Source organism: Myceligenerans indicum (genome assembly GCF_016742955.1).
In the GTDB taxonomy this organism is placed as follows: domain Bacteria; phylum Actinomycetota; class Actinomycetes; order Actinomycetales; family Cellulomonadaceae; genus Myceligenerans; species Myceligenerans indicum.
Map to the genome: position 1 here is coordinate 1 of NZ_JABBYC010000015.1, position 55,620 is coordinate 55,620.

Annotated in this window: 53 protein-coding genes and 4 riboswitches (1 of these 57 only partly in view); of the genes, 29 read left to right on the top strand and 24 right to left on the bottom strand. The window is 70.9% G+C overall.

The features are described from left to right. Positions 1 to 178 precede the first annotated feature (178 nt). On the bottom strand, positions 179 to 1,003 hold the full coding sequence (locus HGK34_RS10410; protein WP_201846898.1) for a class I SAM-dependent methyltransferase: 825 nt from the start codon (positions 1,001 to 1,003) through the stop codon (positions 179 to 181). A gap of 200 nt (positions 1,004 to 1,203) precedes the next feature. Between HGK34_RS10410 and HGK34_RS10415 the strand changes: the two genes are divergently transcribed. After that, entirely contained in the window at positions 1,204 to 2,049 is an 846-nt protein-coding gene (locus tag HGK34_RS10415) for a class I SAM-dependent methyltransferase (protein WP_201846900.1), read from the top strand. On the opposite strand, the gene HGK34_RS10420 is transcribed toward HGK34_RS10415, so the two are convergent. Next, positions 2,027 to 2,773 (bottom strand): alpha/beta fold hydrolase, encoded by a 747-nt coding sequence (locus HGK34_RS10420; protein WP_201846903.1) that lies wholly within the window; start codon positions 2,771 to 2,773, stop codon positions 2,027 to 2,029. The genes HGK34_RS10415 and HGK34_RS10420 overlap by 23 nt on opposite strands. Before the next feature lie 468 nt (positions 2,774 to 3,241). Between HGK34_RS10420 and HGK34_RS10425 the strand changes: the two genes are divergently transcribed. Together HGK34_RS10425 and HGK34_RS10430 are read left to right on the top strand one after the other, a co-directional pair. Further along, entirely contained in the window at positions 3,242 to 4,138 is an 897-nt protein-coding gene (locus HGK34_RS10425; RefSeq protein WP_201846904.1) for an NAD(P)H-binding protein, read from the top strand. A 29-nt stretch (positions 4,139 to 4,167) separates the two neighbouring features. Continuing rightward, complete coding sequence (locus HGK34_RS10430; protein ID WP_201846906.1) at positions 4,168 to 5,304, top strand: alpha/beta hydrolase; 1,137 nt, start codon at positions 4,168 to 4,170, stop codon at positions 5,302 to 5,304. Between the two features lie 92 nt (positions 5,305 to 5,396). Here the strand turns inward: HGK34_RS10430 and HGK34_RS10435 are convergent, their stop codons facing one another. Continuing rightward, positions 5,397 to 5,708 carry a hypothetical protein gene (locus HGK34_RS10435; protein WP_201846908.1) on the bottom strand — a complete coding sequence of 104 codons (312 nt, stop codon included), beginning with the start codon at positions 5,706 to 5,708 and terminating at the stop codon, positions 5,397 to 5,399. Positions 5,709 to 5,880: 172 nt separating this feature from the next. Then, positions 5,881 to 6,240, bottom strand: a complete 360-nt coding sequence (locus HGK34_RS10440; protein WP_201846910.1) for a DUF6223 family protein — start codon at positions 6,238 to 6,240, stop codon at positions 5,881 to 5,883. 219 nt (positions 6,241 to 6,459) lie between these two features. Between HGK34_RS10440 and HGK34_RS10445 the strand changes: the two genes are divergently transcribed. Genes HGK34_RS10445 through HGK34_RS10460 form a run of 4 tightly spaced genes read left to right on the top strand, consistent with a single transcriptional unit; the run spans position 6,460 to position 10,368 of the window. After that, complete coding sequence (locus HGK34_RS10445; RefSeq protein WP_201846912.1) at positions 6,460 to 7,698, top strand: sensor histidine kinase; 1,239 nt, start codon at positions 6,460 to 6,462, stop codon at positions 7,696 to 7,698. Beyond that, a complete protein-coding gene (locus HGK34_RS10450; protein ID WP_201846915.1) occupies positions 7,695 to 8,357 on the top strand; it encodes a response regulator in 663 nt (220 codons plus the stop codon). The genes HGK34_RS10445 and HGK34_RS10450 overlap by 4 nt, the downstream gene beginning before the upstream one ends. 45 nt (positions 8,358 to 8,402) lie before the next feature. After that, positions 8,403 to 9,572, top strand: coding sequence for a pyridoxal phosphate-dependent aminotransferase (locus HGK34_RS10455; RefSeq protein ID WP_201846917.1), 1,170 nt, complete (start codon positions 8,403 to 8,405; stop codon positions 9,570 to 9,572). 7 nt (positions 9,573 to 9,579) lie between these two features. Next, positions 9,580 to 10,368 (top strand): endonuclease/exonuclease/phosphatase family protein, encoded by a 789-nt coding sequence (locus tag HGK34_RS10460; protein WP_201846919.1) that lies wholly within the window; start codon positions 9,580 to 9,582, stop codon positions 10,366 to 10,368. Between the two features lie 269 nt (positions 10,369 to 10,637). Here the strand turns inward: HGK34_RS10460 and HGK34_RS10465 are convergent, their stop codons facing one another. Then, positions 10,638 to 10,964, bottom strand: coding sequence for a CBU_0592 family membrane protein (locus HGK34_RS10465; protein ID WP_201846921.1), 327 nt, complete (start codon positions 10,962 to 10,964; stop codon positions 10,638 to 10,640). A 223-nt stretch (positions 10,965 to 11,187) separates the two neighbouring features. On the opposite strand from HGK34_RS10465, the gene HGK34_RS10470 reads away from it, so the two are divergent. The 3 genes from HGK34_RS10470 to HGK34_RS10480 all read left to right on the top strand — a co-directional run bounded on the left by HGK34_RS10470 (position 11,188) and on the right by HGK34_RS10480 (position 14,488). After that, positions 11,188 to 12,093 (top strand): LysR family transcriptional regulator, encoded by a 906-nt coding sequence (locus HGK34_RS10470; RefSeq protein ID WP_201846923.1) that lies wholly within the window; start codon positions 11,188 to 11,190, stop codon positions 12,091 to 12,093. 112 nt (positions 12,094 to 12,205) lie between these two features. Next, positions 12,206 to 13,615, top strand: a complete 1,410-nt coding sequence (locus HGK34_RS10475; RefSeq protein WP_201846925.1) for a lactate/malate family dehydrogenase — start codon at positions 12,206 to 12,208, stop codon at positions 13,613 to 13,615. Between the two features lie 57 nt (positions 13,616 to 13,672). Further along, complete coding sequence (locus tag HGK34_RS10480) at positions 13,673 to 14,488, top strand: 2-phosphosulfolactate phosphatase (protein ID WP_201846927.1); 816 nt, start codon at positions 13,673 to 13,675, stop codon at positions 14,486 to 14,488. Here the strand turns inward: HGK34_RS10480 and HGK34_RS10485 are convergent. The 5 genes from HGK34_RS10485 to gcvP all read right to left on the bottom strand — a co-directional run bounded on the left by HGK34_RS10485 (position 14,485) and on the right by gcvP (position 19,889). Continuing rightward, a complete protein-coding gene (locus HGK34_RS10485; RefSeq protein WP_201846929.1) occupies positions 14,485 to 14,931 on the bottom strand; it encodes a (deoxy)nucleoside triphosphate pyrophosphohydrolase in 447 nt (148 codons plus the stop codon). The two genes, HGK34_RS10480 and HGK34_RS10485, sit on opposite strands and share 4 nt — an antisense overlap. 118 nt (positions 14,932 to 15,049) lie before the next feature. Beyond that, positions 15,050 to 15,274: a LuxR C-terminal-related transcriptional regulator gene (locus HGK34_RS10490; RefSeq protein ID WP_201846931.1), complete on the bottom strand. Its 225-nt coding sequence runs from the start codon at positions 15,272 to 15,274 to the stop codon at positions 15,050 to 15,052. 189 nt (positions 15,275 to 15,463) lie between these two features. Next, complete coding sequence (gene gcvH, locus HGK34_RS10495) at positions 15,464 to 15,835, bottom strand: glycine cleavage system protein GcvH (RefSeq protein ID WP_201846933.1); 372 nt, start codon at positions 15,833 to 15,835, stop codon at positions 15,464 to 15,466. A 30-nt stretch (positions 15,836 to 15,865) separates the two neighbouring features. Further along, entirely contained in the window at positions 15,866 to 17,023 is a 1,158-nt protein-coding gene (gene gcvT / locus HGK34_RS10500; RefSeq protein WP_201846935.1) for a glycine cleavage system aminomethyltransferase GcvT, read from the bottom strand. 1 nt (position 17,024) lies between these two features. Beyond that, a complete protein-coding gene (gene gcvP, locus HGK34_RS10505) occupies positions 17,025 to 19,889 on the bottom strand; it encodes an aminomethyl-transferring glycine dehydrogenase (RefSeq protein ID WP_372433112.1) in 2,865 nt (954 codons plus the stop codon). A 296-nt stretch (positions 19,890 to 20,185) separates the two neighbouring features. Next, positions 20,186 to 20,309: riboswitch (glycine riboswitch) on the bottom strand. Positions 20,310 to 20,506: 197 nt separating this feature from the next. Between gcvP and HGK34_RS10510 the strand changes: the two genes are divergently transcribed. Next, the gene (locus HGK34_RS10510) at positions 20,507 to 20,734 is read left to right on the top strand and encodes a hypothetical protein (protein WP_201846939.1); all 228 of its coding nucleotides are present in this window, start codon (positions 20,507 to 20,509) and stop codon (positions 20,732 to 20,734) included. A gap of 137 nt (positions 20,735 to 20,871) precedes the next feature. Here HGK34_RS10510 and metE read toward each other — a convergent pair whose 3' ends face one another. Beyond that, a complete protein-coding gene (gene metE, locus HGK34_RS10515; protein ID WP_201846941.1) occupies positions 20,872 to 23,373 on the bottom strand; it encodes a 5-methyltetrahydropteroyltriglutamate--homocysteine S-methyltransferase in 2,502 nt (833 codons plus the stop codon). Further along, positions 23,367 to 23,470: riboswitch (SAM riboswitch) on the bottom strand. Its footprint overlaps the gene before it by 7 nt. 64 nt (positions 23,471 to 23,534) lie before the next feature. Then, positions 23,535 to 24,479 (bottom strand): methylenetetrahydrofolate reductase, encoded by a 945-nt coding sequence (locus HGK34_RS10520; protein ID WP_201846943.1) that lies wholly within the window; start codon positions 24,477 to 24,479, stop codon positions 23,535 to 23,537. Between the two features lie 8 nt (positions 24,480 to 24,487). Continuing rightward, positions 24,488 to 24,589, bottom strand: a riboswitch (SAM riboswitch). Positions 24,590 to 24,711: 122 nt separating this feature from the next. Here HGK34_RS10520 and HGK34_RS10525 point away from each other — a divergent pair. Both HGK34_RS10525 and HGK34_RS10530 read left to right on the top strand, forming a co-directional pair. Continuing rightward, positions 24,712 to 25,911: an NYN domain-containing protein gene (locus HGK34_RS10525; RefSeq protein ID WP_201846945.1), complete on the top strand. Its 1,200-nt coding sequence runs from the start codon at positions 24,712 to 24,714 to the stop codon at positions 25,909 to 25,911. A gap of 73 nt (positions 25,912 to 25,984) precedes the next feature. Continuing rightward, a complete protein-coding gene (locus HGK34_RS10530) occupies positions 25,985 to 26,626 on the top strand; it encodes a lysophospholipid acyltransferase family protein (RefSeq protein WP_201846947.1) in 642 nt (213 codons plus the stop codon). Between the two features lie 90 nt (positions 26,627 to 26,716). Here HGK34_RS10530 and HGK34_RS10535 read toward each other — a convergent pair whose 3' ends face one another. Next, complete coding sequence (locus HGK34_RS10535) at positions 26,717 to 27,331, bottom strand: DNA-3-methyladenine glycosylase I (RefSeq protein ID WP_201846949.1); 615 nt, start codon at positions 27,329 to 27,331, stop codon at positions 26,717 to 26,719. Between the two features lie 116 nt (positions 27,332 to 27,447). Between HGK34_RS10535 and HGK34_RS10540 the strand changes: the two genes are divergently transcribed. From HGK34_RS10540 to rlmC, 3 genes are all read left to right on the top strand, one after another. Then, positions 27,448 to 28,071: a DinB family protein gene (locus HGK34_RS10540; RefSeq protein WP_201846951.1), complete on the top strand. Its 624-nt coding sequence runs from the start codon at positions 27,448 to 27,450 to the stop codon at positions 28,069 to 28,071. A gap of 45 nt (positions 28,072 to 28,116) precedes the next feature. After that, positions 28,117 to 28,590: a hypothetical protein gene (locus HGK34_RS10545; protein ID WP_201846953.1), complete on the top strand. Its 474-nt coding sequence runs from the start codon at positions 28,117 to 28,119 to the stop codon at positions 28,588 to 28,590. 67 nt (positions 28,591 to 28,657) lie between these two features. Then, a complete protein-coding gene (gene rlmC, locus HGK34_RS10550) occupies positions 28,658 to 29,911 on the top strand; it encodes a 23S rRNA (uracil(747)-C(5))-methyltransferase RlmC (RefSeq protein WP_201846955.1) in 1,254 nt (417 codons plus the stop codon). On the opposite strand, the gene HGK34_RS23210 is transcribed toward rlmC, so the two are convergent. The 4 genes from HGK34_RS23210 to HGK34_RS10570 all read right to left on the bottom strand — a co-directional run bounded on the left by HGK34_RS23210 (position 29,885) and on the right by HGK34_RS10570 (position 34,005). Next, complete coding sequence (locus HGK34_RS23210; protein ID WP_201846957.1) at positions 29,885 to 30,637, bottom strand: zf-HC2 domain-containing protein; 753 nt, start codon at positions 30,635 to 30,637, stop codon at positions 29,885 to 29,887. The two genes, rlmC and HGK34_RS23210, sit on opposite strands and share 27 nt — an antisense overlap. Positions 30,638 to 30,870: 233 nt before the next feature. Further along, on the bottom strand, positions 30,871 to 32,346 hold the full coding sequence (locus HGK34_RS22655; RefSeq protein WP_201846959.1) for a zf-HC2 domain-containing protein: 1,476 nt from the start codon (positions 32,344 to 32,346) through the stop codon (positions 30,871 to 30,873). A gap of 176 nt (positions 32,347 to 32,522) precedes the next feature. Further along, positions 32,523 to 32,738, bottom strand: coding sequence for a hypothetical protein (locus tag HGK34_RS10565; protein WP_201846962.1), 216 nt, complete (start codon positions 32,736 to 32,738; stop codon positions 32,523 to 32,525). A 454-nt stretch (positions 32,739 to 33,192) separates the two neighbouring features. After that, the gene (locus tag HGK34_RS10570) at positions 33,193 to 34,005 is read right to left on the bottom strand and encodes an ion transporter (RefSeq protein ID WP_307815896.1); all 813 of its coding nucleotides are present in this window, start codon (positions 34,003 to 34,005) and stop codon (positions 33,193 to 33,195) included. A 217-nt stretch (positions 34,006 to 34,222) separates the two neighbouring features. Here HGK34_RS10570 and HGK34_RS10575 point away from each other — a divergent pair, with 217 nt between their 5' ends. Together HGK34_RS10575 and HGK34_RS10580 are read left to right on the top strand one after the other, a co-directional pair. Further along, positions 34,223 to 34,486, top strand: coding sequence for a GlsB/YeaQ/YmgE family stress response membrane protein (locus HGK34_RS10575; protein WP_201846964.1), 264 nt, complete (start codon positions 34,223 to 34,225; stop codon positions 34,484 to 34,486). A 61-nt stretch (positions 34,487 to 34,547) separates the two neighbouring features. Beyond that, positions 34,548 to 35,477, top strand: a complete 930-nt coding sequence (locus HGK34_RS10580) for a hypothetical protein (RefSeq protein ID WP_201846966.1) — start codon at positions 34,548 to 34,550, stop codon at positions 35,475 to 35,477. A 45-nt stretch (positions 35,478 to 35,522) separates the two neighbouring features. Here HGK34_RS10580 and HGK34_RS10585 read toward each other — a convergent pair whose 3' ends face one another. Both HGK34_RS10585 and HGK34_RS10590 read right to left on the bottom strand, forming a co-directional pair. Beyond that, complete coding sequence (locus HGK34_RS10585; RefSeq protein WP_307815897.1) at positions 35,523 to 36,905, bottom strand: TrkH family potassium uptake protein; 1,383 nt, start codon at positions 36,903 to 36,905, stop codon at positions 35,523 to 35,525. Positions 36,906 to 37,046: 141 nt separating this feature from the next. Continuing rightward, positions 37,047 to 37,769, bottom strand: a complete 723-nt coding sequence (locus HGK34_RS10590; RefSeq protein ID WP_201846968.1) for a C40 family peptidase — start codon at positions 37,767 to 37,769, stop codon at positions 37,047 to 37,049. After that, a riboswitch (cyclic di-AMP (ydaO/yuaA leader) is annotated at positions 37,769 to 37,964 on the bottom strand. It overlaps the preceding gene by 1 nt. A gap of 187 nt (positions 37,965 to 38,151) precedes the next feature. Between HGK34_RS10590 and HGK34_RS10595 the strand changes: the two genes are divergently transcribed. Beyond that, on the top strand, positions 38,152 to 39,105 hold the full coding sequence (locus HGK34_RS10595) for a hypothetical protein (RefSeq protein WP_201846969.1): 954 nt from the start codon (positions 38,152 to 38,154) through the stop codon (positions 39,103 to 39,105). Between the two features lie 57 nt (positions 39,106 to 39,162). On the opposite strand, the gene HGK34_RS23535 is transcribed toward HGK34_RS10595, so the two are convergent. Continuing rightward, on the bottom strand, positions 39,163 to 39,798 hold the full coding sequence (locus HGK34_RS23535) for a C40 family peptidase (RefSeq protein WP_201846971.1): 636 nt from the start codon (positions 39,796 to 39,798) through the stop codon (positions 39,163 to 39,165). A gap of 404 nt (positions 39,799 to 40,202) precedes the next feature. On the opposite strand from HGK34_RS23535, the gene HGK34_RS10605 reads away from it, so the two are divergent. Continuing rightward, positions 40,203 to 40,982, top strand: a complete 780-nt coding sequence (locus HGK34_RS10605) for a GH25 family lysozyme (RefSeq protein ID WP_244666615.1) — start codon at positions 40,203 to 40,205, stop codon at positions 40,980 to 40,982. A 40-nt stretch (positions 40,983 to 41,022) separates the two neighbouring features. On the opposite strand, the gene HGK34_RS10610 is transcribed toward HGK34_RS10605, so the two are convergent. Together HGK34_RS10610 and HGK34_RS10615 are read right to left on the bottom strand one after the other, a co-directional pair. Continuing rightward, entirely contained in the window at positions 41,023 to 41,487 is a 465-nt protein-coding gene (locus HGK34_RS10610) for a hypothetical protein (protein ID WP_201846972.1), read from the bottom strand. A gap of 179 nt (positions 41,488 to 41,666) precedes the next feature. After that, on the bottom strand, positions 41,667 to 41,954 hold the full coding sequence (locus HGK34_RS10615) for a hypothetical protein (protein ID WP_201846974.1): 288 nt from the start codon (positions 41,952 to 41,954) through the stop codon (positions 41,667 to 41,669). Positions 41,955 to 42,122: 168 nt separating this feature from the next. Between HGK34_RS10615 and HGK34_RS10620 the strand changes: the two genes are divergently transcribed. The 6 genes from HGK34_RS10620 (at position 42,123) to HGK34_RS10645 (ending at position 48,388) form a co-directional block, all read left to right on the top strand. After that, entirely contained in the window at positions 42,123 to 42,929 is an 807-nt protein-coding gene (locus tag HGK34_RS10620) for a carbonic anhydrase (RefSeq protein WP_201846976.1), read from the top strand. A gap of 72 nt (positions 42,930 to 43,001) precedes the next feature. Beyond that, positions 43,002 to 44,846: a Na+/H+ antiporter NhaA gene (gene nhaA, locus HGK34_RS10625; protein WP_201846978.1), complete on the top strand. Its 1,845-nt coding sequence runs from the start codon at positions 43,002 to 43,004 to the stop codon at positions 44,844 to 44,846. A gap of 209 nt (positions 44,847 to 45,055) precedes the next feature. Continuing rightward, the gene (locus tag HGK34_RS10630; protein ID WP_201846979.1) at positions 45,056 to 46,264 is read left to right on the top strand and encodes a hypothetical protein; all 1,209 of its coding nucleotides are present in this window, start codon (positions 45,056 to 45,058) and stop codon (positions 46,262 to 46,264) included. An 84-nt stretch (positions 46,265 to 46,348) separates the two neighbouring features. Next, positions 46,349 to 47,128 (top strand): hypothetical protein, encoded by a 780-nt coding sequence (locus HGK34_RS10635; RefSeq protein WP_201846981.1) that lies wholly within the window; start codon positions 46,349 to 46,351, stop codon positions 47,126 to 47,128. 179 nt (positions 47,129 to 47,307) lie between these two features. After that, complete coding sequence (locus HGK34_RS10640) at positions 47,308 to 47,697, top strand: hypothetical protein (RefSeq protein WP_201846983.1); 390 nt, start codon at positions 47,308 to 47,310, stop codon at positions 47,695 to 47,697. Positions 47,698 to 47,902: 205 nt separating this feature from the next. Beyond that, complete coding sequence (locus HGK34_RS10645) at positions 47,903 to 48,388, top strand: hypothetical protein (protein ID WP_201846985.1); 486 nt, start codon at positions 47,903 to 47,905, stop codon at positions 48,386 to 48,388. Here HGK34_RS10645 and HGK34_RS10650 read toward each other — a convergent pair. Together HGK34_RS10650 and HGK34_RS10655 are read right to left on the bottom strand one after the other, a co-directional pair. After that, entirely contained in the window at positions 48,374 to 50,062 is a 1,689-nt protein-coding gene (locus tag HGK34_RS10650) for a hypothetical protein (RefSeq protein WP_201846987.1), read from the bottom strand. The two genes, HGK34_RS10645 and HGK34_RS10650, sit on opposite strands and share 15 nt — an antisense overlap. Continuing rightward, positions 50,059 to 50,460 carry a hypothetical protein gene (locus tag HGK34_RS10655; RefSeq protein WP_201846989.1) on the bottom strand — a complete coding sequence of 134 codons (402 nt, stop codon included), beginning with the start codon at positions 50,458 to 50,460 and terminating at the stop codon, positions 50,059 to 50,061. Before HGK34_RS10655 ends, HGK34_RS10650 begins: the two co-directional genes overlap by 4 nt. Positions 50,461 to 50,705: 245 nt before the next feature. On the opposite strand from HGK34_RS10655, the gene HGK34_RS10660 reads away from it, so the two are divergent. From HGK34_RS10660 to HGK34_RS10670, 3 genes are all read left to right on the top strand, one after another. After that, entirely contained in the window at positions 50,706 to 50,915 is a 210-nt protein-coding gene (locus HGK34_RS10660) for a heavy-metal-associated domain-containing protein (RefSeq protein WP_201846991.1), read from the top strand. Positions 50,916 to 50,961: 46 nt separating this feature from the next. Continuing rightward, entirely contained in the window at positions 50,962 to 53,229 is a 2,268-nt protein-coding gene (locus tag HGK34_RS10665) for a heavy metal translocating P-type ATPase (protein WP_201846993.1), read from the top strand. A 202-nt stretch (positions 53,230 to 53,431) separates the two neighbouring features. Beyond that, positions 53,432 to 55,620: the 5' portion of a copper-translocating P-type ATPase gene (locus tag HGK34_RS10670; RefSeq protein ID WP_372433111.1), read on the top strand. 148 nt of this gene lie beyond the right edge of the window; 2,189 of the gene's 2,337 nt are visible here — the first part of the coding sequence; its start codon is at positions 53,432 to 53,434; the stop codon falls past the right edge of the window.

Genomic DNA, 55,620 nt, shown 5'->3' on the forward strand with positions numbered 1-55,620 from the left:
CCTTATCGTCGGCAGCGTCAGATGTGTATAAGAGACAGCCCCGGGAGCGCGCCCCCGGACCCCGGTTGGGGCTTCGCCCCTTGCCCCCAGGCGTGGCGCAGTCGGAGGGTGTGGGCCGGTAGCTGTGGCGGGCGCGTGTGGGAGGTGGCCCAGGGCCCCTGCTTGCGGGTGGGGCGCCTCAGGATGGCCGGCGGCAGGTGTACATGACGGTGCGGATCCGGTGTTCGGCCAGGTTGGCCACCTGGTTGGCCGCCATCTGACCGAAGGCCTCACCGAGGAATGCGGCGAAGGTGACCGGCGGTGGCCCGTCGTGCTCGATGCGTGCCCGCATCTGCCGGAACCAGGCCAGGCTCTCCTCGGACGAGTCCACCTCGGACAGGATGTCGAAGCCGGCGTCGGCGAGCAGGGAGCGCATCTGCTCGGGTGTCGCCAGGTGGCTGGTGGACGGGTCGTCGGCCCACGGAACCGGGTAGCGCACGTCGCCGCCGGCGCCCTGCAGCACGTCGTAGACGACGAACCTGCCGCCGGGCCGCAGCACGCGGAACGCCTCACGGTACAAGGCGGGCTTGTCGGCGATGTTCATCGCGACGTGCACCGTCAGCGCGGCATCGAACGTTCCCGCCGGAAGTCCCGTCGCCGTCGCGTCACCGGCCAGGAACCGAGTGAGGCCCTCCATGCCTGTCCACTCGGAGAGCACTGCGGCCGCCTCGCAGAACTCCGGTGTCAGATCGATCCCCGTGACGGTGCACCCTCTGGTCTCGGCCAGCGTCCTGGCAGGCCCGCCCAGACCGCTGCCGAGATCGATCACCCGGGCGCCACGAGTGAGATCGAGCGCCTCGCAGACCTCGAGGGTCGCCGCACGGCCGCGGATATGGAACTCGTCCACCGGGGCGAGGTCCGCAGGTCTCAGGGCCGCACGCTCCAGGCCGGCTGCCTCCAGGGCGGAACCGATCGCCGCCACCAGCTCGCCCGGGCCGGTGTAGAACGTCGAGACGGGATCCACCTCGTCATCATGGCACCCACCGCCGCCACCGGCGCCCGGAGGCGAGGCTCCACCAGGCGCCGCCGTCCGCTCTGGCGGGGCAGGAACAGGGCACCAGCCTCCGGGGAGAAGCCCCCGTCTTCGGCCCTGGACAGAGCGTGCGGGCGTGGATCACGGAGGGCTTTATGCCTGGGCACGAACTTTGCGCCACAATCACCCCCATGCTTGACGTCTCGATCGCCCCAGCTCCGGCGCCGGATGCGCCGTTCGAGGAACACATCGACTGGGCGCGCAACGCTCCCACAACCCCGGTCACGCCCGCGACCATGCCCACCGACTACACGAACTCGCCCGTGGGCGACGCCATCACCGTTGATGCGCAGCCCTGGGACTACACGTCCGAAGCACGGGCGGCCGTATCCCGTTCGCCCCACGGTGTCCTGGACATCGGTACCGGTGACGGCGAGGCCTTCGCCGCCATGGGCCCGCTGCCCGAGGGATCTGCCGCTACCAGCACCGGTCCCGCATTCCTGGCGGCTCGCCGCAAGCTCGAGCCGCTGCGCGTGACGGTGCAGAAGGTGGAGGAGGTGTGGGCGGACGAACTCGTCCTGCCGTTCTTCGACGGACACTTCGCCACGATCATCAGCCGGTGCGGCCTGATCAACGCACACGAGGTCACCCGCCTGCTGCAGCCCGGCGGCGTGTTCGTCACCGAGCAGTTCGACACGCGCGACGGGTTCGCCATCAACGAGGCGCTCGGCGTCCCGCTGGGCTGGGACCCCGATGGCATGACCGTCGACGTCCTCACCGACGGCCTCAAGGCCGAGGGCATGGAGGTCACCCGGGCCGAGCACCATGCCGGTGTCCGGAGGTTCACCAGCCTCGCAGCCGTGCTCTGGTACCTGAAGACGGTGCCGTGGCAGGTCCCGGACCTGGCGCTGCTCGCTCCCGGGGCGATCGCCGCTCACGAGGCCGGCCTGCGCGGCCTGCACATGCGTTTCGCCGCCGGCGGGGAACTCGTGGACGAGGCGCCGCGACTCCTCGTCACGGCGAGCAAGCCCGGCTGACGGAACGGACCGCGCCGACGATCGCACCCGGATCGTCGTCGTCCACCACCAGCACTCGCCGCCCGGAGGCCTGTTCCGGGTCCAGCTCGCCGGCCGAGTCGCCGACGAGCGCCCCGTCGTGGGCGATCGTCGCGACGTGATCCTCGAGGTCGGGCCACGAGGGACAACGGTGCATGCGGGCGACGTACTCCGGAGGCATGCCGGACACGTCGAGGAACACCTCCACCGCCGAGGTCCGGTCGCCCGCCGCGACGCACGACTCGACCGCGGCGACAAGGTGACGCCAGGTGTGCAGCCCCCCGGCGGCGACATCGTGCACGGGCTGGTGGACCACGACGGCGGCCACGAGCTCACCGAGGTCCGCCGCAGCCCGCAGCGCGAGGAACCCTCCCGTCGACAGGCCGAGGAGGATCGCCGGACCGGCCGCGTCGAGCACCGCGGCCAGATCCTCGACCTCGCGCTTCACCCCGTACGGCGGGGTGAAGCCGCTGCTGCCGCGTCCGCGGCGGTCGTACCGGACGGTGGCGACGGGCGGGCCGGGCACGGTGTCGTCAGCGGTGGCGAGCCTGCGGGCGATGGCGAGCGTCGCGGGAGGGCGGTGGGCCAGGACGCCGTCGACCACGACGAGGACGGTGTCCGAGTCCGCGGACCCGGTCCGGTCGACGGCGATCGCGGTCCCGTCCGCGGACGTCACGGCTGAGGCCACGGTGAGCAGCGAAGTCATGCAGGTACGACGACCGAGCGGCACCGAAATGATCGCTCGGAGCGATCGCTCCGTGAGGCTCGCCGCAGGCGACGTCGCGCAGCATGTTCGCGGCGAGGAAAAACCTTTGGCGCCGGCCCACGTGCGGCGTAGGTTCCTGCATACACAAGAAGGGAGGTGATCCGAGATCGTGAAGACACTCGGGACCTGTGAGGTGGTCGCGCGCTAGTAGTCGCGCGACATGAAGTCGACGCGCCGGGCTAGCACGGCGCACGGGACTGGTGGCGAATACAACGCGACCACCGGGGCCCGCGGGTATCGCGCCCTCGTCCAGCGCGGTGCGGAGGTGCACGGCCTCCGAACCCGCGGGCCTTCTCCGTGCCACGCACGAGACGCCACGCACAAGATTTCCGTTCGTGCCCACAGGCTTTGCGCCGTGTGCGCCGATCCGCCGCGTCAGGTCCGCGGGGGCGGCCTACCCTCGAAGGTATGGCAGGCGGAACTGTGGTCCTCGCGGGCGCCGGCGGAACCATCGGCACGCAGCTCGCCTTCCGGCTCGCCGCGGAAGGCACGCAGCAGCGGCTGGTCGTGCCGGACCAGGCCCGTGCCCCGCGCCTGCCCGACGGCGCCCCGCTGCCCGACGCCGACGTCGTCGTCCTCGGCCACACCGCGGGCCCCGACGAGTTCGACGCGGCCCTGACGGGGGCCGGCACCCTGATCATCGCCGGAATCGGTGCCGAGGACCCGGATCCCGCCAATCTCCTGGCCGCGGCTCGTCGCGCGGGCTGGAGCAGAGGACGCATCATCCATCTCTCCCAGATCGGTGCCGCCGCAGAGGGGATCGCGACCCACGCCAGAAGGCACTGGAGCGTCGAGGAGGCGGTCCGTGCCTCCGGCGCGACCTGGACCGTGCTGCGCGTGTCGATCCAGTTCGGAACCCTGATCCATGCGGTGCACGACGACGTGCTCCGAGCCCCTGCCGGACGTGGCCGCGTGGCCGCCGTCTCCCCGGCGGACGTCGCCGACGCCGCGACGGCCGTCCTCCTCGACGAACGTGCCCACGTCCACGACGGCGCCACCTACCGGATCACCGGGCCCGAGGCGCTCGCGGGTGCGGACGTGGCCCGGACCCTCGCCACCGCGACCGGGCGAGCGGTGCGTTACGAGCAGACGTCGGCCCACGACGCCTACGCCCTGCCGCTCCCCGGCGTGCGCGACCTCGATGCCTGGATCTCCTGCTGCGCCGCCGTGGACTCGGGCGTCTTCGAGGAGGTGGACGACGCGGTCGCACGCCTGGCCGGGCGGCCCGCCCGCACCTTCGAGTCCTGGATCGACGACTACCCACGCGAGCTGGCCGCCCTCCGGCCGGGAGACACCGCCGGGTGACGGCGGCTCGCAGAGGTTAGATTCTCGGCATGTGGATGTCCGACGTGCTCGACGGCTTCGAACAGCTCACGCTCGACCTCGAACCGGACGAGGAAGGCGATGTCGTCGCCACACTGGTCCGGCGGATCCGGCCCGGTGAGACGGACGCCGGCATCGACCTGCTGTACGTGCACGGCTGGAACGACTACTTCTTCCAGGCGCATCTCGCGGATTTCTGGGAGAGCCTCGGCGTCCGCTTCCACGCACTCGACCTGCGCAAGTACGGGCGCTCCATCCGCGACGGCCAGACGCTGAACTACGTCGCCGACCTCGCGACGTACGACGAGGACATCGACGCGGCGCTGACGGCGATCGGACACGGTTCCCCGAGTGCGGGAGGAACCCGCCGGCTGCTCCTCATGGGGCATTCCACGGGCGGCCTGACGCTGAGCCTGTGGGCGTCCCGGTACCCGGGCCGGGCCTCCGGCCTCGTGCTGAACGCCCCGTGGCTGGAACTGCTGGGCGGGGAGGCCGGGCGCCGGGTCCTGCAGCCGAGCATGCGGGCGGCCGCGGCCATCAATCCGCGAGGGCCGGTCGTCTACTACGACCGCGGGATCTACTCCCGCGCGGTTTCCGCCGAGTACGGCGGCGAGTGGACCTATGACACGCAGTGGCGTTCCGATCAGGGACGACGTCCGACGCCGGCCTGGATGGCGGCCGTACTCCGGGGGCACGACCAGGTGGCGCACGGGCTGACGATCGACGCCCCGGTGCTGGTTCTGCTGTCGGCGAGGTCCACGGTCCCGAACCGCTGGACCGAGGAGACGCGGCGTACGGACACGGTTCTCGACGTGATGGCGGTCGCACGCCGGGTACCCAGCTTGGGACGGGTGACCACCCTGGTCTGGCTGGACGGCGCGGTGCACGACGTCACGCTCTCCGCGGCACATGTCCGGGAGGTGGTGTGGCGCGAGACGGCACGCTGGTTCCGGGGCTACCTCGAACCCGAGACGGTCCTGCGGGACGCGGCGCCGGCCACCCCGGACCACGTCCCGTGGTGGCGTCGCGCCCTCATGGACGTCACCGCTCGTCGCGCCGGCGCTCGGCGCCGCCCGGAGCCTCCCGGGCGGGAGCGCGCCCGGTCGGCGCCGAGTGCCGCCGATCGCCGCGCCGAGGACCGGGCCTGAAAACCGGGCCCGAGGACTGGGCCTGAGGACCGGGCCGGAGGACGCGGTGCGGGCGATCCGCCGCCGGGCGCGAGGCGCCGCGTTCCGCGGAGTCAGCTCCCGGTGAGGAACGTGGCGGTGATGGCGGCCAGCGCCGCCACGGGAAGGATCAGCGACGGCCAGATCCGCCGCCGGACTCCGGCCACGACCGCCAGCACGAGGAGGGGCATGCTCACCACCCGTCCGACGGCGTAGGCGGGCTCCATGCCCGCGAAGTTCTCGAGGAGCACTCCGATGAGCAGCACCGCGCCGGCGAGGGCGATCATGTTCGTGACCGTCAGGAGCTCGTCCTTCGCCCTGGTGCCGGCCGTCGGGGCGTCGCCCTTCGGCGCGGCCGGTCTCCTGCCGTCAGGTGTATGGGTCACAGCACTCCTTTGTGGTGAACATGCAGGTCAAACAGGTGACAGTAGTTCACCGACAGTGTTCGGCCCATTGCTCCCGGAGGTCAAGGAAAGTCCCTCCAGCGCTCCGGGACCGGGCGTCGTGACGGGCCCGGAGCGCGTCTCCGGCGGCCGGAGCGGTTGGTCCGCGGACCGTTCAGGCGTCGTCGCCGCGCGCCCGGAGCATGACCTTCCCACCGAGGAGGCAGGCGGTCAGCCCGAGGAGGAGCGCGACGACCGCTCCCACGATGCCGTTGCCCGTGCCGGGCCCGCCGCCCGCGGTCGCCGTGAACACGGCGCCCGAGACGGTGGCGAGGAGCCCGAGCACGATCGCCGCGATCGCGCCCCGGCGTCCGTTGCCACCACGGCGCCGGGCGACCGCGAGACCGCCGAGGACGACGGCGAGCAGCCCCGCCAGCGCGGCGATGGTGGGGCCGACGCGACCCGAGGTCATGCCGTAGACCGGTGCGGCGGTGCCTACCGCCGCGGTGACTGCCGTCAGTGCTGCCGTGTTCATGATCTTCTCCTCACCATGGGGTGCGCTGTCGCCCGTCAGCCTTGCGCCGTCGGGCGCGCCGGTCGTCCCGCTGCCGCAGTCACTTCCGTCTGCCGCCGCATGCCTGTCCGTCTACCGTCGGCGTCGTCACGCGACACGCGTGTACCGCGGACGCGGTACACGACAGCTGACGCACGCGGGTGATTCGCGGGCGACGGCGCAGGGCTAGGGTGCGCAGGTATGAGTGCGTGGCCGTTCCCGTTCCCGCCCCAGGTCCGGGACTGGATCGTCGCGCTCGGTGTCACGGCGGCGCTGCTGGCCACCGCGGTGTCCGAACAGCCTCCGTCGCGTCCGGCAGACCTGGTCGGGTACGTCCTGCTCGCGTCCAGCGGCCTGTTGCTGGCCGCCGGGCGCAGACGGCCGGTTCCGGTCCTGATCACGATCGGTCTGTGCGAGGTGGGCCGGCAGGCGGTCGGGCTCGGCGTACCGGCGGTCGCGTTCCCCTTCGCCGTCTACGCCGCCATGCGCGCCGGTCACCGGCTGGTCTCCGTGCTGGCCTGCGTTTCTATCCTGGTGGCCCTACCGTTCGCGGTGCCGGCGGCCGGGGACGGTCTGGGCTCTGCCCTGGAGCGGTCCCGGAGCGTGCTCGAGATCGCCTGGCTGGTCGCGGCAGCGGCCGCCGGGGAGGCGCTGCGCCAGGCCGAGCGGCGGGCCGACGACGCCGTGCGCACCCGTGACGAGGCGGCGCGGCGCCGGGCCGACGAGGAGCGGCTGCATATCGCGCGGGAGCTGCACGACTCCCTCACCCACCAGATCTCGATCATCAAGGTGCAGGCGGATGTCGCTGTCCACGTGGCACGCCGCCAGCGTGAAGACGTGTCGGACACCCTGCTGGCGATCCAGGACGCGGCGCGCGAGGCGAGCCGGGAGCTCCGGGCCACGCTCGGGGCGCTGCGTGACGACGGGACCGCGCCGCCACGAGGGATCGCTCAGGTCCCGGACCTGGTGGACAGATCGAGGGCCATCGGTCTGGACGCGGTCCTGACCCTGGAGGCCGGTGGCCACGACCTTCCAGCCGCCGTGGACCGCACCGCGTACCGCGTGATCCAGGAAGCGCTGACCAACGTCGCTCGTCATGCAGGCGCCACCACGGTGCGGGTGGATGTCGCCGTGGGGGCCGAGGGCCTCGTGGTCCAGGTGGACGACGACGGCCGGGCGCTTCCCGGCGTGCCCCCGGCACTCGGGACGGGCCTGCTCGGCATGCGGGAGAGGGTCGCCGCGCTCGGCGGGCGGTTGCGTGCCGAGCCCCGGGCCGCGGGCGGATTCACCGTCCGGGCCGAGATCCCGGCCGGTCCGCAGGCGCCCACTGCCGGCCCGCCGCCGCCCACTGCCGGCCCGCCGCCGCCCACTGCCGGCCCGCCGCCGCCCACTGCCGGGGCCGGGGCGGACGCTGCGGGACACGCGGAACCTGCCTCATGATCCGCGTCGTGCTGGTCGACGACCAGCCCCTTCTGCGCAGCGGGTTCCGAGCCCTTCTCGAGATCGAGGCGGACATCGAGGTCGTGGGGGAGGCGGGCGACGGGAACGGGGGCATCGAGCTGGTCCGGCGACTCAGGCCCGACGTCGCGCTCGTCGACATCCGGATGCCCGGGACCGACGGGATCGCGGCGACACGCCGCATCGCCGCGGATCCCGATCTGTCAGGAGTTCACGTCGTCATCCTCACCAACTACGGCTTCGACGAGTACGTCTTCGACGCGCTCCGTGCCGGGGCGGCCGGCTTCCTGGTGAAGGACATCGAACCGGAGGATCTGCTGCACGCCGTGCGGGTGGCCGCGCGTGGTGACGCGCTCCTGGCGCCGGCGATCACCCGCCGGCTGATCGACCGGTACGTCGCACAGCCGCCACCCCGAGACCTCTCGGGCCCGTTGCGGCTGCTGACGAACCGTGAGAGGGAGGTCGTCGTCCTGGTCGCCCAGGGGCTGTCGAACGACCAGGTGGCCGAGCGGCTCGTGATCAGTCCGACGACGGCGAAGACCCACGTCAACCGGGCGATGATGAAACTCCGGGCGCGAGACCGTGCGCAGCTCGTGATCGCGGCCTACGAGTCCGGGCTGACCGCACCCCGGCGTTCCTGACCACACGATCTCCCGACCGGGTCCGGACCAGGCATCATTGCCTCCATGAAGGTCTCCCGTCGTTCCGCCGTCCCCCCGTTCGCCGTGATGGAAGTTCTCGCCGCCGCGAACGCGCGCCGCGCCGCGGGTGCGGACGTGCTGAACCTCTGCGCCGGGGAACCGTCCACCGGCGCGTCCGACGTCGTCCGCGAGCGTGCCGCCGAGGTGCTCCGCACGGGCGACATCGGCTACACCGAGGCGCTCGGGGTGCCGGCCCTGCGTGAGGAGATCGCCGGTCACTACGGCCGCTGGTACGACATCGAGGTCGACCCCGGGCGCATCGCCGTGACCACCGGGTCGAGCGGAGGGTTCCTGCTCGCCTTCCTCGCCGCGTTCGACGTCGGTGACCGCGTGGCGCTCGCGAGGCCGGGATACCCGGCGTACAAGAACATCCTGTCCGCGCTCGGGTGCGAGGTGATCGAGCTCGACTGCGGTCCCGAGGCCCGCTACCAGCCGGGCGTCTCCCAGCTCATGGAGGCGTACTACGAGGGAGGCCTCGACGGGCTGGTGGTCGCGAGTCCCGCCAATCCCACCGGGACGATGATCACGCCGGACGAACTGGATGCCGTCGCCGAGTGGTGTGCGGCGCACGAGGTGCGTCTGATCAGCGACGAGATCTACCACGGCATCGCCTACTCCGACGAGATCACGCAGGCCACCGCCGCGCGGTACGCGGACCGGGGCGCCGTCGTCGTGAACTCCTTCTCCAAGTACTGGGCGATGACCGGATGGCGGCTGGGCTGGCTCGTGCTGCCCGAGGAACTGGTGGGGCCGGTGGGGGCGCTGGCCGGGAATGTGGCCCTGTCCCCGCCGGCGCTGGCGCAGCAGGCGGGGATAGCGGCCTTCTCCGCGCAGGGGTACGCGGCGGCGGCCGAGAACGTGGCGCGGTACGCCGACTCGCGTGCCCTTCTGCTGCAACGGCAGGCCGAGCTGGGCTGGGACCCGGTGGCGCCGGCGGACGGAGCGTTCTACTTCTACGGGAACATCGCCCACTTCGGTCTGGACTCCGTCACCTACTGCGAGCGGCTTCTCGCCGAGGCGGATGTCGCGATCACCCCTGGTCTCGACTTCGACGGCGTGGGCGGTGGGGACTGGGTGCGACTCTCCTTCGCGTCGGCCCCGGAGGTGGTCTCCGCGGCGGTGGACCGCATCGCCGCCTGGCACAAGACGCTCTGAGCCGCAGATGCGCCTGGTCACCTTCAACATCCGGCACGGGCTCGGGCGCGGTGGCGCGGTGGACCACGAGGCGCTGGCCGAGGCGGTCCGTGCGCTCTCCCCGGACGTCCTCGCGATACAGGAGGTGGACCGGTTCCAGCCGCGAAGCAGGTTCACCGATCAGGCGCGGATCTGCGCGGAGGCGATGGGCGCGGTCGACCATCGCCATGTGCCCGCCGTGGCGGGCTGGATGAGCGTGCCCGGGCTGCGCTGGCGGGCACGAGGCCGCGAGGGGTACCCCGCGTACGGGATCGCCCTGGCCTCACGCTTCCCGGTGGCCGCGTGGCGGACATGGCGACTGCCGATGGCAAGCCGGTGGGTCGGGCCGGTGCAGCTCGGGGTGGATGAACCGCGTGCCGCCGTCGCGGCGGACGTGCGGCTGCCGTCCGGCGGCATCACCGTGTGTGCGACGCACCTCAGCTCGAGGCTGGGCAACGCGTCGAAGCAGCTGCCCTGGCTGCGGGACGCGCTTCGCGAGGTGCCCCGGCCGCTCGTGCTGATGGGTGACCTGAACCTGCGCGACGCGGCGGCGGCCACCCTGACCGGATGGCGCCCGCTCGCCACGGCGCCGACCTTCCCGGTCGGCCGTCCGCGGTTCCAGCTCGACCACATCCTGGTCGACGACGCCGCCCACGCGGCTGACGCCGGGGGTGCGGTGTGCGTGGGGGTGTCCGGACAGGCTCACGCGCTGGATACCGGAGTCTCCGACCACCGGGCGCTGGTTGCCGACGTCGCGTTCACCGTGCCGGGGGGCTGAGCCCGCAGCCAGAACCGCGGGCACCTGGGCCTCGCCGCGCGAGGACATCACGCGCCGGTGGCTCTCACCGCACCCGGGGGGCGGGACGAGAGCCACCGGCACGAGACCGGTATCCAGGAACACCGTGTGGTTCGGAGGCTGCGCGGGCAGGCAGTGCCGTCGCGGCCTCCCGGGTGGAACCCTTCAGCAGCTGGGCCCTGGTGTCAGCACACACCGGTGATTTGCCACCGGCCGACGGCGGCCTCGCGACGGGAACGGGTGCCGGGTGCTCAGCGGAACGTCGAGCGGACCGATGCCTGCGCGTCCACCACGGCCGTGGCGGACGGCGTGTCGGACCTCGTGTCACGGGCCTTGCGGCCACGGGACCGGGACAGCATGAGCAGTGCGTTCCCGCCGATCGCGATCGCCGCGACGTTCGACGCCGCCGACGGCCAGACACCGTTGAGGGCGGCGACCCCCATGAGGATCGACGCCGCGCACACGTTGGTCGCCTGGAACGCGACCGAGTCGGGACGCCATTTGCCCCGGCTCACCATCGCGTAAGCAACGAGTCCAGCAACAGCGCCGACCCAGCCGAAGGCCGTGACGACAGTCATGAGCGAGAGCACAGAGCACCTCCCGAATCGATTCGACAGAAACTGGTCGGACCCCACCGCGAAGGACGCAAGGGGTGAGTTCTGAGTGCCGTCCGATGGGCACGTATGAGTGGCAGCGTCCCGCGAACCGGCGATCCGGGGGCGATGCCAGGAACTATCCTGGACCCTCGGATTGCTTCAGCACAATCGAATGTTCGTGGACACCCGGGTGTAGCATCGCTACATGGCTGCCGACCCTCGCCGACTCGCGTTCCTCTTGGCGGTTCACCGTGCTGGAGGGGTGCTCGCGGCGGCGGATCTGCTGCACGTCACACCCTCCGCGGTGTCTCAGCAGATCGCCCGGCTGGAGGCCGAGGAACGCATCTCCGTCCTTGATCGAGGACCCCGCGGAGTGACGCTCACGCCCGCCGGCCGAGTCCTCGCCGAGGCCGCCGAGCGGATCGAGTCGGAACTCATCGAGGCGCGTCAGGCGATCGCCGCCCTGGGCGAGGAAGTCACCGGCCGCGTCAAGATCGGCGCCTTTCAGACCGCGATCCGTTCCGTGGTCGCGCCCATGCTGGCGCCGCTGGCGGAGAAGTTTCCCGGTATCGAGGTCGACGTCAACGAGCACGACCCGTTCGAGTCCGTGCGGAAACTGCGCGCGGGCGACCTCGACGCGATCATCCTGGACAGGGACGCGGACGTGGACGCCCCCGCGCCCCGCGGGGTCCACGAGATCCCGTTGCTGGAGGAACCCTGGTGCGTCGTCGTGCCACCCGGCACAGCCGTCCCGGAGCGGCTCGACGAGCTTCCCTCGCTCTCGTGGGTGGGGCCGCTCGCCGACATCGCGGCGGACCGCGCCCTGCGCCGGCTGGCACGCACGCTCGGCACCGAGATCGTCACCCGGCACTCCTTCTACGACTTCGACACCGCGATCGCCCTGGTCGCGGCCGGACAAGGGATCGCGATGCTCCCCGCCCTCGCGCTCAAGGACGAGGACGTCCCCGACGGCGTCACGGTCGTCCGTCTCGCCGGTCTCGGCTCGCGCCGGCTCGTGGTCCGGCATCGTGTCGGACGCCACGAACCGAGCCCGGCGGTGCGGGCCGTCGTCGACGAGATGGTCGAGGCAGCACGCGACATGACGCCCTGACACCCTCTCCGGGGCGACACGACCGACCGCCTCGCGACGGCGTCACGCCACGACCGCGCGGGACGGAGCCCGGGAGACGGGCTCGCCGCCGGTACCTCCTACGATCGGCTGCATGGACGTTTCCGTGGTCGGCGCGACCGGCGACATCGGCCGGCAGATCTGTACCCAGCTCATCGCCGGCGGCCTGCTCACCCACACCTCGCGCCTGCAGCTCGTGGGCCGTGCCGACGGCTCCAGCGCCGCCACCGTGCACGGCCTGCGCGCCGACCTCATCGACGCGTTCGACGAGCGGACCCCGTTGCTCGACGTCGCGCTCGCCCCGCAGGACGTCGTGGCTGACGTCGTGGTCCTCGCCGCGGGACGCACCGCCCCCGCCGAGGTCGGAGCGAACACCGACCGGACCGCGCTCGCGGAAGGCAACCGGGCCGTCTTCGAGCAGTACGCCGACGCCCTCGCCGCCCACGGATCCGGCCGTGAGGTCGTGATCGTCGTGTCCAACCCCGTCGAGCTCGGTGTGGCCGTCCTGGCCGAGCGCCTCGGCCGGCACCGGGTGATCGGAATGGGAGCCTGGCTCGACTCCCTTCGCTTCCAGCGCGAGATCGCCCTGTCCCTCGGTGTGCGCCGGCATCGCGTGGAAGGCTACGTCGGCGGGCAGCACGGCGAGAAGGCGGTGCCGTTGTGGTCCACGGTGCGGATCGCCGGACTCTCCCGTTCCGAACGGGCCGCGGCCGTGGCGCGACTCCGGCAGGAACGCACCCTGGGGACCTTCTTCGACGAGGTCGCCGACGCCCGCCGGCAGCTCGAGACGGCCTCGGCCGACCACGTCGGTGAGGCGTTCACCCTGGTCGACAGCTTCCCGCCGGACGTGCGCACGGTCACGCGCTCGTTCATGACGCACACGAGCGGTGCCAAGACCGCGACCGGAACGGCGGCCGCGACCGTCGACCTCGTCGAGACCCTCCTCGACGGCCGGCAGATCGTCGTGGCCGGCCAGGTGGCGCTGTCCCAGGAGGTGCTCGGAGACGACGGCGAGCCGCTGCCCGGCCGCGTCCTCGGCGTTCCGGTCATTCTCGGCCCGGACGGCTGGACCCGGGTCATCCTGGACCCGCTCCCCGACGACGAGGCCCGGGCCCTGGCGGAATCCGGCCGCGCGATCGACAGGATGCTGGACGCCCTGGACATCCCGGATACCCGGGTCGCCGCACGCCGGGTCGCCGCACGCCGGGACGGCGGCGCCGGGCGGGAACGATCCGCCCCGACCGGCGAAGGGCGGGCCGGTGATCCGCCGGCGCGGTACGACGTCGAGGTCGAGGTGACCGATGCGTCCGATCCGGGCGTTGTCGCCACGCTGACCGGCGTCTTTGCCGATCGCGGGGTAGTGGTCGACGCGGTGGCGACCAACCCCCGTGGATCGGTCGGGATCTCGTTCCGCGCATCCGAGCGGCTGGCCCGCTCTCTGGTCCGGACGCTGGAACGTCTGGCGATGGCGCGGAAGGTCGTGGCACACCGCGCGGAATCGTGACCGATTTTCCTTAGATGCCGGTACCTGAAGCGGTCTTGGAGGCTCTACGATGCGTCCGTGAACGCTTCACCACACGACCAGCGCCCCGCCCGGGTCCGCACGGATTGGGGACTGGCCGGTGCCCGCGCGCTGACCGAGTCCGACGCGCGCAAATCCCTCGTCGTGGTGATCGATGTCCTGTCCTTCTCGACCTCGGTGACGGTCGCCTGTGAGGCCGGAGCGGGCGTCTACCCGTTCCCCTACCAGGACGAGGCGGGCGCGGTCCGGCTGGCCCGGACCATGCGCGCGGCGCTCGCCGGCCCGCGTGCCGAGGAAGGCGTCAGCCTGTCCCCCGCTTCGCTGCGCGACCTCGACGCCGAACGGGTGGTGCTGCCCTCGCCGAACGGCTCGATGATCGCTCACACGATCGGCAGCCGCGGCGCGCTCATGATCGTCGGGTGCCTCCGCAACGTCTCGGCGGTCGCGGGCCTCGCCGCCGCACACCTCAACGCCAACCCGGCGCACGACGTCGTCCTCGTCCCCGCGGGGGAGCACTGGCCGGACCACGCGTTCCGTCCGGCGTTGGAGGACCAGCTCGGAGCAGGCGCGATCGCGGCACGGCTGACGGAGCTACTGCCCGACGACGTCACCCGGTTCTCGGCCGAGACCCGGGCGGTGGCGGAGATGTGGCAGGGCCCGTCGAAGCCCGACGAGTTGCTGCGGGACTGCGCGAGCGGGCGCGAACTGGTCGAACTCGGCTTCGACGAGGACGTGACGATCGCTTCCGACCTGGACTCGACCGACGTCGTGCCCGTCCTCGTGGACGGCGCGTTCGTGCCGCTCGGGCACCGCATCTCGGCCGCCCGGAGGGCGAAGCCGACGACGGCTGCCTAACGGCCGCCAGAGGTGGAGCCTGCTTCCTCGAAGTGGGCCCGCAGCGCGGTGACGATCGGCAGGTCGCCCTCGATCCAGTCGACGTCGTGCAGTTCCGCCGACGAGAGCCAGCGCAGCTCGTCGTGATCCTCCAGCGGCTCGGGGTGCCCTTCGGTGATCCGCGCGATCCACAAGCGCATCCGGTAGCGCTCGGTGAGCGGCCACGAGCCGTCGTCGTCGGGCCCGGGGACCTCGCGACCGAGCTCCGCGGTGACGCCGAGCTCCTCACGCAGCTCCCGGTGCAGGGCGCTGACGGGGGTCTCCCCCTGATCCACCTTGCCGCCGGGGAATTCCCAGCGGCCGGCCAGCGCCTCCGGGCGCGTCCGGCGGGCGGCGAGCATGCGGGCGGGTTGGTCGAGGTCGTCCACCAGTGCGGCGGCGACCACCAGGATCGGGGCTGCCATGCCGAGCATCCTGACACGGCCGGGCGGGCCGCCTTGCCCCGACCCGGATCGAACCGTCGCGGCGGCGCCCGCCCTGGGCACACGGGCGCCGCCGCGGCCGGCAAGCCGTGCCTGCGGATCAGCCGCCGTTGAGACCGAGCCGCTCGGCGCGCTCCACGGCGGCTGCCCGGTTGGACACCCCGAGCTTCCGGTAGAGGCTCCGAACCTGCGACTTCACGGTGTTGCGCGTGACGAACAGCGTCTCCGCGATCTGCTCGAGGGTCTCTTCCTTGTTCATCAGGCCTTCGAGCACGACACGCTCACGGCGGGTCAGAGCGGGACGGTCGGCCACAACGGTGCTCATGCGTTCTCCTTCGGTGCAGCGGCCGCATCTGGGGTCACGGCCTTGGCGGGGTGCTGCTACCGGAAGAGAGTCCGCGCGGCGGAGTTCATGACGCGACTTCGCGAGATAGCCCGTATCGTGACCTTCTCGTAACAAGAACGGAAGGCCCGTGCACGAGGTGCACGAGCCTTCCGCCGAAGAACGAGCAGGTCAGACGCCCGCGTGGGCGGCATACTCCTCGGCCGTGAGAAGTTCGCCCGCCTCGCTCACGTCCACCTTGAACAGCCAGCCGGCCTCGAACGGCGCCGACGAGACCAGTTCCGGATCGTCGACCACGGCCTGGTTCACCTCCGTGACGGTCCCGCTGACCGGTGCGTACAGCTCGGAGACGGACTTCGTGGACTCGATCTCGCCGACGACGGTGCCGTGCTCGATCGTTGCTCCGACCTCGGGAAGCTCCACGAAGACGACGTCGCCGAGAGCCTCGGCGGCGTACGGCGTGATACCGACGGTCGCGGGGGACGCGTCGTCCACCCACTCGTGCTCCTTGGTGTACTTCAGCGTGGCGGGGTAGTCAGCCATGGGGGCTCCTTGCTCGTGGTGGCTCGGGGATCACTTGGTACGACGGTAGAACGGCAGCGGCACGACGACGAACGGTTCGGCCCGTCCGCGCACGTCCACCGCCAGCTCGGTGCCCTCGGCGGACACCTCCGGGGTCACGTACGCCATCGCGACCGGGTAGCCGAGCGTGGGCGACGGCACACCGGACGTCACGGAGCCGACCTTCACGCCTGCCGCCCCGTCGGCGCCCGGCCGCACGACGTCGTACCCCGCGCGGGCGGGCCGCCGACCCTCGCCGCGCAGCCCGACCAGGACCCGTGCGGGCTGCGCGCCCTTGCGTGACGCGAGGGCGTCCCGCCCGACGAACGGCAGGGGCTCACCGTCCGCCGTCTCCTTGTCGAGGCGCACGACACGGCCCATGCCCGCCTCGAACGGCGTCGTCGTCGTGTCCAGCTCGTGCCCGTACAGCGGCATCCCGGCCTCGAGGCGCAGCGAGTCGCGCGCCGACAGCCCGGCGGGCACCAGCCCGAACGGCTCGCCGGCGGACAGCAGCGCCCGCCACAGCTCGACCGCACGCTCGGGGGACACCCAGATCTCGAAACCGTCCTCGCCGGTGTACCCCGTGCGGCCGACGATCACGGGCTCGCCCCGGAACCGCATCGGCGCGCACGCGTAGTACCTCAGGTTCTCGAGCGTGACACCGCCCGAGGCCTCGGGGTCCTCCTCGAACCCGTCGGTCGCGCGCAGGATCTCCTCGGCGCGCGGCCCCTGGACCGCCAGCAGGGCCGTCGGCACCGGCTCGACCACGACGTCGAACCCCGCCGCCCGCCGCTCCAGCTCACCCAGGACCAGCTCCGTGTTGGCGGCGTTCGCCACCACGAAGTACTCGGACTCGCCCGTGCGGTACACGATCAGGTCGTCCAGGACGCCGCCGTCGTCGGCGCAGATCATCGAGTACCGCGCGCGCAGGTGCTTGACCTGGGAGATCGCCCCGACCAGGGCGTGGTCGAGAAACGCCGCAGCCCCCGGACCGCGCACGCCGATGTCACCCATGTGCGACAGGTCGAACAGACCGGCGGCATCGCGAACGGCGCGGTGCTCGGCGAGGTCCGAGGTGTAGCGCAGCGGCATCTGCCACCCGCCGAACCCGGTCATGTTCGCCCCGAGCGCGACGTGCTCGTCGTACAGGGGAGTCTTCTTGTCGGTCATGTCAGTTCTCCGTTCCAGGAGCCTCGAAGGCCTCCACCGGCGGGCACGAGCACACGAGGTTGCGGTCGCCGTGGGCGTCGTCGATGCGCCGCGCCGGCGGCCAGTACTTGTCGTGGCGCAGGCTCGGCAGCGGGTAGGCCGCGGTCTCCCGGGAGTACGGCTTGCCCCACTCGGTCGCGCTGACGGAGGCCGCCGTGTGCGGGGCCCCGCGCAGGGGCGAGTCCTCCACGGCCCAGCGGCCGGCCGCGACGTCGTCGATCTCCGCGCGGATCGCGATCATCGCGTCCACGAACCGGTCCAGCTCCGCCAGGTCCTCCGACTCCGTGGGCTCCACCATGAGCGTGCCCGCCACCGGGAACGCGAGCGTCGGCGCGTGGAAGCCGTAGTCCTGCAGGCGCTTCGCGACGTCGGCGGCCGTCACGCCGGTCTTCGCGGTGAGTTCGCGCAGGTCGAGGATGCACTCGTGGGCCACCAGCCCGTTCGGGCCGGTGTACAGGGTGGGGAAGTGACCGGCCAGGCGGGACGACACGTAGTTCGCGGTGAGCACGGCCGTCTTGGTCGCCTGGGTGAGGCCGTCCGGGCCCATCAGCGCGAGATAGGCGTAGGAGATCGGCAGGATGCCGGCCGACCCGTGGTCCGTGCCGCTGATCGGCGTTCCCGCGCGGGTGTCCTCGCCCGTCGTGTCCGACGGCGCCAGAGGGTTCCCCGGCAGGAACGGCACCAGGTGCTCCGCCACACCGACCGGCCCGACACCCGGCCCGCCCCCGCCGTGGGGGATGCAGAACGTCTTGTGCAGGTTCAGGTGCGACACGTCGCCGCCGAACTCGCCCGGCCGGGCCAGCCCGACCAGGGCGTTCAGGTTCGCCCCGTCGATGTACACCTGCCCGCCGGCGGCATGCACCAGATCGCACACCTCGCGCACGTGCTCCTCGAACACGCCGTGCGTGGACGGGTACGTGATCATGATCGCCGCGACCTGTGGTCCGTGCTGCTCCAGCTTGGCGCGCAGGTCGTCGAGGAGGATCTCACCGTCGTCGGCGGTCTTCACGACCACGACGCGCAGACCGGCCAGTGCCGCCGACGCCGCGTTCGTGCCGTGCGCCGACGCTGGGATCAGCACGATGTCACGCGCCTCCTCACCCCGGGAACGGTGGTAGTCCTTGATCGCGAGCAGGCCGGCGAACTCGCCCTGCGAGCCCGCGTTCGGCTGGACCGATACCGCGGCATAGCCGGTGATGTCGGCCAGCTGCGCCTCCAGCGCGGAGATCAGCTCGCCGTAACCCTCGGCCTGGTCGGCCGGGACGTAGGGGTGAATGCCGGCGAACTCCGGCCACGAGATCGCCTCCATCTCGACGGCCGCGTTCAGCTTCATCGTGCACGAGCCGAGCGGGATCATCGTGCGATCCAGCGCGAGATCCTTGTCGGACAGCTTGCGCAGGTAGCGCATCAGGCTGGTCTCGGAGCGGTGCTGGTGGAAGACCGGGTGGGTGAGGTAGGAGGTCGTGCGGCTGAGTTCGGCGGGGAGGTCCGGACGAGGCATCCCGGACCCCCCTGCCTCGGCAGGGACGCTTCCTTCCAGCGTGGTGAGGATGCTGCGCGTGACGGCCTCGACGTCGGCCGCGGTCGTGGTCTCGTCGCAGGCGATCTGGACGTGGTCGGCGTCCGGCGTCCACAGGTTGTACCCCGCGTCCGCCGCGGCGGACGCCACCTCGGCAGCGCGGCCGGGGACCACGGCGCGGACGGTGTCGAAGAAGACGTCGTGCTCGATCTCGACGCCCGCCCCGCGGAGGGTCCCGGCGACGGCGGACGCCCGGGCGCGCACGCGTTCCGCGATCGCCCGCAGGCCCTCCGGGCCGTGGTACACCGCGTACATCCCGGCCACGATGGCCAGAAGCGCCTGGGCCGTACAGATGTTCGACGTCGCGCGCTCGCGGCGGATGTGCTGCTCGCGGGTGGCGAGTGCGAGGCGGTACCCGGGCGCCCCGTCGGCGTCGACCGAGACGCCGACCAGCCGGCCCGGGAGCTGGCGCTCCAGGCCCTTGCGGACGGCCATGTAGGCAGCGTGGGGGCCGCCGTAGAAGAGGGGGACACCGAAGCGCTGCGCGGAGCCGACCGAGATGTCCGCACCGAGCTCGCCCGGGCTGGTCAGGAGGGTGAGCGCGAGGAGGTCGGTGGCGACGGTGACGAGCGCGCCCGATTCCTTGGCCTCGGTGACCAGGCCGCGCGCGTCGAGGACACGTCCGCTCGCGCCCGCCTGCTGCACCACGACTCCCACCAGGTCGCCGTCGGGCAGCGTGCCACCGTCGGACACGTACGCGTCGAGGCCGCTCCGCAGGCCGGAGTCCAGGCCGGTCACCACGACCGGGAGTCCGATCGCCTCTGCACGTCCCCGGGCGACGGCGAGCGACTGGCCGAAGAGGTCGGCGTCGAGCACCACGTAGCCGGTCTTGGCCCGCGATGCCCGCCACATCAGGGCCACGGCCTCGGCGACCGCCGTGGCCTCGTCGAGCAGGGAGGCGTTGGCGATCGGGAGGCCGGTCAGGTCCTCGACCGTCTGCTGGAAGTTCAGGAGCGCCTCGAGCCGGCCCTGGCTGATCTCCGGCTGGTACGGCGTGTAGGCCGTGTACCAGCCGGGCGACTCCAGCACGTTGCGGCGGATGACCGCCGGGGTGTGCGTGTCGGAGAAGCCCTGTCCGATCATCTGGCGCTTGAGGACGTTCCTGCCCGCGATGTCGCGCAGGTGGGCGAGAACCTCGGTCTCGCTGCGGGCCTCGGGGACACCGAGCGGACGCTGGGTGCGGATCGACTTGGGGACGGCTGCCTCGACGAGGGCGTCCATGGTGTCGTAACCGAGCTGGTCGAGCATCGCGGCGGTCTCGCGGCCACGCGGGCCGAGATGCCGGTCGGCGAAGACGGCCGCTGCCGGGTGGTGCTGGTTCACGAGCGGGCTCCTGCGGTCCTGGAGGGCGTGAGGGACGACGAAGTTGGGTCCCTCCCCGCTCTGTCATCGGACACCGTGCCCCCGTGCGGGGAGAGCGTCGACCTGAGAGTTTTGCCGGTCCGCCTTCCCTCACGGGACGGGGCGCGCCGGCTTGCACCGTCGGTGGAGGCCTCGTGGCCCGGTGGTGACCAGGTCGCGAAGCGCTCACTTTCCAGAGTTGCCTCACCGCGACGGTACAGGGGGCCTGAGAGATTCCCGGGGAGGGTTTGCTCCTTCGGCGCCGGCTTGGACGCCGCGTCCACCGGGACGACGACGCCACGACCCGGGCTCTCCCGTCGCGGCTGCTGGCGGCACGGTACGGGAGGCGAACACGTCGAACCCCGGACCGCTGATTCAGTTGTCGGTTCAGTTGTGGGTCCAGCCTACTGGGGTCGCGGACCGCGATGTGACACGGCCTCGTCGGGGCGATCGAGTGGCAGGAGCTCCGGAACGATCCGGTCGGGCTGCTCCGGGCGTCCGGTGATCCCCGTTACGCTTTGTCCATGACGAACTTCCAGGTTGCCCACCGCGACAAGCAGGAGCCGACGGCGGCCCTCCTGGTGCGCGTGATCGTGTGCTTTGCCCTGTTCCTGGGCGGCCTCGCCCTGATCGGCGTCGGAAGCTACGGCACCCCGGCCGAGGACCTCGGAAGCGCCCTCACGTTCGGCGGCGGAATCCTCCTGATCGGCCTCTCCTTCGGTCTTCCGATGATGGGCGCCCACGAGCGCTGACGCGCGAGCGACGCGGCCGGCGCCGAGCGGCGCCGGCCGTCCTCCCCGGCGGGCACCGGCTCGCTCCTGACGGCACCGGATCGTGGTGCTCGTCAGGAGCGGGAGCCCGCTTCCGCCCGGTGGTGGGAGCAGAGGAACTAGAGAGACCCGCGGACCTCGCGGGCCGCGGCGACGAGGTTGGCGAGCGATGCCCGGGTCTCGTCGTAGCCACGGGTCTTCAGGCCGCAGTCCGGGTTCACCCACACGAGCCGGGGGTCGATCTCGGCCACCGCGAGCTTCAGCAGGTCCGAGACCTCGCCGCCGGACGGCACCCGAGGGCTGTGGATGTCCCACACGCCCGGCCCGATCCCGCGCGCGTACCCGGCCGAGGCCAGCCCCGGCACGATCTCCATCCGCGACCGAGCCGCCTCCACGGACGTGACGTCCGCGTCGAGGTCGTCGATCGCCCCCACGATGTCGCCGAACTCCGAGTAGCACAGGTGCGTGTGGATCTGCGTGGCGGGTGCGGCGCCCGACGTCGTCAGCCGGAACGACCGGACCGACCAGTCGAGGTAGGCAGGCTGTGCGGCGGCGTCGAGCGGGAGCAGCTCACGCAGCGCGGCCTCGTCCACCTGGACGATCCCGATCCCGGCCCCCTCCAGATCGGTGACCTCGTCACGCAGCGCGAGCGCCACCTGGTTCGCCGTGTCGGCCAGCGGCTGGTCGTCGCGCACGAACGACCAGGCCAGGATCGTCACGGGGCCGGTCAGCATCCCCTTGACCGGCTTGTCCGTGAGCGAGGCCGCGTAGGTGGCCCACGGCACGGTGATCGGCTCCGGCCGTGAGACGTCGCCCCACAGGATCGGCGGGCGGACGCACCGCGACCCGTACGACTGCACCCAGCCGTTGACGGTCGTCGTGAAGCCGGCCAGCCGCTCGGCGAAGTACTGCACCATGTCGTTGCGCTCGGGCTCGCCGTGCACGAGCACGTCGAGACCGAGCTCCTCCTGGAGCGCGACGACGCTCGCGACCTCCTGCCGGATGCGCGCCTCGTAGTCGGCGTCGGTGAGGTCGCCGCGCGTCCAGGCGGCGCGCGCCGTGCGGATCTCCGTGGTCTGCGGGAACGAGCCGATCGTGGTGGTGGGCAGGGGCGGCAGGCTCAGCCGTGTTCGTTGCGCGGCCGCGCGATCGGTGTAGGGAGCGCGCGTGAAGTCTGCGTCGGTCAGCCCGGCGAGCCGTTCCCGTACCTCGGGGACGACGACGCCCGCGGCGCCTGCCCGTCCGGTGCGGGCGGCCGTCGCCGCGTCGAGCTGCTCCTGTACCTCCGGACGCCCCGCGTCCAGTCCGCGCGCGAGAGTGACCACCTCGCCGACCTTCTGGTCGGCGAATGCCAGCCATCCGGCGAGTGCGGGGTCGAGCCGCGGTTCGTCGTCGACGTCATGCGGGACATGCAGCAGGGAGGTGGACGTGCCGACGGTGACGGTCCGGGCGCCTGTGGTCCGTCGCAGGGACTCCAGGAGGTCGAGACGGCTCGTGAGATCGGCCCGCCAGATGTTGTGTCCGTCGATCACGCCTGCGACCAGCGTCTTGGACGCGAGGCCGGGAACGTTCCACGCGGCCGTCCCCTCGGTCGGCGGTGTGGCCCCACGGACCAGGTCCAGCGCGATCGCCTCGACGTCGGTTCCGGCGAGGAGGGCGAGGCGGTCACCCGAGGCGCGGCGCAGCTCACCGAACGGGGCCGCGACGAGGATCTGCGGGCGGTCCGTGCCGGGTGACGGCGCCGTGAGAGCGGCGTACGCCCGGCGTACGGCGTCGGACACCGTGGTCGTGTCCGGGCGTCCCGGGCCGTCGGTGGACCCCGGTGTGGCGTCGAAGGGGGCGCCGATCAGGTCGCTGACGAGCGCGGGCTCGTCGAGCTGGACCCACGGTGCGCCGGCGGCTGCCAGCGCGGCGAGGAGCTCCCGGTAGGCGGCCACGACGTCGTCGAGGCGCCGGAGCGGGGAGAACCCTTCCGGTGCGCCGTCCTCCGGCTTGCTGAGCAGCAGGTACGTCACCGGTCCCACGATCACGGGGCGCGTCACGACGGGCGTGCCGCCGTCGGACGGGTCGGCAGCCTCGGCGAACTCTCGGACGATCCGGTCGTCGGCGAACCGGATCGGTGTGTCCGGGCCGATCTCGGGCACGAGGTAGTGGTAGTTCGTGTCGAACCACTTGGTCAGCTCCAGCGGCGGCTGCTCGGCAGTGCCCCGCGCGAGTGCGAAGTACGTCTCGGTGGAGACCTCGCTCGGGGGTTCCGCGAGGTGCTTGCCGGTACCGCGCTCCGTGCCCGCCGGGGCCACGGGCCGCTCCTCGCGTCCCGGCCGGAAGCGAGCCGGAACGGCCCCCAGCGTGGCCGTGACGTCCAAGACCTGGTCGTAGAGGGAGAACGAGTTCGGGACGGCGCCCGTGCCGGGGTCCAGGCCGAGGTCCACGAGGCGTCGCACCGTGGTCAGGCGCAGGTCGCGGGATGTCCGTTCCAGATCATCCGCGGTCGTGGTGCCGGCCCAGTACGACTCCAGCGCGCGCTTGAGCTCACGCCGCCGCCCGATCCGGGGGTAGCCGAGCACCGTGGCGCGCGGGAAGTCGGCACGCGGGGCGGCCGGCACAGTGTTGTCAGTCATCTCAGCTCCATCGCACCTGGCATTGAGCACCGTGCCCCGGCCGGGGTGGTTGCTGCGGCGTCGTCGAGCCAGATCTCTCGGCCGCTCTGGATGGGTGTACATGCCTCCGCGGAGGCGGACCTCGGTGTTGCCGTACGGGCGGGACGCGCCCGTACGGCTCCTCAGGCCGAGGTGGTCGTGAGGCCGACGCCGGACAGCAGGTCCAGGGCCGGGCGGTGCTTGTTGAACGTGTACACGTGGATGCCCGGCGCGCCTGAGTCCAGCACGGCCTGGGCCAGACGCACGGAGTGCTCGATGCCCCGCGCGTGCTGCGCCTCGGTGTCCGGCGAACCGTCGTCCAGCCGCAGGCCGTCGAGCTCGGCGAGCAGGCCGGGCGGCGGTACGACGCCGGTCAGTTCCTCCACGCGGCGCAGTCTGCGCGGGTCCGTCGTGGGGATGATCCCCGCGAGGACGGGGATGGTCACGCCGGCACGGCGGGCTGCCTCCACGAACCCCGTGTACGACTCGGGCTCGTAGAAGAGCTGGGTGATGGCGAAGGACACGCCTGCCTCCTGCTTCTCCAGCAGCCGGGCGACCTCCTGCTCGCGCGTCGTTCCGGCGTCCGCGTTGCCGTTCGGGAACGTGGCGACCGCGATCGTGAGCGGCTTGGTCGCCACTCGCAGGGCGGTCGCGGGACTGGCGGCGCAGCGGCGTGCGTCGACGTCCCGCAGCAGCCGGACGAGCTCGATGCTGGAGTGCACGCCGTCGGCAGGCGGGTGCCAGTCGGGCTGGTCCTTCGGCGGGTCTCCGCGCAGAGCGAGGAACGTGCGCACGCCGGCGTCGAGGAAGTCGTCGATCACCTCCGACACATCCTCGCGAGATGCGCCGACGCAGGTCAGGTGGGCAACCGGGAGGACCGGCGTGCCGGCCAGCAGCGTGGACACGACGTCGCGCGCCGTGGCGCGGTCGCCACCGCCCGCACCGTAGGTCACGGAGATGAAGTCGGGATGCGTCGCGACGAGCTGCCGGGCGGTCTCCCAGAACTTCGGCGCCGCGTCCGGTCGACGTGGCGGCATGAGCTCGAAGGAGATCGTCGGTCGGCTCGGGTGCGGCGTCTCGACAGCCATAGGTGATGCTCCCATCGCGCCTGGCGTTAGCACCTTGTCCACTTCGGCACGAAGCGGCAGGTTGCTGCGGTGTCGACGAGCCAGGACTCTCGACCGCTCTGGATGGTGAGCCCTCATCGTCACACATGCCCGCCATGCGATCCAGATTTTGCTCACCTGATGAGATGTCGACGCTCGGGGTGGACGTTCTCCCTTGCGGTCAGGTCGGCACCCACGCCGTAGGGTGGCAGTCATGGACAACGAAGAGCGCCTCGCCGTCTTCATCGACTACGAGAACCTGGCGCTCGGCGCGCGGGAACACCTGGGTGGCATGCAGTTCGACTTCGGCCCCATCGCCGACGCCCTGGCCGTGCGAGGCCGCGTCGTGGTGCGCCGTGCCTACGCGGACTGGTCGTACTTCGACGAGGACCGTCGTGCCCTGACCCGGCACCAGGTGGAGCTCATCGAGATGCCGCAGCGCATGGGCGCGTCCCGGAAGAACGCCGCCGACATCAAGATGGTGGTCGACACCATCGAGATGGCGTTCGAGCGCGACTACATCTCCACCTTCGTCATGTGTACCGGCGACAGCGACTTCTCGCCGCTCGTCCACAAGCTGCGTGAGCTGAACAAGCGGGTGATCGGTGTGGGTGTGGAACTCTCCACCTCTCGCCTCCTGCCGGCCGCCTGCGACGAGTTCCTCTTCTACGACCGCCTGGAGGGTGTCGACGTCCCCGACGAGGCGCCCGCGCCGAAGGCTGCGAAGTCGCGGGCCCGCCGGCGCCCGTCGGCCGCGCCAACGGGTGGTGCGCGGCCCGCTGAAGCGGCGCCCGCGAGCGACGGAGAGAAGCCTGAGCCCGCCGAGGCGAGCAAGGGCGGCGGGGGAACGTCGTCGGGCAGGAAGAGGAAGACGAAGGACGCCCTCCCGCCCGAACCGGCCGGGACGGCGCCCGACGAGGACACCGACGAGCCCGCCGGTGAGCCGCCCACCATGGAGGTACGGGTGGCGCAGACGCTCAAGGACCTGCAGGCGTCCTCCTCCGACTCGGTGACCGCGTCCATGCTCAAGCGGACGCTCGTGCGCAAGGACCCGACGTTCAGCGAGTCCGACTACGGCTTCCGTACCTTCGGGGAGTTCCTGCGGTTCCTGGCGGACCGTGGTTTCGTCGTGCTGTCGGACGGCCCGTCGAAGGGGGACCCCGAGATCTCGCTCCCCGAGGCGGGGAACGCCGATGCCGCGTTCATGCTGCTGCGGTCCGTGGTCCAGGGGGCAGGCGGGAGCGCGGTGCTGTCCGGGCTGAAGAACGCCGTGCGCAAGCAGCGGCCGGACTTCTCCGAGAAGGCGCTCGGCTACCGGGGCTTCCTGCAGTTCACCAAGGCCGCACAGACGTCCGGTGCGGTCGACCTGGCCTGGGACGACGAGGCCGACGACTACCTGGTGACCGCGCGATGACGAAGCCTTGATGGCGCCTTGAGTGAAATGCCCGATTCACCGCGCAGGTGGGGAGGCAGTGCACAATGTGCGGGTGACGTACCGGGTACTGAAACTCATCGTGTCGATCCTGTCGCTCGTTCTCCTGCGACCCCGGGTCACCGGAATCGACAACATTCCCCGCAAGGGCCCGGTCATCTTCGCGAGCAACCACCTGTCGTTCATCGACTCCATCCTCATCCCGATCACCGTGCCCCGGCACGTGACGTTCCTGGCCAAGAAGGAGTACTGGACGGGCAGGGGCATCAAGGGGGGACTGTCCCGCTGGTTCTTCACGACGATGGAGCACATCCCCGTGGACCGCAACGACCCGCGGGCAGGCCAGCGCTCCCTCGAGGACGCGCTGGCAGTGCTCGAGGAGGGCGGGGCGTTCGGGATCTACCCGGAGGGAACACGGTCGCGCGACGGCAAGCTGCACAAGGGCCACACCGGTGCGGCCTGGCTCGCGCTCACGGGTAAGGCGCTCGTGGTGCCCGTCGGGCTCAAGGGAACCGACAAGGTCAAGCCCATCGGCAAGATGCCGCGACTCGGCCGGGTCGAGGTGCATTTCGGGGCGCCGATCGACCCGTCGCGGCAGATCGAGGCCGGGACCAAGCCCGCCAAGGCGCGGCGGGAGCTGACCGAGGAGGTCATGACGGCCATCCAGAAGCTCAGCGGGCAGGAACGGGTGGACTGACGGGTTCGGCCGGGAACACGGGTCCGCGACGGCGCGGATCGATCTGCCCGTGCCCGGCCGCGCGCCGCCGGGTGAGGACCGACGGCGTGCTCAGGATCCCGGTTCGGCGACCACGGGACAGGTCGCCAGGTGATCGTCCACGAGCCCGCAGGCCTGCATGGCGGCATACATCGTCGTCGGCCCGACGAAGCGGAAGCCTTCCTTCTTCAGGGCCTTGCTGAGCGCCTTCGATGCCGGTGTCTGGGACGGGATGTCCGCCCAGTGGGCGGGACGCTCCCTGGCGGTGGCGTCGGGTGCGAACGACCAGAACAGCTCGTCGAGGGTACGCCCGGCGTCGTGCAGTGCGAGGAGGGCCTGGGCGTTGGCCACGGTCGCCTCGATCTTCCTGCGGTTGCGGATGATGCGTGCGTCCGTGAGGAGCCGTTCGACGTCGGCGTCGCCGAACTCCGCGACCCGCACGGGATCGAAGTCGCGGAACACCTCCCGGAACGCGGGCCGCTTGCGGAGCACGGTGATCCAGGCCAGGCCGGACTGGAATCCCTCGAGGGTGATGCGCTCGAAGAGCGCGGTCTCGCCGTGCACGGGCACACCCCACTCGGTGTCGTGGTACGCCTCGTAGAGGGGATCGCCGTCGCCGAAGCAGCGGGAGCCCGACGGTCGTGTGGGCGTGGAGGGGTCGGTGCGGGGTGTGGTGGCCTCGGTCATGGGACAACTCTGCACCCGGACACCGACACCTGTTTCCCGCCGTCCACAGCTCCCAGGTCAGTGGCTCGTCCCCGGAGCCCGTGAGCTGTGTCAGCGTCCGGTGCGATGCTGTGCCCATGACCGACATCACCCCGGTGGAGACCGGTGCCGAGAGCGGCGAGAGCTTCCAGAAGCGGATCCTCAAGAAGTATCTGCGCGATGCCCGCGAGGCACTCGTCTGGAAGGTCGAGGACCTCTCCGAGCGGGAGGCGCGATGGCCGCGTGTCCCCAGCGGCAACAACCTCGCCGGGCTCGTGAAGCACATGGCGAACGTCGAGGCCGGATACCTGGGAACCATCCTCGGGCGGCCATGGCCCACGCCTGCCGAACTCGTCCCCGAGGACCTGATCGAAACCGATCCGCAGGCGGACTTCTACCTCACCACCGATGAGACGCTCCCCGGGATGATCGACCTCTACCGCCGGGTCTGGACCTTCACCGAGGAGAACATCGACGCGCTGCCGCTCGATACACGGGCCACCGTGCCGTGGTGGCGTGACAACTCCGACACGACACTGTTCCGCCTGATCGTGCACACACTCGAAGACCTGTCCCGGCATGCCGGACACGCCGACATCCTCCGCGAGCAGCACGACGGCGCGGTGGGCCTGAGCAAGAACAACTCCAACGTTCCCGACCTGGACGAGGGAGGCGAGACGTACGTCGACAAGCTGAAGGCGATCGCGAACCGGTACGCATGATCCGCCCGCGTGCGCGGGTGCGCCGTAGCCGGGAGACTGTGGCTCGTGCGCCGTCCTCGAGTAGTCCTGCTGGTCACAGCACTGGTCGTGACGCTCCTGACCGCGGGCGTGCTCCAGGGCGAGCGCGAGCACCGGCGCGCGGAGGCCGAGGTCCACGCCGCGCGGTACACGAGCGTCCGGTCCGCCCTCGCCGGCCTGGCGGATGAGGCCGAGGCGGCGCGCACCGAACTCGGCGAACGCATCGACGAGGGCGAGGCCGTTGCGGACGCGGGCCGGACCGTCGGGCGCGGTGAGCTGCAGGCGTTGAACGAGGCTCTTTCCACCGCGCAGGCGTACTACGTCGCGCCGGTCCCGGAGGTGCCATCCGGCGCGGCCATGCCCGACTCCCTCGCGGCGGCACGCGCCGAGGCACGGGAACGGGTCGATGCGCTGCGGTGGATGTCCGGCGAACTCGCTCGGAACATCCGGGCGACCGAACGCTCCCAGGCGGAGTACCGCGCACGCGCCGGCCGCGGATAGCTCCCCACCTCAGGCGTGGCCCGCGGCAGGAGCCGTCGCCGGTCGCCGCACGCGAGACAATGGTCGCGTGCAGTGCCCACACTTCGACGCCGGCCGCTGCCGTTCGTGCACCCTCCTGGGGACGCCCCATGCGGCCCAGGTCGCTGACAAGCAGGCCCATGTGTCCCGCCTCCTGGGTGCCGCCGGGGCCGCGGCGGGCGCCGCGAACTCGTCCCCTGGAGGCGGACAGGCCCAGGGGATCGACTGGCTCCCGCCGGTGACCGGCCCCGAGTCCGGCTTCCGCAACAAGGCGAAGATGGTGGTCAGCGGCACCGCGGAAGAGCCGGTGCTGGGCATCCTCGACCAGGCCGGGCGTGGCGTCGATCTCACCGACTGCGGTCTCTACCCGCCCGCTCTCCAGACAGCCTTCGCGCCGCTGGAACAGTTCATCCGCCGGGCCGGACTGCGGCCCTACGAGGTCTTCGGCCGGACCGAACCGCAGCGGGCGGGGCAGCGGACGTCCCGCCGGGCGACCGCCGGGCGCGGGGAACTGAAGTACCTGCTCGTCACGATCTCACCGGACGGTGAGCTGATGGTCCGGTTCGTCATGCGCTCGACCGAGGCGCTCGCCCGCATCCGCAAGCACCTGCCCGAGCTACGATCCGACCTGCCGAACCTCGCTGTCGCCACGGTCAACGTCCAGCCGGCCCACGCGGCAGTCCTGGAGGGCGACCGGGAAATCGTGCTCACGGAATCCCGGACGCTGACCATGCGGGTGGACGGTGTCCCCCTGGGCCTGCGGCCGCAGAGCTTCTTCCAGACGAACACCCAGGTCGCGGCAGACCTCTACCGGCAGGCGCGCGAGTGGGTGGACGACGTCGACCCGGCGAGCCTGTGGGACCTGTACTGCGGAGTGGGCGGGTTCGCGCTGCACTGCGCGGCGCCGGGCCGATCGGTGACGGGCATCGAACTGAGCCGCGAGGCGGTCGCCGCGGCATCGGCGACCGCAGACTCGCTCGGACTGCGCGACGTCCGGTTCGAGGCGGGCGATGCGCGGGGCGTGGCAGAGCGGCTGGCATCCGGAGCTCCCGAGATGGTGATCGTGAATCCGCCCCGGCGCGGTATCGGGGCAGATCTGGCGCGCGCTCTGGACAGCTCCGCGGTCGGCCACGTCCTGTACTCGAGCTGCAACGCCACCACGCTCGCCAGCGATCTGTCGCACATGCCCGGTCTCCGTCCGGTGCGCGGCGTCCTGCTCGACATGTTCCCGCAGACCCAGCACTACGAGGTGCTGCTCATGCTCCGGCGTGACCGGTCACCGCAGCGCGGCCTCGGCGCGTGATGCCACGTCGGGCAAGGACACCGTGCCCAGCCGGAGTACCGGGGGAGCCGCCTGCTGGATCCAGTACGACTCGCGTACGTCCGTGAAGGCACGCGTGCACTCCGAGCAGTCGACGAGATGGTCCTCGAGCTCCCGGCGACGCCCGGGCAGCAGGCGGTGCCGGATGTAGTCGTGCATCGCGCCGCGGGTGATGCGGCAGGTGACCGGATCCGCGACGGAGCGGTTCGCGTCGGCGTGTCCGGGAACGGGCCTCCGCCCGGTCTGGCGCAGTCGCCGCCGTGCCGTGTGCGGCAGGGTGATCGCGCCCCCCGGCGGTTCGATCGACGGCGGGAGATCTGCGTGCGCCGGAGTCTCCGCCGGCTGCTCGGCACGGTGCGGGGCCGGCTCGGACAGGACGGCGGACCCGCCGGCGTCGTGCGACGTGGCGGAGGGGGAGTCCGTGGTGTCCGCGGCCGGGGCCTTCTCGGCGGCGGTTCCCGCGCGGTCCGAGGGGGCATCCATGACCGTGGACGACGCCTCGGCGGCGGCATCGATGGCGGCGTGGTGCCAGTAGTCGACCGGGCGGTCGACGGCTCCGTGTACGGCGATCGCACGACACAGCTGTTCGAGGCCGTAGCTCGTGGCCAGCTCCGAGTCCGCCTCGGGGACCTGCCGTGAGACGGCGGACGCCACGGCGCGCCGCTGCGCAGCGATCTCGCTCAGACCAGTGCTGATGAGCGTGTGCACCCTGGACCTCCAATCCGCGTACGCCGCGCCACAGGTTGTCGGCGTGGCGCCACGGACATCGTGGCACTTCGGTGCAGGCGCATGGAAGCGTCGTCTGAAATATCGGAGATATCACTGATTGCGTACCGACTGGTGGTGACCGAGTGGTAGGCCTGTCGGACACGGGTGATGGGACACGCATGGGGCCCGGAACCGCTGACGGTTCCGAGCCCCTTCGCCGACGTGCCGGTTCCTCAGTCTCCCGGTAGACCGTCGACCGCCCCCGTGCCGTTGAGCGCGTCGGCAAGGCCGTCGAAGAGCGGAAGATTGATCAGGTCGCCGAGGATCGGGACGTCCCCGAGTCCGCCGAGGATGTCCTCGAGTCCGCCGAGGGGTAGCTCCCCAAGGATGTCACCCAGGCCGCCCGATTCCCCTTCATCAGGGGCGTCGCCCTCACCGTCGTCGCCCTGGTCGTTCCCGTCCTCGCCGCCGCCGTTGCCGTTGTCGTCGCCCTGATCGTCCTCGTCGCCTCCGGAACCACCGTCGAGATCACCGTCGGTGCCCGGCTCGGGAGCAGGCTCGGGTGCGGGCGCCGGATCGTCCTGAGGCGCCGGCTCAGCCACGGGTGCGGCCTCGACGGGCTTCTCGGGTGCGGGCCGGTCGAGCGAGGGCGGGAACTCCTCGGCGGGCTGGGTCTCTTCGGGCGGGGTGGCCGGGGGCTCGTCCGTCTCCGTATCCGGATCGTCCGCGTCGGACCCCGGGTCGGCGTCGTCCGTGGTGTCGTCGGCGGCATCGTCTCCGGCCCCGTCGCCGTTCCCTGCCTCGTCGGGGGCGACCTGGGTCACCTCGGGCGTGGCCTCGGCCTGGATGTCAGGCTCGGTCGCCATGTACGCCCACGCGCCGCCGGCCAGAGCGAGTGCCGCCAGGACGCTCGCGGCCACGGCCGTCTGCTTCCCGGAGGGGCGTCTGGGACCGGGAACCGTCTTCGCCCCGGCCACCGCGGCCGCGCTGCTCACGGCCGCACTGCCGAAGAAGATCGGGACGAGGTGTTGCCCCAGCTCACGGAGCATCCATGAGACCTCACGGACGTCGACGAACGCCCGGGTGCACTCCGCGCAGCCGTCCAGGTGCGCCTCGAGGCGCTTCGAGCGGCGCGGCAGCAGGCGTCCCTTGAGGTAGTCATGCATGGCCGCTCGGGTGGTCCGGCACTCGGGTTCGTTGACCTTGCGCGCATGTGCGGCGGCGAACGCGCCGGCGAGGCGTTCCTCGGCCCGGCGAAGGCGCATCGTGACCGCATGCGGGCGAACCCCGAGGTCCCCGGCGATGTCGTTGACGGCCATGTCGTCGACATGCCGGTCGAAGAGCAGCTTGCGGTCGTCGTCGTTGAGGTCGCCGAGGGCATCTCGCAGCATCGCGACGTCCGCCTCGCGCTCGGCGTCCAGCTCCGCGCCGGTCACGGCCGGGGTGATGCCGGAGAGCGCCACGTCGTCGACCGGAACGGCACGTCCGGCCTCGCGGGTGATCGAGTACGCCTCGTTGAGCGCGGCTCGCCGCCAGTAGGCCGCCGGGTCCGCGATCTCCCCGTCGTTGTTCACGATCCGGATCATCTTCTCGAGGGCGCGGCTGGCCGCCTCGTCGGCGTCGACCCCGGGGACGCGAGCAGCGACGGACCGCACCACGTTGGGCCGGTGCACGACCCAGTCGTCGATCTGTACGTCAGTGGTGGTCACCGATGTCCCCCTTCATCGCGTCGACCGTCGATACCGGACGCGCCAGCACATGGTCCCATCGAGATGCCAGGCAGATGCAAGCCCCTTAGCGCGATAAATGTGGGAACGCCGTATCTCTTGAGCATGTCTGGGGTCATCCTCGCTGTCGGTCTTACTGTTGTCGGAACGATTCGTGATCATCGTCGATGGAACGCCTCGTAGACGGCGTCGATCCCACGCGGCCCTGTGGTCGCGTTGATGACCGCGAGAGCGACCTCGCAGGCGGCCGCACACAGGTCCGAAGCGCCCCACGCGTCAGCCAGGCGATACAGGCTGACGGCGTCGCCGTCCGAATAGGCGCGCAGGTACTGCGCACCCAGGCGGACGAGCTCGGTGTGCTCGGTACTTGTCATGTGCCCCTGACGCTCGAGGGGATCGAATGTCACAGCACTCCAGCCAATGTGTCGGGGAGTATTGCTCTTCTGTCTGGTTTTGGGGCGGTTCTGCCTGCCGAGTGTGCCCGACAACACACCACCCCGCCTCCGGAGTGTGTGGACCGCGCGTGTGATGCAAGTCACATCAAAGGAGGGTCGGAGTGCTGTGACCTGTCGGTGGCCCATGCGTCTTCATGTCGACGCGAGCGTTGGTTCGGACCGTACTGGAGGCGGGCCGAGCCGGACTCGTCAGGAGGCCGGCGTCGTTCCGAGTGCGCTGGGGGCACGCCGAACGGCGCCGGGCTCCGAACCACTGGCCGAGCGCCGGATCGAAGTGCGCTGGGGGCAGGTCGATCCGGCGCTCGTGCCGCCTCGGCGCACCACGTCGGGGCCGGGGCGTCGCATCGAGCGGCCGAGGTGGTGCGAGCGAGCGCTAGTTCGCCCCGCCGGCAGACGTGTCCAGATGGCTGGGTACGCCGTCGCGTTCCGCCCGGAGAGTCGCGAGCTCGGTGCGGATCGCCCGAATCTCCGTCAGCAGCGCGGCGTTGGAGGCGTCGTCCTCCTTGTCGTGCTCGACCAGCTCCTCCTCCAGGCTCTCCATCCCGCTCACGATGACGGCGATGAAGAGGTTCAGCACCGCGAAGCTGACGATGAGGATGAAGAGGACGAAGAAGATCCAGGCGCCCGGCATTTCCGCCATGACGGCGTCTGCGATGTCGGGCCAGGCCTCACCGGTCATCACCTGGAACAGGCTGAACAGCGTCGTCCCGAGGTTCCCGAAGTAGCCCGGAGCGATGTCCCGGAACAGCTTCGTGGCGATGACCGCCGACACGTACAGCACGAGCATGAGCAGCGCGCCGACAGAACCCATCCCAGGCACGGCTGCCACGAGGCCGTTCACCACGCGCTTCATCGAGGGCACGGCGTTGACGACGCGGAGGGCGCGCAGGATCCGCAGCGCCCGCAGTGCCGAGAGCGAGTCGACCGAGGCCGGCACGAGTGCGATCCCGACGACGAGCAGATCGAAGATGCTCCAGGGATCGGTGAAGAACTTCCGTCCGTGCGCGAAGATCCGCAGGCACAGCTCCACCACGAAGATCCACAGCATCACCGTGTCCACGCGCCGCAGCCACAGGTCGACGGTCGGGTCGGCGATAGACGTCTCGACCCCGAGGACGAGCGCGTTGGCGACGATCACCATGAGGACAGCACGGCTGAACCAGGTCGCCTCGACAAGGTCCCTCACTCGTGTGCGTATCGCCTGCACGCGCCTCACTCCGTCTTCCTGCCTGTCATCGGTCCGTCGGCCACGCGAAGCCTAGCGTTCCGCAGGTGTCCGGCATGGCAAGCCATAGTGAGATTTGCACCTCATGCCACGAATCGCCGTACAGACTGGGGCGAAAACGGTGGTTGAGTGCCAAGGTAGGTGCCGCAACACCACTTCTTTCTGGAGGACCACCACCATGCACTTCATCCCTCTCGTCATCCTCGGTCTGCTGGCCGGCGTCATCGCGCGCATCATCCTGCCGGGCAAGCAGAAGGGTGGCTTCTGGCTGACCCTGCTGCTCGGTGGGCTGGGTGCCGCGCTCGGTGTCTGGCTGAGCGACGTGATCTTCCACATCGCGCTCACGGCATTCTGGTCGTGGCAGTCCTGGCTGTTCGCGATCATCGGTGCGCTGATCGTCATCGGCGTCTTCGAGATGATCTTCAACCGGAAGAAGGCCTGACCGGTGCCGGACGGCCGGGACCACTGACACGGGTGCGGGCCTGGGCCTACAGTGGGTGCGCATGTCGCAGTGCGCTCCCCGGGCCCGGGCCCTCGCCGCGTCCGCGCTCTCCGTACTCCTGTTCGTTGCCGGCTGCACGGCCGGGGACGACGGCGGGAGCGTGTCCCGGCTCCCTCCCGTACCCGGCGACGTCGCCGCGGACCTGACCGTCACGCTGCAGCAGTCGCGCCTCGACTACGCGGATCGCGTGGTCGAGATCGAGGTGGTGAACGGGTCCGGCACCGACCTCGTACTGCTCGGCGGCACCCTCGAGAGCGGGAGCTTCGGCCCCTCGGCCGAGACGGCGAAGCGACCCTTCCTCGCCCAGACCCTTGCCGTGGGCGGGCGACGAGGCGTGTACGTCGAACTCGGTGAGCCCGTCTGCCCGCCCGGGCCCGACGGGGACGCCGTCGTCGGCCCCGAACCGCACGCCGAGGTGGTCGTGGCGCTCGGGCGCCGTGACACGCACGGCGAGCCGACCACCCTCGACGTCCCGATCTCCGACCCCGGCGGTCACCTGGCCCGCAACCTCGAAGAGGACTGCGCGGCCGCGGCCGTCGCCTCCGGCCTCACGCTCACCCAGGGCGCCGCCGTGCGCACCGAACGCCGTGAGGGAGAGAACATCGCGGTCATCACCCTCTCGGTGGAACGGGTCTCCGGCGGTCCCGACGTCAGGATCACCCGCATCGACGGTTCCACCCTCATCGATCCGATCGGTGGAACGGCATGGACCTCAGGGGCGCTGTCCGGGCAGGACGATGGCGTCCTCGAGCTCCCGTTCGTGCCCGAGCGGTGCGACCACCACGCCGTCGCCGAGGACAAGCGAGGCACCTTCCTGCCGGTGCATGCGACGGTGAACGGCGTGGCCCAGTACGTCGTGTACGTCCCGATGCCCGATGACGCGAAGCGTGACCTCTTCGAGTACATCGCGGACTACTGCGACTGGTCGTGACGCCGGGGCCGGCAGGTTCCCGGACCCCGTACGCACTCCCCGGTCTCAGCCGATGATCGGCGCGCTCTCGGGCATCCGGTAGAGCCGCTGCCGACTGCGCAGGGCGAGTGCCGCGCCCAGCGTGATCGGCCCGAGCCGGCCGACGAACATCAGCGGGACGAGCGCCAGCTGGTTGAACCAGGGCAGGTCGGCGGTGATCCCGGTCGACAGCCCGGTGGTGGTGAACGCGGAGGTGACCTCGAAGAGGATCTCCGCCACGCTGATCCCGGGTGTCGTGGCCGTGATCCACAGTGTCGGGACGATGATGATCGCGACCCCGAGGAGCGCGACCGTGAGTGCCTGGCGCTGCGTTGCGGGTGCGATCCGGCGGTCGAAGATGTTGGCGTCGGGCTCTCCGCGCAGCTCGGACCAGATGACCACGCCGAGCACCGCGAAGGTGGTGACCTTGATCCCGCCGGCGGTGCCCGCCGATCCGGCGCCGATGAACATCAGGATGATCGTGCCGAGCCAGGTCTCGTGGTGCATCTGCGAGGTGTCCAACGAGTTGAACCCGGCGGTGCGCGGCATGACAGCCTGCGTGAATGCCGACAGGATCTTGTCGCCGGGGCTGAGCGAGGCCATGGTCGCCGTGTTGTCACCCTCGGCGGCCAGGAAGAACAGCGTCGAGCCGACGAGCAGGACGGCCGTCATCCACAGCGTGATCCGGGTGTGCGTGCTCCAGCGCCGCGGCCGCCGGCGGGCGCGGAGCGCGCGGGCCACCTCGGCGATCACGGGCAGGCCGATGCCACCCACGATGACGGCGAAGCTGATCGGGAGCGACACCCACGGGTCGCCGACGAAGCCCATGAGAGAGTCGCTGAAGAGCGAGAATCCCGCGTTGTTGTAGGCGGAGATCGCGTGGAACGCCCCCTGCCACAGGGCTGTCCCCCACGGCATGTCGTAGGTGATCGCGAAGCGTGCGACGAGGATCACCGCACAGATGCCCTCCACGACGACGGCGATCTTGATCACGCGCGTGAGCACGCCTCGGACGTCGCCGAGGCCGACGCTCCGCGTCGAGGCGGCCGCAACGAGGCGCGAGCTCAGGTCCAGCCGGCGTGTCAGCAGGATGCCGAGCAGGGACGCCAGGGTCATCACGCCGAGTCCGCCGATCTGGATGAGCACGGCGATCACGGCCTCCCCGAAGCCCGACCAGAACACCGCGGTGTCGGTGACCACGAGCCCCGTGACGCACGTGGCGGAGGTCGCCGTGAACAGCGCCTCGACGAACGTCGCGCGGGCGCCCTCGGTGGCGATCGGCAGTGAGAGCAGGATCGTCCCGACGGCGATGGTGGCCAGGAATCCGAGGGTGACCACCTGCCCGGGGCGACGGCGCAGCGATGCCGCGCTGCTCACCTCCCGCGAGGGCCGGGACTTGCTGTATCGCACGAACGCGACTCTAGTCGCGTCCGGGCCGCGCGCGAGCGACGGCTACCGGGTAACTGCCGAGCGCCGCGGGCGCCGTCGGGCTCGGAAGCCGACGGCGCCCGCGGCGCTCAAGGTGTCGTTCGCGCGCTGGAGGCGACGGTGTCAGATCACGCGGATGAAGACCGGGTTGGTCTGCCACATCTCCGTGTAGCGTCCGGGGAGCCCGGCCTGGTACCACTCCATGATCATGCCGTTGCCCGCGTACAGGGCGACGTGGCCCGGGGTCCACACGATGTCACCCGGCTGCGGGTAGGAGACCTGGTAGCCGCTGTTGAGCAGTGCCGACGACGAGTGCGGCAGCGCGATGCCGTACAGGCCGTACACGTACTGGATGAACCCGGAGCAGTCGAAGGCCCCGGGGGTGGAACCGCCCCACACGTACGCACCGGCGAGGTAGTTGTACGCCGTGTTCGTGATCTTGATGTTCAGCGGCGTGGGCGGGGGCTCGGGGGCGGGAGTGACCTCCACGAGACCCTCGATCTTGGTGGCCCCGTCAGCGGTGACGGTGGCGCCCTCCACGTCGAGCTTGACGTTGTGCCCGACCGAGACGGTCGGGCCTTGCTTGACGGCCTGGCCGGCGGTCTCCTTCAGGGCGTCAAGGTTGAGACCGTCCATCTTCGCCGCCGTCTTGACGTCGCTCGAGGCCGGAGCCGCATGCGCGGTCGTGGCGAACGTCGAGACGAGAACGCCGCCGGCGGCAACCGCCAGGGCACCGCGGCGGGCTGCCGTGCCTGCGTTCTCGGATGCGCTGCGCGCGATGACTGTGAGTGGGGTTGTGGCCTTGCGGTCCGCGCGATGGCGGCCGCGCTGGGTGGCGTTGGACACCGTGTTCTCCTACCGCCTACGAAGTGAGCTGTCGGGTTCGGGTGGGAGATACTCACCCGGCCGAGCAGATGTGGGGGTTCTGCCCGGCTTCACCCCAAGGACATCGACCCCTCGGAAGCCTGCGGCTTCCGCTGGTTCGTCGCCCGGAGATGGTTCCCCCGTCCCTGCCATGGTCAGCCTGGGCACGATGCGGTGGCAGGGCTCGGCGTCCGCCTCGTGACTTCACCCGTTCGGGCGAAGCGAGACTCAAGGTACACACCTTCGGCGAAAAAGTCACGAACGTGTCACGCACAGCGGGAATCGGCGTAGTATGGCCGTTTTTGCCGGAGATTTCACCCGCTCTGGCGACACCTGTCACGCGTGTTCCGCTACCGTGCGCGCCATGTCCAACGGCGCGACCGACACAGTGACCGAAACGCTCACGTCGAACGATCTGCCCGCCCGGGTCTCCGGGTGGTGGATCCTGCCGATCAGCGCCGTGGCGTGGTGGGCCATCGGATTCCTCCCGTGGATCCTGCACGAGATCGCCCGGGCCGTGGGACTCCGGCCGGCGTCGCTCGAGGAGATCAACGCCTTCACGCCGATACCCCTCGCAGCCGAGGACGTCGTCGCCTCCCTGGTGACGATGAGTGTCATCGGGGGCGTCCTGGCCGGTGCGAGCGCGCGGCTCGCGCGGCACCGCGGCGGCGGGGCCGTCGCCGCGGTGTGTGGCACCCTGCTGGCCCTCGCCGTCGCGGGCGGAGCCGCTTGGCTGCAGGTCAACGCCGCCGCCGGCGCCGACGACGCCAAGGCGGACGCACTGCTCGCCATCGCGGTGGGCGGCACGCTCGTGGGCCTGGTTCTCGGCCTTCTGGTGGCGCTCGCGCCCGCACCGGTGCGGGCCGCCGCATTCGCGCTGCCGGTCGTGCTGGCGGACGGGTGGATGTGGGGGTTGCTGCCCGGGCACACCGCCGTGCCCCAGGGGACCTGGTGGGTCTTCGCCGTGGTGCTGGGCGTGGCGCTCGGGCTGGGTGTGGACCGGAACCCTCTGCAGATGCTCGGCTGGCTGCCCGCGGCCGGGCTGGTATGGGTGCTGCAGGCCTCTGCCGCCGTGCTCGACGCGGTCAGCGGGTACTTCGAGCCCGGGGCGGCGCCGCTGTCGATCCCGGTGGTGCTGGACGCGGCCGTGGAACCGCTGCGTGCGACCACGTTCTCGGCTGATGGACATGACCTCGGTGGATGGGTGGTGGGGCTGCTGCTCGGCGTCGCCGTCGCCGGGTTGCGCCTGACGCGTGGGGCCGAGGAGGAGGATGAGGACGAGTTCGACGAACTGCGTGCCTTCGCGCCGAGACAGTGAGGACGGCCGTGCGGCCGGCGGCTCGCCGTCCCGGCGCGAAGGCCGGCAGGTTCCGGATCAGACGACCCGGATGAAGGTCGGGTTGGACTGCCACATCGAGCGGTAGCTCAGCGGGGTGCTGTAGCTGACCGCTTCGACCACCATGCCGTCGCCGGCATAGATGGCGATGTGCCCGGGCGTCCAGACGAGGTCCCCCGGCCGTGCGGCCGACGCCGACACGACCGTGCCCGCGCCGCGCAGCGCCGACGACGAGTGCGGGAGCGCCACGCCGACCTGGGCGAAGGCGTACTTGACGAGTCCGGAGCAGTCGAAACCGCCGGGGGACTCGCCTCCGTAGACGTAGGGCGTGCCGACGAACTGCATGGCGATCGACACGGCTCGCGCGCCGATCGAGCTGTTCCGGGCAGGGGCCGGCGCCGCCGCGGCGGGCTGTGCGGCGGGCTGTGCCGCGGGCCGCGGCGCCGGTGCCGGTTCTGGCTCCGGTGCCGGCTTCACCTTGACCACGGCAGCCGTGAGGTCGAGGCGGGCATCCGGTGCCACCCTCACCGCCGGTGACGTGTCCGCCGGGGCGTGCGCGGCGTTCAGGGCGTCGAGATCGAGCCCGGTGACGCGCTCGTGGTGGGCGTTGCCCTCTGGAGCGGCGGCTGCCGTGCTGGACAGCGTCGTCGCGATGATCCCCGATGTCGCGGCCACGAGCGCTCCCTTGCGGGCTGCGTCGGCCGCGGTCTTCGACAGTGCAGTAAGCGGGGTGTTGGGAGCGTGGTCGGCGCGGTGTCGACCGCACCTGACGTTGGTACTCACCACTGGTTCTCCGAATCGCACCTAGGGTCTCCGGGCACCGCGTACCACTGGTCCGCGGCTACCCGTGGCTACGTCGTCCTATGACGCAACGAGTCGACGCTAGGTGAAGAAATCGTGCTTGTCTCGACCAGGGATGTGGTGACACGGAATAACTTGACAAGGTCGGGTCTGGAACTTTTCGACGGTGCTCGACACGCAGGTCGGGTCGGGCATTTCGCGCGAGTCGCGCGGCGGTGAGCGCGAGAAGTTTCGGTTCGGCACCGGTCTGTCGGCGTGTCGCGGCCTACATTTCTGAGATGAACCGGACAGCCAAGATGAGGCGTTCCCTGACCCGTATCCGACATTCAAGGTTTGTCGTACCAGGAGCCGCCGCAGTCCTTGCCGCCGTCCTGGCGATGCTGGTCGCCCAGGGCGTGCTCTGGCCCAACCGCCTGTTCGCCGCTCGCTACGACGTCCACGGGATCGACGTCTCGCACCACAACGGAGACATCGACTGGGACCGGGTCGCCGCGCAGGACATCGACTTCGCCTACGTGAAGGCCACGGAAGGCTCGGCGCACACCGACGAACTGTTCACCGAGAACTGGGTCCGCGCACGGGAGGCAGGACTCGCGGTCGGTGCCTACCACTTCTTGAGCTTCGAGAGCTCGGGAGAGGACCAGGCGGCGAACGTCGTCGGCACGGTGCCCTCGGCCCCGGACGCCCTGCCGCTCGTCGTCGACCTGGAGCCGTACGGCCCGTTCACCGGGAACCTGCCGCCGGCGGGCGAGGTCCGAGCGATCCTGGACCCGCTGCTCACGGCGCTCGAGGACCACTACGGGCAGCCGCCGGTCATCTACACCACGCGTGAGGCGTACGACGCCTACCTCGCGGGAAGCTACCGGCGTAACCCGGTGTGGATCCGGGCGGTCGCCCTGCCGCCGCGTCTCCCCGACGGGCGGGCGTGGACGATCTGGCAGTACTCACATCGCGACACGCTCGACGGCGTCGGACAGGACGCGGGTGCGGAACCGTACGTCGACATGAACGTCATCGACGGTACGCTCGCGCAGCTCAGAGCGGATGCGGGCGAGTAGCGTCAGTTGCCGACGGCAGGGCCGTCGCGGTCCGCGGCTCTCAGGGGAGCACGTCCCGGATGTCCGCGAGGAGGGGCTTGAGGAGTGTGGTGCGGCGGGTCCGGACCACGTTCTCCGTCACTGTCGCGATGCGTTCGAGCAGCGCGAGCGACGTGGTCAGGCGCGGGTCCGGGGCGGGCTGCGGCACACGCCGGCCCGTGCCGGCCAGCGTGCCGGACCACCGCTCCGCGGCTCCCGTGAGCATAGACGCGAGGTCGTCACGCTCGACCGGGCGCGCAGACATCGCGTAGGCGATCGCGGCACGGTGCAGGCTGTTGCGTGCCTCTCCGACGCGGCGCCCTTCGCGCGCCTTCTCGAAGAACCCGCCGGCGCTCGCCCGCGCGAGTACCGGCTGCAGTGCAGGGCTCTTCTCGATGACGATCGGGCGTGGATCCAGCGGTACCTCGAAGCGGAGCCCCGCAGGGACGTCGGTGCCGGCCAATGACAGCTCTGGGGCGGTCGTCATGGGTTCGTTCCTGTTCTCGCGCATTCCGTGTTGCCCGTTGACAGGGGGTCTACCAAGCAGCGCCGCCGATCGCCCGGAGACGCGCCGTCGGCGCGGACGGTGTCGCGATCCTGCGTTGGACGCAACCGGGGGTCCGCGCGGGTAGTGCTCCCGTCGCGACGCTACCTCCGGCTCGGCCGTCACGCGTCCGCGCCGGGCATGTCGTCGTCCGTGGCCTTGTCCACCTGGCGCGACGCGGCGAGGATCGTCTCCCGAAGCATGGCCAGCGCGGCATCGACCGCCGCCTCGCACCAGACGTCCGCGGGGCGGTCCACGGCACCGTCGGCCACGATGCGCGCGCAGAGCGCTGCCAGCCCACGGCTCGCGGCGGCCTCGGGATCGACGAAAGGCACGCGCCGCCCGACCGTGTGGACGACGGCGCGGCGGTGTGCGGCCCAGGAGGCGGAATCCATCAGGTGTGTCGTCATGCACCTCAGACGCGCGGCCCGCCCGGATGTCACAGCAGTTCGCGAAACCCGTGCCTCGGCGCGCCCCACGGACCGGTGCCGGGTGATACTGGCGCGGCACCGTGCCGTGCCGCCGGCGAGGAGGTCCGCCCCGGTGCGGCCACCGGCACACCTCGAGAACGGAGTCCCATGCCCGTCCGCCCGCGCACGCTCGTCCCGGCATTCCTCCCGCTCACCGCCCTCGCGCTGACGGGCTGCGGCACCGACCCGACGCAGGCCCTGCCGGATCCGGTGGAGGAGCCCGCGGCCCACTGGGCATACGGCGACGGCGTCGACGCGCCCGCGCACTGGGGCGAGCTCTCCGAAGACTATGCACTGTGCGCCGACGGCTCCCACCAGTCCCCTGTCGACCTGCCGGCCGCGGTGCCGGCCGCGGACGGCACGACACGGATCGAGGTGGCGGCTGCCTCGGGCGTGATCGCGGACACCGGCCACACCTTCCAGCTCACGATCGGCGCCGCCGGAGACGGCACCGGCCTCGCCCACGACGGCGAGCGGTACGACCTGGTCCAGGTGCACTTCCATACGCCGTCGGAACACACCGTCGACGGCGAACCTGCCGATGCCGAGTTCCACCTCGTGCACCAGAACCAGGACGGAGACGTGCTCGTCGTCGGCCTGATGGCACAGGAAGGCGACGCGACCCCCGCCCTGCGGCCCTTCCTCGACGCCGTGGACGCCGGCAAGGAGACCACCGCGGACCTCGACCTCCCTCGCATCCTCCCGGAGGAGTCCTCCGCCTACTCCTACGGGGGCAGCCTGACCACGCCGCCGTGCACGGAGGAGGTGGACTGGCTCGTGCTCGAGCAGCAGATCACGCTCTCGCCCGCGCAACTCGCCGTCCTGACCGGCGCCGAGAACCCGAACGCACGCCCCACGCTTCCGCTCGGCGACCGAGAGATCGACGGCACCACCCTCGAGTTCGTCGCGGACTGACCTGGACGGCCGGCACCGGCCGGCCGCGGGACGACGACGGCGTCCCACCGCCCGATCTCCTACTCTCGCTCTATGAACGACGAGCAGAGGCCGCGCGCGACCCGTCGCGCCATCGACTGGCTGCGCAGCGAGGTCGGGAGCGCACTCCTGCTCGTCGGCGTGGTCGTCGTCGCACTGGCCTGGGCGAACTCACCCTTCTCCGATGCCTACACCCGGCTGTGGGAACTTCCGGTCAACGTCGACGCCGGAGACCTGCGCTTCGACATGGACCTCCACGACTGGGTGAACGACGGCCTGATGGTCCTGTTCTTCTTCGTCGTCGGGCTCGAGGTGCGTCAGGAACTCGCGGTCGGCGCGCTCCGGCAACGCAGTCGCCGACTCGTGCCGCTCGTCGCCGGAACCTTCGGAGTTCTCGCACCCGCCGCGATCTACCTCGGGATCGCCGGTCGCACCGCCCCCGGCGGCTGGGGCGTCGTCATCGGCACCGACACGGCGTTCCTGCTCGGCGTCCTGGCCCTCGTCGGCCCCGCGATGTCCAACCAGCTGCGCATCTTCCTCCTCACCCTCTCGGTCGTCGACGACTTCATCGCCGTCACGGTCATCGGCACCGTCTACTCCGACAACGTCCGGATCATGCCCCTGGCCGTCGCCGTCGCCTGCCTGCTCGCGCTGTGGCTGCTCGGCCGCGCCAGGGAATGGCGCAGCACTCCCTACGTCCTGGTCGTCGTCGTGCTCTGGGGCGCGACCGTCCAGGCCGGAGTGCACCCCTCGCTCGCCGGCATGCTCGCCGGACTCCTGGTCCCTGCCGCCACCCCCGAACGGGAGGACGTGGTCCGCGCCAAGTACCTCTTCCGCTCCTACTGGCAGTCACCCAACGCCGGAGTCGCACGCGACGTCGGCCTCGGACTCGCCCGCTCCATCTCCGTCAACCACCGGCTCCACGAACAGCTGCGCACACCGGTGTCGCTCGCCGTCGTCCCCGTGTTCGCCTTCGCCAACGCCGGGATCGACCTGCGCGGCGGCGTGCTCGGCGAAGCGTTCGGCTCCGCCGTGCTGTGGGGTGTCGTCGCCGGACTCGTCGCCGGCAAGCTCGCCGGCATCACCCTCGGGACCTGGGCCGCCGTACGAGCAGGCCTCGGCAGACTGCCCGACGGCGTCGGGCCCGGCAGCATCATCGGAGGCGCGGCCCTGTCCGGCATCGGATTCACCGTCTCCCTCCTCATCGCCGACCTCGCCTTCGCCGACGAGACCGACGCGCAGGCCGCCACCATCGGCGTGCTCGTCGCCATGATCCTCGCCACGACCGTCGGAGCACTGGCCTTCCGCATCGCCCGGGTGCGCTTCGGCGAGCAGAGCGCCGACCTGCCCGTCACCCTCACCCCTGACGTCGACGTCGAGAAGGACCACCTGCGCGGCGCTCCCGGTGCCCCGTACACCGTCGTCGAATACCTCGACTTCCAGTGCCCCTTCTGCGCGCGCGCCACCGGGATGGGGAAGGACCTCGCCGACCACTTCGGCGACCAGATCCGGTACGTCGTGCGACACCTTCCCCTGGAGGACGTCCATCCCCAGGCGTTCGTCGCGGCGCTCGCGGCCGAGGCCGCGCACCGGCAGGGAGCCTTCTGGGAGATGCACGACGTGCTCTTCGCCAACCAGGCCCGGCTCGAGCTCGACGACCTGCGCGGCTACGCGGTCGATCTCGGACTGGACCTGGCCGCGTTCGACGCGGACATGGCCGACGAGTCCCTGGCCGAGCTGGTGCGGGCCCACGCCGACAGCGCCCGGGCGAGTGGTGCTCAGGGGACCCCGACCTTCTTTCTCAACGGCATCCGGAACCAGGGTTCCCACGATGCCCGGACCCTCATCGAGGGCCTGGAGGAGTCACTGCCCGAGGCAGCCGCCCGACGGCGGTCGTGATCAGCATTTTTGGTCACAGCAAATAGTCTCGACCCTCTTGTGATGTGAGCGAAATCTGATTAGCCTCCAGGGGTCGTGTGGGGCACCCGTGCTGCCCCTGCCACCGGCACGTTGTCCCCGGTCGTCGAGGGACAGGGCGCTGGGGTGACGTCGGCGGACAGTGGAGGGTGGGCAACGTGTCCGGGAGTCGGCAAGGAACGCGGAGCGTTGTGACGGCCGTCGCGATGCTGGTGCTCGCGGGGTGCGCGGGAGGAGCGTTCGACGGTGAGGACACGTCGACCGTCGCGCTGGACGACGCCGTCCTGGCCGTGTATCTCAGCCCGCAGTCGATGGAGTGGACCGACGACAGCACCGGCTACGTGCTGCTCGTCGACCCCGACGGGGCGTCGCGTGCGATCGAGACGTCCGGGATGGACGTGGCAGGCTTCGTCTGGAACAGCGAGGGCCTGCACTTCGCGGACGAGGACGCCGACTATCTGCTGGACGCGGGCGGCCTGAGCCAGACCTCGAGCCCGAAGGCGAACTACCAGCACGGAATGATCGACGTCGAGGATTCCGTGATCGGGCTCTACAACCTGGGGCTGGTCGACGGTGAGTCGATGGCCGACGGAAGCTACGTGACCGAACTCGTCGAGGTGCGCGACGGGAAGACGGCGAAGGTCGATCGGGAGGGCGACCTCACCGTGGTCGGTGTCTGCGACGATGCCGTGTTCGCCGTGGCCGAGGCGACCGGGCGCTTCCGCGCCGGGCACGAGTCGACCGGCCTGGGCGAGGGCTGGGGCGACGTGATGCTGTACCAGGTCTGGCCGGGCGAGCAGCGCGTGGTCGGATCTGTCAACAACGCTGGGGCCGTTCCCTACCGCGACGACGCCCCTTGTGCCGAGGACGAGCTCTTCTATCTGATGCCTGACTGGCCCGACGGCACGCCGGAAGGCACAGATGCGGATTCCCGGATCGGTGTCACGCTCTTCGCGTGGGACACGACGACCGGAGAGCTCGCGGAGCGTCCGCTGCGGACGGGCCCGGGGGCCGACCTCGCACTGACCCCTGACGAGGTCGCCTGGTCCGAGTACCGGTCCGGATGGGTGCGGGAGGGCGGCCTGGTCTGGCTCGGCGCGGACGGGGTCCTACGGAGGTCCGATACGAGGACCGGGAGGACCGAGGAGCTGCTCTCGACCGAAAGCTTCGCAGACGGGATCCGTGAGTTCCGCGCGTTCCTCGGGCGCGACTGGCTCTACGTGCTGGACATCCCCGGCGAGCCCGGTGCTGATCTTGTCCTGTCCCGATACCGGCTGGACGGGGGTGAGCCGGAGGTCGTCACCAGGATCAGCGGGGTGACCGACGGGACCCGGGGAGATCTGGTGATCCGTGGCGCTGCCATCGCTCCCGAGATGCTTCGTGCCGGACGGACGCCGTGACCGCCGACCCCCAAAACTTCTGCTCGCAACCGATGCCGGCAGACGGGCGTGCGGACGGACTGCGCGCCGCCAGGAAAGGAAGCCATGAGAAGGATGATCGGAGCGATCGGCGGTGCCGTGTTCGGCGTCGCCATGGTCGTCGGCCCTGCGGGAGCGGTCGAGGCTCCCTCGGCGGACACGGCCGCACAGGTCGAGGAGCTCATGAGGCTCACCAGCTATGAGTCGATCACCGACGAGGCTCGACTGGAGTTCACCCACGAGCTCGAGAACGTGGCGCGGTCGAACGGCGAGCCCGTCGAGGACGTGCTCGAGGCAGCGATCGCCGAGGCGCAGGACTCGCTCGCGGAGACCCGACGGGACGCCGGGTCCGGGAGCGGTGTCATGGCACTGAGCGGCGATTCCGACAGCTGCGGCACCAAGCGAGTCATCGGCAACGCGACCCAGACCGGGGACGTGTTCTACTCCCCTGCCAGCACGGCGGGTGTCCAGCACGGTCACTCCGGTATCTACTACCGGACCGGCACCGTCGTCGAGGCTCCCGGACCGAACCGGAACAGCCGCTCCGTCAGCGCGACCTCGCTGAAGGTCTGTGACAACACCTACAAGCAGCACGTGAAGCGCGTCTACTCGGAGCGGAAGTCCGCGGGTGACCGGGCCTACTCGAAGTACCGGGGCAAGCCCTACGACCTGAACTTCGCGTTCAACAAGAAGAACGGGGCGGAGAAGGTCAACTGCTCGGAACTGGTCTGGCGTGCCTACCGCTACAGTGCCGCGGGCATCAGCCTGGATGTCAACGGAGGATCGGGGGTGTATCCGGTCAACATCAAGAACAGCGGGTACACCACCACCTACAAGGTGTTGTGAGGCTCCCGGTTCGACATGGTCTAGATGCCGAACCGGGAGTCCTTCGATCCTAGTTCGCCGGCCTGGTCCTGCGGATCGGGCTCGCGCGGCAGCAGCTGGAGCAGCGTGACCTGCTCGACCGGGACCGGTGTCCCGGCCGAGCAGGTGCGTCCTGAACGTCCCGACGATCGGAGTGAATGATGAAGTGGCTCGTGGCGTGCGCGATCCTGCTGGCCGGAGTTCTCGTGATGCTGGTCGCGGCAGTGGCGATCTGGGCGGTCGCCGCATCCCTGGGTGGAGCAGCCGGTGATCTCGCGGCCGCGGTGCTGGTGGTGTTGGCGGTCGGCGGGCTCGTCTGGGCCGGGATCCGGCTCGCTCGGCGTGTCGGCATACCCCGTCCGCTAGCGGTGGTGATCGGCCTGGCAGGCCCGCTCGGCTACGTGGCAGTTCTTCTGGTAGGCGTGGCAGGGTCTGGTGCCCTCCTCGAGTCGTGGCCCATCACGGGGTCGGCGCTCGTCGCGGCCGCAGCAGGCACGACGTTGGCTCTGCGCCCGACCCGATCGGCCGTCGTCCCGGCCGACGGAGACTGATCCTCGCGCCCGTTCTCGCCCCGAGCAGCCGGGCTTGTGACGACTGCATCGCATCCGCACCGGAGTGGGCGAGACGGGCAGGTAGGTCGAAGGACGCGGCTTCTGGGAAGATGTCCCTGGTCCTGTGGATGACAGGCGCAGTGCGGATCGTGTGGAGGCCGTGCGGGACCACCACGGCTGCCACTGACGGGAGATCGGAGGGCAGATGAACACCCAACGGGCCGACGACGATCCCGAGCGCACGCCTGACCTGGTGACGCCCGGTCAGCGCCTCGGTGAGCTCTTCCGGTCGCGTCTCAACGAGCTCTTCGCCGCGGCCGAGCGGCGGGGTGAGCGTCTCACCAACCGCGAGGTGGTGCGCTGGATGAGCGATCACGGATATCCGATCAAGGACGCGTACTTCAGTCAGCTCCGGTCCGGTCGCGCGACGTCCCCGTCGCTGAAGGTCATCGAAGGGATCAGCGCCTACTTCGGCGTCGAGTCGTCCACCTTCCTCGACGTCGACCGGAGGAGGGCCGAACTCGATGATCTGCTCGAGGAGCACGGCGTGCGGTCCGTCGCGACGCGGGCCGTCGGCCTGTCGGACGAGAACATCGATGCCATCGCACGCCTCCTGGACAGGTTCCGCGAGGTGGAGAACCTCCCGCCGATCCGCCCGGAGGGTGCGGGGGACGGGTCACGAGGCAAGTAGACGGGCCGCGGCGAGACCTGCGGAGAATCCCACCACCAGAGCCGCGACGACCTCGATCGGCGTGTGTTCCCGGACGGCGAGGCGAGCGGCACCCACCAGCATTCCGAGTGCCACGAGTGCTGCTGCGAGGGGCCACGCCTCCGTCGCCGCGATCCCGGCCGTCACGGAGAACACCCCGACATGGATGCTGGCGCGCACCACCGGCGTCACCAGTGCGAGCGCCAGTACTCCGGTGAGGCACGCCGCGAGCAGGCGAAGCATCAGGGGCGGGGCGTCGACGATGGTCATGACGAACAGCGCGCCGGCCTCGATGACGAGCAACCCCGCGAGCGCGACAACTCGTTGTGCTCGCGGGCGGACATGCCGGGACTCCCAGATGCCGAGCCGGGCGAGGGCATGGATGAAGACATAGGGCAGCCCAGCTGCCAGCAGGACGAGCAACGGCACCTGCCACCAGGCCTCCGGGAGGCGGGCAGAGAGAAGGCCGATCGTCAGCACGACGCCGGCCACGGTGTAGCCGGGGGCGAACACCTCGGTCACCGCCCTGGCCCACCGTGGTTCGGCGCGGGAGCCGTCCGGCGAGCCATCGGTGCTGTGGTGTACCACCGCGGAGCCGTCGGAGATGGCTCGAAGAGCGCGTCCGAGCCGCCGCAGGGCGAAGTCGTCCGCCAAGGTTCTGGCCCAGTCGGCGGGTTGTGAGCTTCGGGCCTCGCCGTTCTCCAGCCGCTCCCGAGACATCCGCAGGTCGTGTGCGATGAGAACCTCAGGTGCGCAGGTGGGTATCCGTGCCCGGACCTCGGCCCGGTCCGCGGGCGTGGAGTAGTGGGCAAGAACCCCGATTCCATCGAGAACCTGGATCGTCCGGTGATAGCTGTTCACCGCTCCGTCGCGCATCGGGGGCGGAACGGTCGCGGAGACGGCAGTGGTGACGTACTGGTGCAGGTAAGCCAGGTCAGGGCGATGCCGGTGAGCAACGATCGCCGCCGAGGCCAGATGGCCGATGATGCCGACGGTCACGAGCACGCTCGACGCGATGATCAGGTAGCGCGTCTGAATGCCGGGCACCAGCTGGGGCTGGTCAGTGCCGAGGAGTTGGTGCAGGAGCGACAGGAAGCTGACAGCGGCCCAGGCGACAGCCGTACCCGCGCCCGCCGCGGCGAGGTCCATGCCCCATCGAAGGCGCCAGGTCCGCCGAGAGCGGGACCGCAGCGCTGAGTAGGCGAAGAGGCTGGTGGCGCAGACGAACGACCCGTAGAACACTGCCCAGTAGACCACCATGAGTGGCTTCCCCTGTGTCTGGGCGTCGAGATCCGCCGCGACCCACGGTCCGCTGAGCAGGAAGGTCGTCACCATCAGCAGAGCGGTGCCGGTGGACGCCCCTGAGAGGTGGCGGATCCGTGGGGTCTTTCCGGCCAGTGTCTGCGCGACCCAGGCCTGGACGAGTATGCATCCCACCACGAGCATCACGTGCTTGGCGACCTCGTCGACCGGGGACCCGGTTACCGTGCGCAGGGCGCCGACCACGACGGGTGCGCGGAGGGTGGACGCCACCGTGACGCAGGCCAACCCCAGTGGCAGAGGTGCATCCGACCAGGTGCGAGCGCGCGCCGCGGTCCACGTCGTCGCGCCGAGGAACAGGGCAACGGCGACCCAGGCCATCAGGTCCGTGCTCATCGATACGTTTCCAGGGCGATGAGCCGGTCACCGGCCCCGCCGACCCGGGCCAGGGCCATCATCAGGTGGCTGGCCAGCAACTCGACGCGCTGCTCCGTCGGGTCGTCGTAGCCTTCACGGCGCCCCTCGTGGCGCTCCTGAGCCGGATCGTCGAGGGCCTCCACGATGTGCATGAGTTCGTGCGCGAGGATGTGCTGTCGATGAAGTCTGGTCATGGCATGGACGGAGCTGACGACGATGCGGTCGCGGTTCCCGTAGCCGAGCCACATCCCGGAGAGGCCTGGGCCGAGGTCTCCGTCGACGACGCTCAGAGGCCGTCCGCGCAGCTCCTGGACGCGCGCGCAGGCCTCGTCGAGGCTCCCGACCTGATCGAGGCCGTACTTCCGGATGATCTCCATGATTCCTCTCGGTTGGCGCGTCGAGCCTAGGTCATCAACGGTCGAAATGTGCTTATTTCTCTGGAGTGTGACGGGCCGGCGTGGTGCGGCCCTCGTCTGCGCTCCCAGCCCGCACCTGCAGCGGTGGCCAGGCGGCCGACACGCGCTCGCCCGGTGCTGCCACCGCTCCTTGCGGAATACCTCATAGGGGTATAACGTTCACGGCGAACGGTTACCCCCTGGGGGTATTAACGAGAGGATGTGCCATGAACACGAGCGAGTTCCAGGTCACCGGCATGACGTGCGGTCACTGCGAGATGTCCGTGCGTGAGGAGGTCGGCGAGGTGCCGGGCGTCTCGGCGATCGAGGTCAGCGCCGAGACCGGGAAGCTCGTCGTCACCGGTTCGGACGCGGTGGACGAGGCCAAGGTCCTGGCAGCGGTGGACGAGGCGGGCTACTCGGCGGTGCGCATCTGATGGACGCACGCCGGCACACCGGGACAGCGACGGGAAGGAGACTCGGATGAGCACGTCCGCGCCCTCGGCGCCGCAGCAGGGCATCGAGCTGAACATCGGCGGAATGACCTGCGCGTCCTGCGCGATGCGTATCGAGAGGAAGCTGAACAAGCTCGACGGTGTGTCGGCGACGGTCAACTACGCCACGGAAAAGGCCTCGGTGACCGTGCCCGCGGGATACGACCCGTCACTGCTGATCAGTGAGGTCGAGAAGACGGGATACACCGCCGACCTGCCCCGGCCGCCGCGGCACGAGGAGGACACGGCGGGCTCCGGCGGCGACGAGGACGACGCCGAGCTCCGCTCGCTTCGTGGCCGACTCATCGGGGCGATCGCGCTCACGGTTCCGGTCATCGCGATGGCGATGATCCCGCCGCTGCAGTTCACCTACTGGCAGTGGGCCTCGCTGACATTGGCCGCACCGGTCGTCGTGTGGGCGGCGTGGCCGTTCCACAGGGCGGCGTGGACGAACCTCAGGCACGGCGCGGCCACGATGGACACGCTCATCTCGATGGGTACGGCCGCGGCCTTCCTCTGGTCGCTGTACGCGCTGTTCCTCGGCACCGCCGGCACGCCCGGCATGACCCACTCGTTCGCGTTCACGATCGAGCCCTCGGACGGCGCGTCCAACATCTACCTCGAGGTCGGCGCCGGCGTGACGATGTTCATCCTGGCCGGGCGCTACTTCGAGAAGCGGTCCAAGCGCCGGGCGGGGGCGGCACTGCGTGCCCTGCTCGAACTCGGCGCGAAGGACGTGTCGGTACTCCGAGACGGGACGGAGACCCTGGTCCCGGTCGAGAAGCTGCAGGTCGGCGACGAGTTCATCGTCCGCCCCGGGGAGAAGATCGCGACCGACGGCGTCGTCGTCTCCGGGACGTCAGCCGTGGACGCCTCGATGCTGACGGGCGAGTCCGTACCGGTCGAGGTCACCACCGGCGCCCCCGTCACCGGCGCGACCGTGAACGCCGGTGGCCGGCTCGTGGTCCGCGCCACGCGGATCGGGTCCGACACGCAGCTTGCGCAGATGGCGCGCCTCGTCGAGGACGCCCAGACCGGCAAGGCCGCGGTACAGCGGCTGGCGGACCGGATCTCCGGCATCTTCGTGCCGGTCGTCATCCTCATCGCGCTCCTCGCACTCGGCGGCTGGCTGGTCTCCGGGTCCTCGCTGACCGCGGCCTTCACCGCCGCGGTCGCGGTCCTGGTCATCGCATGCCCCTGCGCGCTCGGGCTGGCGACTCCCACCGCGCTGCTGGTCGGGACCGGCCGGGGGGCGCAGCTCGGCATCCTGATCAAGGGGCCCGAGGTCCTGGAGTCCACGCGCAGGATCGACACGGTGGTGCTGGACAAGACCGGTACGGTCACGGCCGGACGCATGACGCTCACCGACGTGGTCACCGAGCCCGGGGTCGAGCGGGCGCGGCTTCTGCGCCTGGCCGGCGCGCTGGAGAACGCCTCCGAGCACCCCATCGCGCAGGCGATCGCCAGGGGTGCGGCCGAGGAGGTGGGCAGCCTGCCGGTTCCCGAGGACTTCGCCAGCACCGACGGGCAGGGGGTCCAGGGCGTGGTGGACGGACATGGCGTGGTCGTCGGCCGGGAGTCGCTGCTCGCGGACTGGTCCCAGCACCTCGGCGACGACCTCGTCCTGGCCAAGCAGGCCGCGGAGGCCGAGGGCAGGACGGTCGTCGCCGTCGGATGGGACGGCAGGGCACGCGGCATCCTCGTCGTGGCCGACGTCGTCAGGCCGACAAGCGCCCAGGCGGTGGCCGAGCTCAAGGCACTGGGACTGACCCCGGTCCTGCTGACCGGTGACAACGACGCCGTGGCACGGCAGGTCGCCGACGAGGTCGGCATCGCCGAGGTCATCTCCGAGGTCATGCCGCAGGACAAGTCCGACGTCGTCGCCCGGCTCCAGCGGCAGGGCAAGGTCGTCGCGATGGTGGGGGACGGTGTCAACGACGCCCCCGCCCTGGCTCAGGCCGACCTCGGCCTGGCGATGGGCACCGGGACGGACGTCGCCATCGAGGCCTCCGACATCACCCTGGTCCGTGGCGACCTGCGCAGCGCCGTCGACGCGATCCGGCTCTCGCGCAGGACGCTGCGCACCATCAGGTCCAACCTGTTCTGGGCCTTCGCCTACAACACGGCGGCGATCCCGGTCGCGGCGCTCGGGATGCTCAACCCCATGCTGGCCGGAGCCGCCATGGCGCTGTCGAGCGCCTTCGTCGTGGGCAACAGCCTGCGGCTACGGGGTTTCAGAAGTGTGATCAGGCAGTGAGGCGGACCGGCCGCCCCCCGGCCGTCCGGACGTGAGGAAGGAAGCATCCCGGGCCTCGTCGTGAACGAGCCCTCGAAGTGGTCGCGCGGCCCCGTTGCGCGGCCCACAACTCACCCACACGCTGTAGGAGTCGGCACAACGTGAGCGATCGACCGGACATCGATCTCCCCAGCGCGCGACTCGCACCGCGAGAGGACAGGTCATGACCGACCACCACGCACAGCACCACCACTCCGGGCCGACGCACGAGTCCATGTCGGACGGTCCCCACTCCGCCGGCACCGACCGGCATGCCGAGCACGCAGGCCACGTCGGCCATGACCAGCACGGCGGTCACGCAGAGCAGGGCCAGGACGCCATGGGCGGTCAGGAGCACCCGGCCCACTCCGGCCACGAGGGCCACGAGGGCCACGAGGGCCACGAAGCCCACTCCGGCCACGCGGGCCACGGTGGCCACGCGGGCCACGCGGGCCACGCGGGCCACGGAGGCCATGCCGGTCACGGTGACCACGTCGGTCAGTTCCGGCGCCTGTTCTGGATCAACCTGCTCATCGCGGTCCCCGTCGTGGCCTTCTCGGGGATGTTCGCCACGCTCATCGGGTACGAGATCCCCGACGTCCCCGGTGTGACCTGGGTATCTCCCCTGCTCGGCACGGTCATGTACCTCTGGGGCGGCCGTCCCTTCCTGACGGGCGCCGCCGCCGAGCTCAAGGGCCGCCAGCCGGGCATGATGCTGCTGATCAGTCTGGGTATCACCGTCGCGTTCCTGGCGTCGTGGGGGGCGCGGCTCGGTCTGCTCGACAGCACGCTCGAGTTCTGGTGGGAGCTCGCCCTGCTGATCGTCATCATGCTGCTGGGGCACTGGGTCGAGATGCGCTCCCTGGCACAGACCACCTCGGCGCTGGACTCCCTGGCCGCGCTGCTGCCGGACGAGGCGGAGAAGGTCGACGGCGACCAGACCGTGAGGATCGCGCCCTCCGAGCTGCGCCTCGACGACCTCGTCGTCGTCCGGCCCGGTGGCAGCGTGCCCGCCGACGGCGAGGTCGTCGAGGGCCGTGCCGACATGGACGAGTCGATGGTCACCGGTGAGTCGCGTCCGGTCTCGCGCGACGTCGGAGACCACGTGACGGCCGGTACCGTCGCCACGGACTCCGGCCTGCGGGTGCGAATCACCGCCATCGGCGACGACACCACGCTTGCCGGCATCCAGCGCCTCGTCAGCGAGGCGCAGGAGTCTTCCTCACGCGCGCAGCGGATCGCGGACAGGGCCGCGTCCTGGCTCTTCTGGTTCGCGCTCGGTGCCGCGGCGATCACGGCCGTGGTCTGGATGTCGATCGGCCTGCCGGACGACGCCGTGGTGCGCACCGTCACCGTGCTGGTCATCGCCTGCCCGCACGCCCTCGGGTTGGCCATCCCCCTGGTCGTGTCGATCGCGACCGAGCGGGCGGCTCGCGGCGGCGTCCTGGTCAAGGACCGCCTCGCCCTGGAGAGCATGCGCACTGTGGACGCCGTGCTGTTCGACAAGACGGGCACGCTGACCAGGGGTGAGCCGACGGTGACCGGGGTAGAGGCGGTTGGTGAGCTCGACGAGGACGCCGTGCTGGCGATCGCCGCGGCCGCCGAGTCCGACAGCGAGCACCCCCTCGCCCGTGCGATCGTGCGGACGGCCGAGGAACGCGGGCTCGACGTCGCCCGCGCCTCGGGCTTCTCCTCGTCCCCGGCCGTCGGCGTGACGGCGACCGTCGACGGGCACGAGGTCCGTGTCGGCGGGCCGCGGCTCCTCGAGGAACTGGGGATCCAGGAGGTCGAGGCGGCCGCGCGGTGGCGGGACGAGGGAGCGATCATCCTGCACGCGGTGCGGGACGGTGCCGTCGTCGGTGGTCTCCGCCTGGCCGACGAGGTGCGACCGGAGTCCCAGGAGGCGGTCGACGCCCTGCACGCCCTCGGCGTCGAGGTCGTCATGATCACCGGGGACGCCGAGGCCGTGGCTCAGGCCGTGGCCCGGGAGATCGGCGTCGACCGGGTGTTCGCCCAGGTGCGGCCCGAGGACAAGTCGGCCAGGGTCGCCCAGCTCCAGAAGGAGGGCAGGAAGGTCGCGATGGTCGGCGACGGCGTCAACGACGCTCCCGCGCTCGCGCAGGCCGACGTCGGTATCGCGATCGGTGCCGGGACGGACGTGGCCATCGCCTCGGCCGGCGTCATCCTCGCCAGCTCCGACCCCCGCTCCGTGCTGTCGGTGATCGAGCTGTCCCGCGCGGGCTACCGGAAGATGAAGCAGAACCTGTGGTGGGCCGCCGGGTACAACCTGTTCTCCGTCCCGCTCGCGGCCGGTGTCCTGGCTCCTGTCGGCTTCGTCCTGCCGATGTCCGTCGGTGCGATCCTCATGTCCCT

Excerpts from the sequence above, each read along its gene's own strand:
- HGK34_RS10620 (WP_201846976.1), top strand. The coding sequence starts at position 42,123 with ATGCCCGTCCGCCCGCGCACGCTCGTCCCGGCATTCCTCCCGCTCACC.
- HGK34_RS10520 (WP_201846943.1), bottom strand. The coding sequence starts at position 24,479 with ATGGCTGTCGAGACGCCGCACCCGAGCCGACCGACGATCTCCTTCGAG.
- HGK34_RS10595 (WP_201846969.1), top strand. The coding sequence starts at position 38,152 with ATGTCCAACGGCGCGACCGACACAGTGACCGAAACGCTCACGTCGAAC.
- HGK34_RS10655 (WP_201846989.1), bottom strand. The coding sequence starts at position 50,460 with ATGGAGATCATCCGGAAGTACGGCCTCGATCAGGTCGGGAGCCTCGAC.
- HGK34_RS10635 (WP_201846981.1), top strand. The coding sequence starts at position 46,349 with ATGAGAAGGATGATCGGAGCGATCGGCGGTGCCGTGTTCGGCGTCGCC.
- HGK34_RS10565 (WP_201846962.1), bottom strand. The coding sequence starts at position 32,738 with ATGACAAGTACCGAGCACACCGAGCTCGTCCGCCTGGGTGCGCAGTAC.
- HGK34_RS10665 (WP_201846993.1), top strand. The coding sequence starts at position 50,962 with ATGAGCACGTCCGCGCCCTCGGCGCCGCAGCAGGGCATCGAGCTGAAC.
- HGK34_RS10510 (WP_201846939.1), top strand. The coding sequence starts at position 20,507 with ATGACGAACTTCCAGGTTGCCCACCGCGACAAGCAGGAGCCGACGGCG.
- HGK34_RS10650 (WP_201846987.1), bottom strand. The coding sequence starts at position 50,062 with ATGAGCACGGACCTGATGGCCTGGGTCGCCGTTGCCCTGTTCCTCGGC.
- HGK34_RS10615 (WP_201846974.1), bottom strand. The coding sequence starts at position 41,954 with ATGACGACACACCTGATGGATTCCGCCTCCTGGGCCGCACACCGCCGC.
- HGK34_RS10470 (WP_201846923.1), top strand. The coding sequence starts at position 11,188 with ATGGCTGCCGACCCTCGCCGACTCGCGTTCCTCTTGGCGGTTCACCGT.
- HGK34_RS10525 (WP_201846945.1), top strand. The coding sequence starts at position 24,712 with ATGGACAACGAAGAGCGCCTCGCCGTCTTCATCGACTACGAGAACCTG.
- HGK34_RS10640 (WP_201846983.1), top strand. The coding sequence starts at position 47,308 with ATGAAGTGGCTCGTGGCGTGCGCGATCCTGCTGGCCGGAGTTCTCGTG.
- HGK34_RS10605 (WP_244666615.1), top strand. The coding sequence starts at position 40,203 with ATGAACCGGACAGCCAAGATGAGGCGTTCCCTGACCCGTATCCGACAT.
- HGK34_RS10450 (WP_201846915.1), top strand. The coding sequence starts at position 7,695 with ATGATCCGCGTCGTGCTGGTCGACGACCAGCCCCTTCTGCGCAGCGGG.
- HGK34_RS10660 (WP_201846991.1), top strand. The coding sequence starts at position 50,706 with ATGAACACGAGCGAGTTCCAGGTCACCGGCATGACGTGCGGTCACTGC.
- HGK34_RS10430 (WP_201846906.1), top strand. The coding sequence starts at position 4,168 with ATGTGGATGTCCGACGTGCTCGACGGCTTCGAACAGCTCACGCTCGAC.
- HGK34_RS10465 (WP_201846921.1), bottom strand. The coding sequence starts at position 10,964 with ATGACTGTCGTCACGGCCTTCGGCTGGGTCGGCGCTGTTGCTGGACTC.
- HGK34_RS10475 (WP_201846925.1), top strand. The coding sequence starts at position 12,206 with ATGGACGTTTCCGTGGTCGGCGCGACCGGCGACATCGGCCGGCAGATC.
- nhaA (WP_201846978.1), top strand. The coding sequence starts at position 43,002 with ATGAACGACGAGCAGAGGCCGCGCGCGACCCGTCGCGCCATCGACTGG.
- HGK34_RS10540 (WP_201846951.1), top strand. The coding sequence starts at position 27,448 with ATGACCGACATCACCCCGGTGGAGACCGGTGCCGAGAGCGGCGAGAGC.
- gcvT (WP_201846935.1), bottom strand. The coding sequence starts at position 17,023 with ATGACCGACAAGAAGACTCCCCTGTACGACGAGCACGTCGCGCTCGGG.
- gcvH (WP_201846933.1), bottom strand. The coding sequence starts at position 15,835 with ATGGCTGACTACCCCGCCACGCTGAAGTACACCAAGGAGCACGAGTGG.
- HGK34_RS10415 (WP_201846900.1), top strand. The coding sequence starts at position 1,204 with ATGCTTGACGTCTCGATCGCCCCAGCTCCGGCGCCGGATGCGCCGTTC.
- HGK34_RS10490 (WP_201846931.1), bottom strand. The coding sequence starts at position 15,274 with ATGAGCACCGTTGTGGCCGACCGTCCCGCTCTGACCCGCCGTGAGCGT.
- HGK34_RS10425 (WP_201846904.1), top strand. The coding sequence starts at position 3,242 with ATGGCAGGCGGAACTGTGGTCCTCGCGGGCGCCGGCGGAACCATCGGC.
- gcvP (WP_372433112.1), bottom strand. The coding sequence starts at position 19,889 with ATGCTCGACCAGCTCGGTTACGACACCATGGACGCCCTCGTCGAGGCA.
- HGK34_RS10455 (WP_201846917.1), top strand. The coding sequence starts at position 8,403 with ATGAAGGTCTCCCGTCGTTCCGCCGTCCCCCCGTTCGCCGTGATGGAA.
- HGK34_RS10420 (WP_201846903.1), bottom strand. The coding sequence starts at position 2,773 with ATGACTTCGCTGCTCACCGTGGCCTCAGCCGTGACGTCCGCGGACGGG.
- HGK34_RS10580 (WP_201846966.1), top strand. The coding sequence starts at position 34,548 with ATGTCGCAGTGCGCTCCCCGGGCCCGGGCCCTCGCCGCGTCCGCGCTC.
- HGK34_RS10445 (WP_201846912.1), top strand. The coding sequence starts at position 6,460 with ATGAGTGCGTGGCCGTTCCCGTTCCCGCCCCAGGTCCGGGACTGGATC.
- HGK34_RS10575 (WP_201846964.1), top strand. The coding sequence starts at position 34,223 with ATGCACTTCATCCCTCTCGTCATCCTCGGTCTGCTGGCCGGCGTCATC.
- HGK34_RS10645 (WP_201846985.1), top strand. The coding sequence starts at position 47,903 with ATGAACACCCAACGGGCCGACGACGATCCCGAGCGCACGCCTGACCTG.
- HGK34_RS10535 (WP_201846949.1), bottom strand. The coding sequence starts at position 27,331 with ATGACCGAGGCCACCACACCCCGCACCGACCCCTCCACGCCCACACGA.
- HGK34_RS10440 (WP_201846910.1), bottom strand. The coding sequence starts at position 6,240 with ATGAACACGGCAGCACTGACGGCAGTCACCGCGGCGGTAGGCACCGCC.
- metE (WP_201846941.1), bottom strand. The coding sequence starts at position 23,373 with ATGACTGACAACACTGTGCCGGCCGCCCCGCGTGCCGACTTCCCGCGC.
- HGK34_RS10460 (WP_201846919.1), top strand. The coding sequence starts at position 9,580 with ATGCGCCTGGTCACCTTCAACATCCGGCACGGGCTCGGGCGCGGTGGC.
- HGK34_RS10610 (WP_201846972.1), bottom strand. The coding sequence starts at position 41,487 with ATGACGACCGCCCCAGAGCTGTCATTGGCCGGCACCGACGTCCCTGCG.
- HGK34_RS10485 (WP_201846929.1), bottom strand. The coding sequence starts at position 14,931 with ATGGCAGCCCCGATCCTGGTGGTCGCCGCCGCACTGGTGGACGACCTC.